The 57671-nt window shown below is 63.0% G+C and carries 42 protein-coding genes and 1 pseudogene (1 of these 43 running past the window's edge); 14 read left to right on the forward strand and 29 right to left on the reverse strand.

What is annotated here, in order from left to right; translation table 11 throughout:
* Together INHI_RS20290 and INHI_RS0103310 are read right to left on the reverse strand one after the other, a co-directional pair.
* Positions 1-141, reverse strand: a pseudogene (locus INHI_RS20290) (sugar transferase); the annotation flags it as partial.
* 12 nt (positions 142-153) lie between these two features.
* Positions 154-1101, reverse strand: a complete 948-nt coding sequence (locus INHI_RS0103310) for an NAD-dependent epimerase/dehydratase family protein (RefSeq protein WP_254656833.1) — start codon at positions 1099-1101, stop codon at positions 154-156.
* Positions 1102-1210: 109 nt separating this feature from the next.
* Here INHI_RS0103310 and INHI_RS0103315 point away from each other — a divergent pair, with 109 nt between their 5' ends.
* Both INHI_RS0103315 and INHI_RS21360 read left to right on the forward strand, forming a co-directional pair.
* Positions 1211-2350 carry a polysaccharide biosynthesis/export family protein gene (locus tag INHI_RS0103315; RefSeq protein WP_027246720.1) on the forward strand — a complete coding sequence of 380 codons (1140 nt, stop codon included), beginning with the start codon at positions 1211-1213 and terminating at the stop codon, positions 2348-2350.
* A 285-nt stretch (positions 2351-2635) separates the two neighbouring features.
* Positions 2636-3523: a CatB-related O-acetyltransferase gene (locus INHI_RS21360; protein ID WP_102804157.1), complete on the forward strand. Its 888-nt coding sequence runs from the start codon at positions 2636-2638 to the stop codon at positions 3521-3523.
* On the opposite strand, the gene rfbA is transcribed toward INHI_RS21360, so the two are convergent.
* From rfbA to rfbC, 5 genes are all read right to left on the reverse strand, one after another.
* Positions 3524-4414, reverse strand: a complete 891-nt coding sequence (gene rfbA / locus INHI_RS0103325; protein ID WP_027246721.1) for a glucose-1-phosphate thymidylyltransferase RfbA — start codon at positions 4412-4414, stop codon at positions 3524-3526. It lies immediately after the preceding gene.
* Positions 4411-5259 (reverse strand): dTDP-4-dehydrorhamnose reductase, encoded by an 849-nt coding sequence (gene rfbD / locus INHI_RS0103330; protein ID WP_014876614.1) that lies wholly within the window; start codon positions 5257-5259, stop codon positions 4411-4413. Before rfbD ends, rfbA begins: the two co-directional genes overlap by 4 nt.
* Positions 5256-5441 (reverse strand): hypothetical protein, encoded by a 186-nt coding sequence (locus INHI_RS21245; protein WP_027246722.1) that lies wholly within the window; start codon positions 5439-5441, stop codon positions 5256-5258. The genes rfbD and INHI_RS21245 overlap by 4 nt, the downstream gene beginning before the upstream one ends.
* An 84-nt stretch (positions 5442-5525) precedes the next feature.
* The gene (gene rfbB / locus INHI_RS0103340; RefSeq protein ID WP_027246723.1) at positions 5526-6578 is read right to left on the reverse strand and encodes a dTDP-glucose 4,6-dehydratase; all 1053 of its coding nucleotides are present in this window, start codon (positions 6576-6578) and stop codon (positions 5526-5528) included.
* A 3-nt stretch (positions 6579-6581) separates the two neighbouring features.
* Complete coding sequence (gene rfbC, locus INHI_RS0103345) at positions 6582-7136, reverse strand: dTDP-4-dehydrorhamnose 3,5-epimerase (RefSeq protein ID WP_027246724.1); 555 nt, start codon at positions 7134-7136, stop codon at positions 6582-6584.
* 210 nt (positions 7137-7346) lie between these two features.
* On the opposite strand from rfbC, the gene INHI_RS0103350 reads away from it, so the two are divergent.
* The gene (locus INHI_RS0103350; protein ID WP_027246725.1) at positions 7347-8798 is read left to right on the forward strand and encodes a M10 family metallopeptidase C-terminal domain-containing protein; all 1452 of its coding nucleotides are present in this window, start codon (positions 7347-7349) and stop codon (positions 8796-8798) included.
* Between the two features lie 68 nt (positions 8799-8866).
* Here the strand turns inward: INHI_RS0103350 and INHI_RS0103355 are convergent, their stop codons facing one another.
* Positions 8867-11062, reverse strand: a complete 2196-nt coding sequence (locus tag INHI_RS0103355; protein WP_254656834.1) for a calcium-binding protein — start codon at positions 11060-11062, stop codon at positions 8867-8869.
* A 291-nt stretch (positions 11063-11353) separates the two neighbouring features.
* Between INHI_RS0103355 and INHI_RS0103360 the strand changes: the two genes are divergently transcribed.
* Complete coding sequence (locus tag INHI_RS0103360; RefSeq protein WP_027246727.1) at positions 11354-12610, forward strand: DUF2793 domain-containing protein; 1257 nt, start codon at positions 11354-11356, stop codon at positions 12608-12610.
* A gap of 22 nt (positions 12611-12632) precedes the next feature.
* On the opposite strand, the gene INHI_RS0103365 is transcribed toward INHI_RS0103360, so the two are convergent.
* From INHI_RS0103365 to INHI_RS0103385, 5 genes are all read right to left on the reverse strand, one after another.
* Complete coding sequence (locus INHI_RS0103365) at positions 12633-14054, reverse strand: mannose-1-phosphate guanylyltransferase/mannose-6-phosphate isomerase (RefSeq protein WP_014876620.1); 1422 nt, start codon at positions 14052-14054, stop codon at positions 12633-12635.
* Positions 14055-14180: 126 nt separating this feature from the next.
* The gene (fcl, locus tag INHI_RS0103370; RefSeq protein WP_027246728.1) at positions 14181-15170 is read right to left on the reverse strand and encodes a GDP-L-fucose synthase; all 990 of its coding nucleotides are present in this window, start codon (positions 15168-15170) and stop codon (positions 14181-14183) included.
* A 4-nt stretch (positions 15171-15174) separates the two neighbouring features.
* Entirely contained in the window at positions 15175-16293 is a 1119-nt protein-coding gene (gene gmd, locus INHI_RS0103375; RefSeq protein WP_027246729.1) for a GDP-mannose 4,6-dehydratase, read from the reverse strand.
* A gap of 172 nt (positions 16294-16465) precedes the next feature.
* Positions 16466-17773 (reverse strand): HlyD family type I secretion periplasmic adaptor subunit, encoded by a 1308-nt coding sequence (locus INHI_RS0103380; RefSeq protein WP_027246730.1) that lies wholly within the window; start codon positions 17771-17773, stop codon positions 16466-16468.
* Complete coding sequence (locus INHI_RS0103385; protein ID WP_027246731.1) at positions 17770-19578, reverse strand: type I secretion system permease/ATPase; 1809 nt, start codon at positions 19576-19578, stop codon at positions 17770-17772. The genes INHI_RS0103380 and INHI_RS0103385 overlap by 4 nt, the downstream gene beginning before the upstream one ends.
* A gap of 499 nt (positions 19579-20077) precedes the next feature.
* Here INHI_RS0103385 and INHI_RS0103390 point away from each other — a divergent pair, with 499 nt between their 5' ends.
* From INHI_RS0103390 to INHI_RS20690, 3 genes are all read left to right on the forward strand, one after another.
* Entirely contained in the window at positions 20078-20854 is a 777-nt protein-coding gene (locus INHI_RS0103390) for a sulfotransferase family 2 domain-containing protein (RefSeq protein ID WP_027246732.1), read from the forward strand.
* A 464-nt stretch (positions 20855-21318) separates the two neighbouring features.
* Positions 21319-21735, forward strand: a complete 417-nt coding sequence (locus INHI_RS21025; RefSeq protein ID WP_155805560.1) for a hypothetical protein — start codon at positions 21319-21321, stop codon at positions 21733-21735.
* 51 nt (positions 21736-21786) lie between these two features.
* Positions 21787-23235 (forward strand): calcium-binding protein, encoded by a 1449-nt coding sequence (locus INHI_RS20690; RefSeq protein ID WP_051338940.1) that lies wholly within the window; start codon positions 21787-21789, stop codon positions 23233-23235.
* A 150-nt stretch (positions 23236-23385) separates the two neighbouring features.
* On the opposite strand, the gene INHI_RS0103400 is transcribed toward INHI_RS20690, so the two are convergent.
* From INHI_RS0103400 to INHI_RS0103430, 7 genes are all read right to left on the reverse strand, one after another.
* Positions 23386-24405 (reverse strand): hypothetical protein, encoded by a 1020-nt coding sequence (locus INHI_RS0103400; RefSeq protein WP_027246733.1) that lies wholly within the window; start codon positions 24403-24405, stop codon positions 23386-23388.
* On the reverse strand, positions 24402-26066 hold the full coding sequence (locus INHI_RS0103405; protein ID WP_027246734.1) for a glycosyltransferase family 4 protein: 1665 nt from the start codon (positions 26064-26066) through the stop codon (positions 24402-24404). Before INHI_RS0103405 ends, INHI_RS0103400 begins: the two co-directional genes overlap by 4 nt.
* A gap of 77 nt (positions 26067-26143) precedes the next feature.
* Positions 26144-27061 carry a glycosyltransferase family 2 protein gene (locus INHI_RS0103410; protein ID WP_027246735.1) on the reverse strand — a complete coding sequence of 306 codons (918 nt, stop codon included), beginning with the start codon at positions 27059-27061 and terminating at the stop codon, positions 26144-26146.
* On the reverse strand, positions 27058-28356 hold the full coding sequence (locus INHI_RS0103415) for a hypothetical protein (protein WP_254656835.1): 1299 nt from the start codon (positions 28354-28356) through the stop codon (positions 27058-27060). Before INHI_RS0103415 ends, INHI_RS0103410 begins: the two co-directional genes overlap by 4 nt.
* 112 nt (positions 28357-28468) lie before the next feature.
* Positions 28469-29632 (reverse strand): UDP-galactopyranose mutase, encoded by a 1164-nt coding sequence (gene glf / locus INHI_RS0103420; RefSeq protein ID WP_027246737.1) that lies wholly within the window; start codon positions 29630-29632, stop codon positions 28469-28471.
* A 148-nt stretch (positions 29633-29780) separates the two neighbouring features.
* Positions 29781-30437: an ABC transporter ATP-binding protein gene (locus INHI_RS0103425; protein WP_027246738.1), complete on the reverse strand. Its 657-nt coding sequence runs from the start codon at positions 30435-30437 to the stop codon at positions 29781-29783.
* 17 nt (positions 30438-30454) lie between these two features.
* Positions 30455-31885 (reverse strand): KpsE/RkpR family capsule polysaccharide export protein, encoded by a 1431-nt coding sequence (locus INHI_RS0103430; RefSeq protein ID WP_027246739.1) that lies wholly within the window; start codon positions 31883-31885, stop codon positions 30455-30457.
* Positions 31886-32001: 116 nt separating this feature from the next.
* Between INHI_RS0103430 and INHI_RS0103435 the strand changes: the two genes are divergently transcribed.
* Positions 32002-32910 (forward strand): ABC transporter permease, encoded by a 909-nt coding sequence (locus tag INHI_RS0103435; protein WP_014876633.1) that lies wholly within the window; start codon positions 32002-32004, stop codon positions 32908-32910.
* A gap of 8 nt (positions 32911-32918) precedes the next feature.
* On the opposite strand, the gene INHI_RS0103440 is transcribed toward INHI_RS0103435, so the two are convergent.
* Positions 32919-33962 carry a glycosyltransferase gene (locus INHI_RS0103440; RefSeq protein ID WP_027246740.1) on the reverse strand — a complete coding sequence of 348 codons (1044 nt, stop codon included), beginning with the start codon at positions 33960-33962 and terminating at the stop codon, positions 32919-32921.
* 154 nt (positions 33963-34116) lie between these two features.
* Here INHI_RS0103440 and INHI_RS0103445 point away from each other — a divergent pair, with 154 nt between their 5' ends.
* Together INHI_RS0103445 and INHI_RS0103450 are read left to right on the forward strand one after the other, a co-directional pair.
* Entirely contained in the window at positions 34117-35127 is a 1011-nt protein-coding gene (locus INHI_RS0103445) for an NAD-dependent epimerase/dehydratase family protein (RefSeq protein ID WP_027246741.1), read from the forward strand.
* Positions 35128-35419: 292 nt separating this feature from the next.
* Positions 35420-36724: a UDP-glucose dehydrogenase family protein gene (locus INHI_RS0103450; RefSeq protein WP_027246742.1), complete on the forward strand. Its 1305-nt coding sequence runs from the start codon at positions 35420-35422 to the stop codon at positions 36722-36724.
* Positions 36725-36806: 82 nt separating this feature from the next.
* Here the strand turns inward: INHI_RS0103450 and INHI_RS0103455 are convergent, their stop codons facing one another.
* Both INHI_RS0103455 and INHI_RS0103460 read right to left on the reverse strand, forming a co-directional pair.
* Complete coding sequence (locus INHI_RS0103455) at positions 36807-37934, reverse strand: ParB/RepB/Spo0J family partition protein (RefSeq protein ID WP_027246743.1); 1128 nt, start codon at positions 37932-37934, stop codon at positions 36807-36809.
* A gap of 101 nt (positions 37935-38035) precedes the next feature.
* Entirely contained in the window at positions 38036-39451 is a 1416-nt protein-coding gene (locus tag INHI_RS0103460) for an AAA family ATPase (protein ID WP_036766893.1), read from the reverse strand.
* 497 nt (positions 39452-39948) lie between these two features.
* Between INHI_RS0103460 and INHI_RS0103470 the strand changes: the two genes are divergently transcribed.
* A complete protein-coding gene (locus tag INHI_RS0103470; protein WP_051338941.1) occupies positions 39949-40974 on the forward strand; it encodes a replication initiator protein A in 1026 nt (341 codons plus the stop codon).
* A 279-nt stretch (positions 40975-41253) separates the two neighbouring features.
* Here the strand turns inward: INHI_RS0103470 and INHI_RS0103475 are convergent, their stop codons facing one another.
* From INHI_RS0103475 to INHI_RS0103495, 5 genes are all read right to left on the reverse strand, one after another.
* Positions 41254-42657, reverse strand: coding sequence for an HlyD family type I secretion periplasmic adaptor subunit (locus INHI_RS0103475; RefSeq protein WP_027246746.1), 1404 nt, complete (start codon positions 42655-42657; stop codon positions 41254-41256).
* Complete coding sequence (locus INHI_RS0103480) at positions 42654-44423, reverse strand: type I secretion system permease/ATPase (protein ID WP_027246747.1); 1770 nt, start codon at positions 44421-44423, stop codon at positions 42654-42656. Before INHI_RS0103480 ends, INHI_RS0103475 begins: the two co-directional genes overlap by 4 nt.
* Positions 44424-44585: 162 nt before the next feature.
* Entirely contained in the window at positions 44586-46904 is a 2319-nt protein-coding gene (locus tag INHI_RS0103485; RefSeq protein ID WP_027246748.1) for a calcium-binding protein, read from the reverse strand.
* Positions 46905-47268: 364 nt separating this feature from the next.
* On the reverse strand, positions 47269-48147 hold the full coding sequence (locus INHI_RS0103490; RefSeq protein WP_027246749.1) for a hypothetical protein: 879 nt from the start codon (positions 48145-48147) through the stop codon (positions 47269-47271).
* Positions 48144-49337, reverse strand: a complete 1194-nt coding sequence (locus INHI_RS0103495) for a helix-turn-helix transcriptional regulator (protein ID WP_027246750.1) — start codon at positions 49335-49337, stop codon at positions 48144-48146. Before INHI_RS0103495 ends, INHI_RS0103490 begins: the two co-directional genes overlap by 4 nt.
* 951 nt (positions 49338-50288) lie before the next feature.
* Between INHI_RS0103495 and INHI_RS0103500 the strand changes: the two genes are divergently transcribed.
* The gene (locus tag INHI_RS0103500; protein ID WP_014876598.1) at positions 50289-51089 is read left to right on the forward strand and encodes a helix-turn-helix transcriptional regulator; all 801 of its coding nucleotides are present in this window, start codon (positions 50289-50291) and stop codon (positions 51087-51089) included.
* 117 nt (positions 51090-51206) lie between these two features.
* Here INHI_RS0103500 and INHI_RS0103505 read toward each other — a convergent pair whose 3' ends face one another.
* Complete coding sequence (locus INHI_RS0103505; RefSeq protein ID WP_027246751.1) at positions 51207-52451, reverse strand: glycosyltransferase family 4 protein; 1245 nt, start codon at positions 52449-52451, stop codon at positions 51207-51209.
* A 261-nt stretch (positions 52452-52712) separates the two neighbouring features.
* On the opposite strand from INHI_RS0103505, the gene INHI_RS0103510 reads away from it, so the two are divergent.
* Positions 52713-54722: a polysaccharide pyruvyl transferase family protein gene (locus INHI_RS0103510; RefSeq protein WP_027246752.1), complete on the forward strand. Its 2010-nt coding sequence runs from the start codon at positions 52713-52715 to the stop codon at positions 54720-54722.
* Between the two features lie 394 nt (positions 54723-55116).
* A protein-coding gene (locus INHI_RS21365; protein WP_027246753.1) for a non-ribosomal peptide synthetase crosses the window boundary here: on the forward strand, positions 55117-57671 show its 5' portion. Its footprint extends 1822 nt past the window's final position; the window shows 2555 of its 4377 coding nt (coding positions 1-2555); it begins with the start codon at positions 55117-55119; its stop codon lies beyond the right edge, outside the window.

Here is a 57671-nt window from a genome sequence, read left to right on the forward strand (position 1 = left end):
TTTCATCCGTTCAGCCACGTAAAACAGCGGACGGCCTTCCTTCAGCAGCAACCAGGCCAGCAGCCCCAGCAGCACCGGGCCCAGCACCACCACCAGAAGACTGGCAAAAAAGAGATCAAAGAGGCGTTTGCGCCAGGTCATATGCGAGTGTCCTTATCGGGATCGGGCGTTGGGCAGCAGGTCCAGCGCGCGCACCTCCGCCACCAGATCAGCGGTTGTGGCAACAGGCAGGCGCGCTGGCAGATCTGCGGCAGGCACGGGCTGTGCCGCCAAAAGCCCGATCAGCCGGGTGACGTCAAGCTGCACCTCGGCAATGGCCTGCGCGGGCGCGGGTCTGCGGGCAAACTCCAGCCCCGCCGCCTGCAACAGATCGCCCATCGCCACCAACCCGGGCTGGGCGATGTTCAGCACCTGCGGCAGATCGGGGCAGCGGATCAGGGTCGCAAGCACATCCGCCAGCGTCCGGGGACCGATATAGCTGCGCCGGGGCGTCTGCCCATCGGCAAATTGATCCAGACAGAATCCCGGCTGCCAGCCGCCCAGGATCGCATCGATGCCGGCAATATTGCCGATCCGGAGCAGGGTGACACCCAGCCCCAGCTCTGCGGCGCGGGCGCGGGCGGCCTGTTCCATCTCGGCCTTGGCCAGGCCATAGGGCGCCACCGGGGCCAGCGGGGTGTCTTCCTGCAGCGGGCCAGAGGCCGTGCCATAGACCGCCGCCGAAGAGGCCAGCAACACCCGCGGTGCCCCTGCGCCTGCGTCGCGCACATGCGCGGCCGCCTCCAGCGCGGCCAGCGCCAGATCGCGATGTTGCACCAGCTGGCGCGCGCTCAGTTCCCGGCCCGCCGCACCGCCGGGCACCGGCCCCGCCAGACAGAGGATCGCCGCCGCGCCCCGCGCCGCCTCTGCCAGCGCCTCCGGGTCCGCCAGCGGATCAAGGACATGCCAGGCCTGTGCGCCAGCCTCTGCCCCCTCAGGCCGCGCCCGCCGCTGCCAGCGCAGATCCGCCGCGGCAGAGGCCCATTGGTGGCGCAGGATCCCGCCAATCCGCCCGGAGGCGCCCAGGATCAATGTGGGTCTCAATGTGGGTGGAAAACGCATCAGCCCCCCTGTTACCGTAGTGCTTGCGGTTGACGCAGACTGCATGCCCAGTATCTTGCGGAGAACAAAAATCAAGCCGTTTTCGGATGTTTTCGAACGAAGGATCCCCATGCGCCGTCTTTCCCTCCTGCTTGCCGCTCTTGGTCTCGCTCTGCTGCCGGCAGCCTGCGGTCGTTTGCCCGGCGGTGCCCCCGCCAGCGAAGAGATCCTGAAAACCGCCGATGATGCGGATGCGGATTTTGCGCTGTATCCCGTCACCCGCGCCTTTCTGCCGACAGTGGCCCATTGGCCCGAAACCGGCCCGGAAAGCGGCGGTGCCCATCCCGGCAAGCGCCCGCTGAAATGGATCGGGGCCACCCAGGGCGCCAAGACCCAGATCATCCAGCCCGGGGATCTTCTGACCCTGCGGATCTGGGACAGCAGCGACAATTCCCTGCTGACCACCCCGGATGAAAAAATGGTGCAGCTGCAGGATGTGACGGTGGCGGCCAATGGCAGCATCTTCATGCCTTATGTGGGCAATGTGAATGTGAACGGGCTGACCCCGGATCTGGCACGCGAAAAACTGCAGACCGCCATGGAAGAAATCGTGCCTTCGGCCCAGCTGCAGCTGGACATGACCGAAGGGCGCGGCAATTCGGTGGATCTGGTCAGCGGTGTCACCACCCCCGGCACCTATCCGATGCCGGATCGCAATTACACGGTGATGGGGCTGATCGCGGCCGGCGGCGGCATCAGCGCCGACCTCAACAATCCGCAGATCCGTCTGGTGCGCGGGCGCAGCATCTATGGCACCTCGGTGGAGACCCTGCTCAATGATCCGCGCCGCGACACGCTGTTGCGCGGCGGCGACCGGGTGTTTGTGGAAGAGGACGCGCGCTATTTCCTCTCCTTCGGGGCAACCGGCCGTGAGGATCTGCACACGTTCACCAAGGATCAGATGTCGGCGATGGACGCCATGTCGGTCGCGGGCGGCTTTCAGGACAGCCGCGCCGACCCGCAGGGGCTTCTGGTGCTGCGCGAATATCCCGACAGCGCCCTCGCGCCGGGCCAGCGTGGCCCGCGCCAGCCCCGGGTGGTGTTCACGCTGGATCTCACCTCGGCCGATGGGCTGTTCTCGGCCCGCCGCTTCAAGATCAATTCCGGGGATCTCTTGATCGCCACCGAAGCGCCAGTGAATGATGCCCTGACCATCTCCAATATCATCGGCAACTTCTTCGGCGTCTTCAGCCGCGCAGGCGCGCTCTGATCAGCCGCTGCTGAAAGCCGGCACGCACAGGCTCCTCGTTTGCAGAAGGCCTGTGCGTAATCCAGACAGCGCCCGAGCCTCAGGCCGTACGCGGGAAGAAACAACCTCAGGTGGAGAATTTACACTGGCCCTCCCGGCTCCTGGAGGCTAGTCTTCCCCTGTCCTATTTATCCCGGTTTCTGGCCTTGGGTTTGTGGTTGATTTCTGACCGTGAAGCCTACCCTGTCGGGGCTTGGGTCGTCTTATTATTTCGCAAAAACGCTTATTTAGAGTCCTTCTTTTCCGATGAAACCGACAACTCTTCGAGTGACCGACAGCATGCGCAGGCTGCTGGCCGACCACCATGTGATGCCAAAACCCTGGCGTAACGAACGGGATCTGACCGCGCTCAAACGGATCAGCTTTCCGCTAGATCTGAGCCTCTCGGTTCTCACCCGGCACGGGCTGAAAGCGGGGGGCCTACTGCCTCTCAGCAGCATCGGCTATATGAGCTACAGCCACTCACCTTCACGCAACTGGTCCGCCGGGGCCTTCTGTTCGATTGCGGCCGGGCTGCGGGTCCTGGGCGATCGCCACCCGATCCGGCGGGTGTCCTCCCATCCGTTTAGCTATGGGCCCTATTACGGAAAACTCGCCCGCGATCTGGGCGCTGAGACCTATGAACCACACGCCCGGTTCAACACCAAAACCCCACCTGTGCGCATAGGCAATGACGTCTGGATCGGGCGCGGGGTGCAGATGGCCGGCGGGATCACCATCGGCAATGGCGCAGTGGTGGCTGCAGGCGCCATCGTCACCAAGGATGTGCCACCCTATGCCGTTGTTGGCGGGGTGCCGGCCCGGGTACTGAAATACCGGTTTGCAGCCCCGCTGATTGCTCGGCTGGAGGCCACGGCCTGGTGGGACTATCCGCTGGAAACGCTGGCAGCTTTCAAGATGGGGCATCCGCGCCGGTTCTGCAAAGCCTTCGAGCCGGAGGAAGCCAACCTGGCCAAACGTGAGGAACGCTGGATCACCGCCGCAGACCTGCAGGCGCTGGCAGCTCCGGTTGATGTCGCGCGAGCCTCATTGAGCAGAGCAATCACCCTGCCTGAAGGCCGCACACGGGGACCGGTGTCCAAACAAATTCGCCGTATTTCAGATCGCCTGACGCGCATTGTGCGCTCAGCCTGATCAGTTCAGCAGCCGTTCCAGATAGGCACCATAGGCGTTTTTGGCGAACATCTCGGCGCGGGTGCGCAGCTGGGCGGCGTCAATCCAGCCTGCCTCATGGGCGATTTCCTCGGGGCAGCCGGTCTGCAGCCCCTGGCGCTCTTGCAGGGTGCGCACGAAATTGCCCGCATCCAGCAGCGATCCATGGGTGCCGGTGTCCAGCCAGGCATAACCGCGGCCCATGGTCTCCACCCGGAGGGCGCCTTGGTCCAGATACATCTGCAACAGATCGGTGATCTCCAGCTCACCACGTGGGCTGGGCGTGACCTGCCGCGCCCGTTCCGGCGCACTGCCATCCAGGAAATACAGCCCCGTCACCGCATAGTTCGACGGCGGCACGGCGGGTTTTTCGATGATCTCGCGGGCGCGGCCCTCGGCGTCGAAATCCACCACGCCATAGCGTTCCGGATCCGCCACGTGATAGCCAAAAACGGTGCCGCCGCTGGTCTGCGCATCCGCCGCCGCCAGCAGTTTTGGCAGACCATGGCCAAAGAACACATTGTCCCCCAGCACCAGCGCCGAGGGCGCGCCATCCAGAAAGTCTTCGGCCAGCACAAAGGCCTGCGCCAGACCGTCGGGGCTGGGCTGCTCCACATAGGTAAGAGAGATGCCCCACTGGCTGCCATCGCCCAGAAGCCGGGTGAACTGATCCTGATCCTGCGGCGTGGTGATGACGCAGATCTCGCGGATACCTGCCAGCATCAGCACCGACAGGGGGTAATAAATCATCGGCTTGTCATAGAGCGGCAAGAGCTGTTTGCTGACCGCCATGGTGATCGGATAGAGCCGGGTGCCCGAACCACCTGCCAGAATGATGCCTTTGCGGCCCGCGCCGGATGTGCCTGTGGTCATGCCCGCTCTCCCAGATCCTTCAGAATATCCTTCAGCCCGGCCTGCCAGTCCGGGCGTGTGATGCCAAAAACCCGCTCCAGAGTGCTGCAATCCAGCCGTGAGTTCAACGGCCGCGGCGCCGCGGTCGGATAGGCCGAACTGGGGATTTCCGCCACCGCACAGGGGATTTCTGCCTCGGTGAAAATCTCGGTGGCGACCCCGGCCCAGCTGGTCTCGGGCTGGCCTGCAAAATGATAGGTGCCGGATTTTTCAGGATCTGCGATCAGCTGACGGGCAATCTCGATACAGGCGGCGGCGATGGCGCGGGCCGGGGTGGGCGCGCCGATCTGATCGGCCACCACACGCATCCGCTCGCGCTCTTTGCCCAGACGCAGCATGGTCTTGACGAAATTACTGCCATGAGCCGACACCACCCAGGAGGTGCGCAGGATCACATGCGTCCCCCCCGTCAGGCGCACGGCCGCCTCGCCAAGCTGTTTGGAGCGCCCATAGGCATTGAGCGGCGCCACCGGTTCATCCGGATGCCAGGGGCTGCTGCCCTTGCCGTCGAAAACATAATCGGTGGAGAGGGTCACAAAGGGAATGCCCAGCGTGGCGCAGGTTTCGGCCATGACACCGGGGGTGGTGCCATTGATCAGTGTCGCCAGATCCTCCTCCGCCTCGGCCCGGTCCACAACCGTATAGGCGGCGGCATTGATCACCGCCGCAGGCGCATGGGCGCGGATCACCTCGGCGCAGGCCGCAGGATCCGTGAGATCCGCCTGATCGCGGCTCAGGCAGGTGACGGTTTCATCGGCCGCCAGCTCCCGCGCCACCTGACCGGTTTTGCCAAAAACAAGGATCATATGCGGCTCCTTTTACGCCATAGGTACAAGGCCAGAGCCCAGATACCCAGTTCCAGAACAAAGGTCCAATGCAGCAGGAAAGACAAAACCCAATGGGACTGTGCTGCGGGCACATAGCCCGATGGCAGATGCGCTGTCAGCATCAGGACAGCGACCCCATAGAGGAAACTGTCCGGCAGCATGCCGGGCAGCGCCCGACCCTCCCCACGGGAGGGCGCTTCGCACCCGCCCAGGCTCGGGCGCTGCCCTTTGTGGCCTATCTGCCGTCACTTTCCCGTCCCCAGCCGCTGGCCAACGCCGTCGCGGCTTTGCAGCGCGCGCCACCAGCTCTCATTGTCCAGATACCACTGCACGGTCTTCTCCAGACCTTCCTCCACGGTGACGCTGGGCCGCCAGCCCAGTTCGTCGCGGATACGGGAGGGGTCGATGGCATAGCGGGCATCATGGCCCGGCCGGTCCGTCACAAATGTGATCTGGTCCTTGTAAGATCCTCCGTCCTCCCGAGGCTGTTTCTCGTCAAGGATCGCACAGAGCGTCTCGACCAGCTCCAGATTGCTGCGCTCATTCTCGCCGCCGATATTGTAGCTGCGCCCCACGCGCCCCTTGGAGACCACCAAGAGCAGCGCATCGGCATGATCCTCCACATAAAGCCAGTCGCGCACATTGGAGCCATCGCCGTAGATCGGCAGCGGTTTGCCCGCCAGCGCATTGAGGATCACCACCGGGATCAGCTTTTCGGGGAAATGATAGGGACCGTAGTTGTTGGAGCAATTGGTCAGCACCACCGGCAGGCCATAGGTCTCGCCCCAGGCGCGCACCAGATGATCGCTGGCGGCCTTGCTGGCGGAATAGGGCGAGCGCGGGTCATAGCCGGTCTCTTCGGTGAACATCACACTCGGGTCGGCAGGCAGGCTGCCATAGACCTCATCGGTGGAGATATGATGGAACCGGAAGGCCTCCGGGCGGCCCGCCTCGGCCCAGTATTTGCGCGCCGCTTCCAGCATCTGATAGGTGCCGGTGATATTGGTCTCAATGAAATCACCGGGCCCGTCGATGGAGCGGTCGACATGGGATTCTGCGGCCAGATGCATCACCACATCCGGGCGGTGCCGGGCAAAAACAGTGTCTAATGCGGCGCGATCGCGGATATCGACCTGCTCAAAGGCGTAATTGGGGTTGCCCGCCACATCCGCCACATTGTCCAGACAGGCCGCATAGGTCAGCGCATCGAGGTTCACCACCTGATGGCCGCGCGCCACCGCCAGTCGGACAACGGCCGAGCCGATGAACCCAGCGCCACCTGTCACCAAAATCTTCATCTCTTATCCTTCCCACACGAAGGGGCTGTCGAAGTCTTCAAACAGGGGCGCCGCAGCATCCTTTTCAGAAAGAACCGGTGTAGCGTCAAAGCCCCAGTCAATACCGCAGCTGTCCCAGGCCACCCCGCCGTCACAGTCCGGCGCGTAATACGCATCGCATTTATACAGGACTTCGGTGCCGGGGCTGCGGGTGATGAATCCATGCAGAAACCCCGCCGGGATCAGCAGCTGACGGCCATTTGCCGCCGACAGCTCCACCCCGGTCCAGCGCCCGTATGTGGGCGAGCCTTTGCGGATATCCACCGCCACATCAAACAGCGCCCCCTGGCCGCAGCGCACCAGCTTGGCCTGGGCATGGGGTGGCGCCTGAAAATGCAGCCCACGCAGGGTGCCAACCTCCATCGACAGCGAATGATTGTCCTGCACGAAATCGAAGTTGAGCCCCGCCTCGGCCATCCGCGCCTTGTTCCAGCTCTCGCAGAAAAACCCCCGCGCATCGCCAAACCGCGCCGGTGTCAGGATCTTCACCCCCGGCAGGTCCGTGTCTTCAATCTGCATGCCCTCTCCCCCGATCTGCTGCCGTGGTCCTGTCTTCTGTCCTAACGCCCAGACGCGCGTGACGCCACGGGAAAGGCACATTTTGCCTGCCGCTCTGCCCTGCGTGGGTCAAACAATGCGCCGACATATGATTTCATGGGAAATTAAACCTATCTCCGCAACGCCCTGATAGGTTAAACGGAGCCACAGATAAAACAGAGGGATACAAAGATGCCAACCTATCAGGATTACCGGGCGCTTCTGGTAGACGGGGCCGACGGCTGGCATGAGGGCAGCGAGGTCATTCGCTATCACTTTCTAACCTCGGTGCCGGACTATTACGACTATGATCCGGATTTTGGCGATTATGACGTCGGCGGAGAATACCTGCCCGAGGGGGCGACGGTGAATATGGATCCCGCCGAGCGGCAGATGATGCTGCAGGCGGTGGCGGCCTGGAATGAGGTGGCCAATCTGAACCTGATCCCGGCCCGGGGCGGGACGGCGGATCTGACCTTTGCCAGCGCGCATTTTGCGGATGCCGGGCTGTTTGGTTTTATCGCCGATTTTCCAGACCCCTCCGATCTGGGCACGCGCCCCTCTCCCGCCGGGGATCTCTGGCTCAACAACAGCAATCCCGATCAATATGTGCCGGGCATCGGGCCGATACTGGGGCATACCAGCTGGAACACCTATCTGCATGAGCTGGGCCATGCCCTTGGGCTGCATCACCCCAATGAGATGCCCGAGAATCCCACAACCCCTGGCCAGTTCACGGTGATGTCTTACCTGCCGCATCCCGGTGAAGCGGATCTGGACCAGGATCTTCAGGGCTGGGCGCTGACGCCGATGTTGTGGGATATGCAGGCGCTGCAGGCGCTTTATGGTGCCAATACAGAGACCCGCACCGATGCCACCAGCTATTTCGGGGACGGTGACGGGCGCGGCGGTCAAGCCTATCAATATGGCGCGGATGGCATGACCGTGCAGGGTGGTGACGGGGTGGCGCGCAATGTCAGCCTGACCATTTGGGATGCCGGCGGGCAGGATCTGATTGATGCCTCCGATGTGGCGGGCGACAGCCGGATCGACCTGCGGCCCGGGCAGTATTCCACCATCGGGGCGCTGGAGAACAATGTCGCCATGGCCGCCGCCGTGCGGGTGGATGGCCGCACCCTGAACCTGATCGAAGACGCCTGGGGCGGGGCAGGCAACGACCATCTGATCGGCAATGGCGCCGCCAATGAGCTGGCGGGCAATGCCGGGCGCGACACGCTGGCCGGGGCGCGCAACAGCGATGTGCTGATCGGCGGGCAGGGCAGTGACCGGCTGCAGGGCGGCAAGGGCCATGACGCGCTGGAGGGCGGACGCGGACGCGACACGCTGAAAGGCGGCGCCGGACAGGACACGCTGGACGGTGGCGACGGCAATGACCGTATGGCCGGGGGTCGGGGCGCGGATGTCTTTGTGTTCTCGCAAGGGGCGGATGTGGTGATTGATTTTCAGAGCAACGACCGCATCGATATGCGCGCCACCACCGGGGTCTCGGATTTTGCCGATCTGCGCGATGATCACCTTGAGGTCCGTGGCGCGGATCTGGTGATCCGGGATGACAACGGCTGGTCGCTCACCCTGCAGGACACGGCGTTTGACGTTCTCAGGGCGGATGACTTTCTGTTTTGAGGGCGCCGCCAGTTCCTGCCTTATTGGTCTGATCTGAACCCGGCACATCTTCCAGGCCGGCCCCGGAATCAGAAGATAAAATCATCCGCGCTCAGCTCTGCCGCAGTCTGATTGAGCAGCAGGATATCCCCAGCCCCGGTCAGGATCAGCGTGTGATCCCCCTGCTGCTGCAGGGTCAGATCGCCCATATCTTCGGCGATACCTGCCCGCGCCAGACGCCCAAGGTGAAGGACATCCTCACCCTGCGTGAAATCGCGGATCCGGTCACTGCCATGACCTGCCCCGAACACGAAAACATCCGCCCCCGCGCCGCCGGTCAGCGTGTCATGACCACCGCCGCCATCCAGCAGATCGTTGCCTTTCTGACCAAACAGCTTATCCCGGCCGCTTTGTCCCAGCAGGCGATCGCCCTGGGCCCCGCCGCGCAACAGGTCGTTCTCTCCACCGCCACGCAGCAGATCCGCATCCGCCCCGCCCAACAGGCGATCCCCGCCGCGACCGCCATCCAGCGTGTCGCGCCCGTCCCCACCCACCAGAAGATCGCGTGCATCCTGCCCCAGCAGCACATCATTGCCCGCCTGCCCCCGCAGCCGGTCCACCCCCTTGCCGCCGATCAGCCGGTCATGCCCGTCATCCCCCCAGAGGCTGTCGCGCCCGTCGCCGCCCAGCAGCGTGTCATTGCCCTCCAGACCGTTGATCTGGTCGCCAGCGCTGCGCGCGGTGATCCGGTCGGCACCGCCGCTGCCATAGCGCATCGGATCCGGCGCCTCGGCGGGGGGCAGCATCCGGTCGGCAAAGACAAACCCATCCGCAAAAAGATCCGCCGTCTCCAGACTGCCGCCATCCCGGCTTTGCACCACAACTTCGGTGCGGCTGCCATCCGCCGCCTGATGGGTGATCACGGCGCCATCGCTGCGGCTGCGGATCTGCAGCCCCTCCAGGCTGCGCAGACCGTCAAATCCCGACAGATCCAGACTGTCCTGACCCGCCTCAAAATCCGTAATGCGCAGGCTGCCACTGCGCCCCTCCTCGGCCGGGCGCAGCACAAAGACATCCGCCCCCGCGCCACCGCTCAGCACCGCGCCGATGCCGCCGGCCAGCACATCCGCCGCGCCGGTGCCGCTGATCCGGCCGCCGTCGGTGGTGATGACATCGCCCAGCTCTGCCAGTGACAGGGTGAACTGCGACACCCCTTCGGCGCGACCCGAGCTGGCAAAGATCTGCAGATCCCCCCCCACCACTGCCGCCGCCAGCGCGGTGACATTCTCCAGCCCCAGCCCGGCATCCTCAGTGCCACTGGCCTGGGCGAGGCTCATGACATGCACCAGCTGGCCCTCGGGCAGGATCCGAAACAGCGCCAGCCCGTCGTCGCTGCCCGCCGCCAGCACCAGCATTTCGCCTGCGACCTCCACCACCTCCAGCGCGGTGACCCCGCCAAAACGGGTGGCGGCGGTGTCCAGCACATGATCGCTCAGGCTCATCTGACCATCGCGCCCCAGCGCAATCAGGCTGAGCGAGCCGCTGCCCGCCGCCGCAACCACCGCCCAGCTGCTGCCAAAGGCGGTGAAGCTCTCCACCGCGGTGGGTTCGGCCAGACCCAGCCCATCCGCCGCCCCCAGACTGTCCGCCACGCTCAGCGCGCCATTGTCGGGATCCACCCGGTAGCTCTGTATCCCCTGCTCCATGCGATCCGCCAACAGCAGCACCTGCGCGCCGCCCCCCAGATCCGCCAGCTCCAGCGCCACCGCACCGGGGCGTGCGTAGGCCGCTGCCGCGCCACGGGTGGCGACCTCTGTGCCGGGGGTGCCGCCCGCGCTCAGCTGCCAGCCGCTCAACTGGCCATTGGCCAGCCCGTAGACCACCGATCCGCCGCCGCTCAGATCCCCCGCCACCGTCGCCGCCAGCCCGGCAGCGCCCGCGCCGGGCAGGCTGGCCTGCTGCTGCGCCGACAGCTGACCATTGCCGCCGATCTGATGAAACGCCAGGGCGCTGCGGGTGCTGCCCTCCACCAGCAACCGCGTCTCACCGCCGATCTCGGCCAGGGTCGCCTCGCCCCCCGCCAGCCCCAACGCGCGGTGATACAGGCTGTCGCGCAGCACCGGCGCACCGCGGCCCAGCCCATAGCTGGCAATGCCGCCGTTCAGCCCGCTGACCGCAAACAATTGCAGCGCGCCATTGGCCCCCTGATGGATTTCCAGATCACGCAGATCGCTGTCCAGCAGTTGATCATTGGCCCCGAACCGTCCTGCAAACTGTAGATCCATCCTGCTGCTCCCGCGCTGTGTTATCACCCGACCCGTCGGGGCGACTGCCCGGGGTCGGGATCAACCCTCGCGGGCGGGCGCGGCGGCAGAGCGGACGGGAATGGGGCAGAAACGCGGAGATTGTTTACATATTGAAGACAATCCCAGCGGTCAGGCGCCCCAGAAACAATCCCCGCACGTGTCCTGCCCGGATACGACGCAGGTGTTGCGCAGGCGGCGCGCGCGCTCTTAGGGGCCGGGTGATCTGGCTGAGGCAGGATGACCCCATCCCCGCGATCAGGAGCCGCCAGAATGTCAGACCCCCTCTCTGAAACCACGCCCCGTCTTGCCCTGCCCTATCTGATGCCAGCGCAGGCGCAAAAACATGTGACCCATAATGAGGCGCTGCGCATGCTGGATGCGCTGGTGCAGCTGCGGCTTGAGGGGTTTGACGCCACCACCCCGCCCGCAATCCCGACCGAAGGGGCCGCCTATGGGCTGGCCGACAGCCCGACCGATGCCTGGGCCGGTCAGGGCGGGCGGCTGGCGATCTGGCAGGATGCCGCCTGGCAGTTCCTGACGCCACAGCCGGGCTGGCGCGCCTGGGTGCCGGCGGATCAGGCCCTGCGGGTCTGGGATGGCACCCAATGGCAACTGCCGCCGCTGAGCGGCGACCGGCTGGACCGCTTGGGCATTGCCACAGACGCCGATGCCAGCAACCGCCTGTCCCTGCGCAGCCCCGCCAGTCTGCTCAGCCATGATGGCGGCGGCCACCAGCTGAAGATCAACAAGGCCTCGGGCAGCGACACCGCCAGCCTGCTGTTTCAGTCGAACTGGGCTGGCCATGCCGAGATGGGGCTGGCGGGCAATACCGATTTCACCGTGAAACTCTCACCTGATGGCAGCAGCTGGGATGCCGCCATGGTGCTGAAATCCGCCAATGGACGTGCCGGCTTTGGCACCTATGATCCCGGCGCCCGTCTGGAGGTCAGCGGTGATGACAGCACGCTTCTGGCGCTGACCGCGACGGGCAGTTCGCAGGATTACCTGACCGCCGGCGATGGCAGCGGCGCGATGTTCCGCCTGAGCCAGACCGGTAATGGCTATTGCGATGGCGCCTGGACCGGCGGCGGTGCGGATTATGCGGAATTCTTCGAATGGGAGGATGGCAATCCGGACGGAGAAGACCGGCGCGGGGTCTCCGTGGTGATGGCCGGCGACCGGATCCGCGCCGCCCAGCCCGGTGAAACGCCGATCGGGGTGATTTCCACAACCCCGTCGATCCTCGGCAATGACGACGGCGGGCGCTGGCAGGGTCGCAGCCTGCGCGATGGCTTTGGCGCCATGCTGCGCGGGGCTGGCGGCGCGCCCTGTCTCAATCCGGCCTATGACCCCACCCGCCCCTATCGCAGCCGCGCCGAGCGGGTGGAATGGGATATGGTCGGCCTCCTGGGCCGGCTGCGCCTGCGCACAGGCCAGCCCACCGATCCCCGCTGGATCCGCCTGCGCGCGCTGCGGCCCGGCAAAAACACCCCACCCGAGGGGCTGGAAGACTGGCTGATCCGCTAGGGTCAGGACCCAGACCCAACCATCACTTGCGGGCGTAGATATCCTCGTAGCGGATGATGTCATCCTCGCCGAGATAGCTGCCGGTCTGCACCTCAATGAGAACCATCGGCACCTTGCCGGGGTTCTCCATCCGGTGCACCGCGCCCAGGGGGATATAGACCGACTGGTTTTCGCTCACCAGCTGCACGCTGTCATCCACCGTCACCTTGGCGGTGCCTTCCACCACGATCCAATGTTCCGATCGGTGGTGATGGCTCTGCAGGCTGAGCGCCGCGCCGGGGTGGACATGGATGCGTTTCACCTGAAACCGTTCGCCCACCACCAGGCTCTCAAACCAGCCCCAGGGGCGGTGATCCTTGGGGAAAGCCTCGGCCTGACGGGCGGATTTCGCCTTCAGCGCAGCGACGGCTTTCTTGACCTCCTGCGCGCGGGAGGCATCGGCCACCAGCACCGCATCGGGCATTGCCACGGCGATCACGTCTTTCAGCCCGATGCCGACAACCTCCAGCCCGTCATCCTCCGAGCGCAGCAGGCTGTTACTACACTCAATGGCGGTGGCGCGGCCCTGGGTGACAATACCATCGCCATCCGGCCCACTTTCGCGCCAGACCGCATCCCAGCCCCCCAGATCGGACCAACCGCCCGCATAGGGCACCACCGCGAGGTTCTCTGCCCGCTCCATCACCGCATAGTCGATGGAGATATCCGCGGCCCCGTCCCAGGCCGCCGGGTCCAGCCGCAGAAAGCCCAGATCCGGCTCCCCCTGATCCACGGCGCCCTGCACCGGCACCATCAGATCCGGCGCATGGGTCTCAAAGGCGGCGATGATCGCCTTGACTGAGAACAAAAAGATGCCCGCGTTCCACAGGAACTGACCGGAGGCCAGCATATCCTCGGCGGTGGCCAGATCCGGTTTTTCGACAAAACGTTTCAGGCCGATCACCTTGGGGCTGAAATCACCGGGATCGCCATCCAGTTCGAGATAGCCATAACCGGTCTCGGCCCGGTCCGGTTTGATCCCGAAGGTGACCAGCTCGCCTGCCCGCGCCGCCGGTTCCGCCGCCGCAACCGCCGCACGAAAGGCCGCCGCATCAGGCACCACATGATCCGAGGGCGCCACCAGCATCAGCCCCTCCGGGTCGCGCGCCCGCAGCCAAAGGGCCGCCGCCAGCACCGCAGGGGCGGTGTTGCGTCCCGCCGGTTCGATCAGGATGGCGCCCGGATCAATGCCCGCCTCCGCCAGCTGTTCGGTGACAATGAAGCGGAAATCCGAATTGGTCAGCACCATCGGAGCCGCAAACCCCTCTCCCGACAGGCGCAGGGCGGAGGCCTGAAACAGCGTGGTTTCCCCCACCAGGGGGACAAATTGCTTCGGGTAGCTTTTACGCGACAGCGGCCACAGCCGTGTGCCCGAGCCGCCGCACAGAAGAATGGGGGTGATCATGGGCTGTCCCTTTCCGACCGGTCTGCGGGTCTTAGTCTGACCCGTTTGAGGCAAATGTCTGCCCGGTTTCCGGGCCATCTCCCTGTCTTTTCTGGGCCTTTTTTGCGGCGATGGCCAGCGGGCAGGTTATTTGCTGCGCAGGCTGGCCTGATCCTGCTGCAGATACCATTCATAGGTCTGGGCAATCCCGTCACGCAGCGCAATTTCGGCCTGCCAGCCCAGACGCGCCAGCCGCGAGACATCCATCAGCTTGCGCGGGGTGCCATCGGGCTGCTCCGGGTTGGTCCGGATTTCACCATCAAAGCCCACTACCCCGGCCACCATCTGCGCCAGCTCCAGAATCGAGATATCCTGCCCGCAGCCCACGTTGATATGGCTCAGCATCGGGCTGGTTTCGCGCTGATAGGTCGCCGGGTCCAGATCCAGCACAAACAGCGAGGCCGCCGCCATGTCATCCACATGCAGGAATTCGCGCCGGGGCGTACCGGTGCCCCAGATTGTCACATGATCCTCGCCCGCCCGCGCCGCCGCATCAAAGCGGCGAATGAGCGCCGGCAGAACATGGCTGTTTTCGGGGTGAAAATTATCGCCCGGCCCATAAAGATTGGTCGGCATCACCGAGCGGTAATCGCGACCATATTGGCGGTTGTAACTCTCGCAGAGCTTGATGCCCGCGATCTTGGCAATGGCATAGGGCTCATTGGTGGCCTCCAGCACATCACTCAGCAGCGCCGCTTCGGCCATCGGCTGCGGGGCGTGTTTGGGGTAGATGCAGCTGGATCCCAGCTGCAACAGCCGCTCAACACCCTGCTGATGGGCGGCATGGATCACATTGCATTCCATCATCAGGTTTTCATAGATGAACTGCGCCGGATAGGCGTTGTTGGCATGAATGCCGCCCACTTTGGCCGCCGCCAGCACCACCTGATCGGGGCGTTCTGCGGCAAAAAATGCCTGCACCATGGCCTGATCGGTCAGATCCAGCTCGGCACTGGTCCGGGTGATCAGCTGGATGTCTTCCCCCGCTGCGCGGCGCGCCTGCAAACGGCGCAGGATAGCACCACCCACCATGCCACGATGACCGGCCACATAGATTTTCACAGCGCTGGTGCCCATGCTCTCAGCCCTCGGTGCTGACCGGCAGATCCATGCCGTGTTCTTTCAGCAGGGCATGGCGGCGGGCGGTTTTGAGGTCTTCGCGCACCATCTCGGCGCACATCTCTTCGGTGGTGATCTCCGGCACCCAGCCCAGTTTCTGCTTCGCCTTGGTGGGATCCCCCAGCAGCGTCTCCACCTCGGCGGGGCGGAAATAACGCGGATCAATCCGCAGCACCACATCGCCCACCTTCAGCGCCGGGGCCATATCGCCCTCGATCGCGGTCACGGTGGCAATTTCCTCCACACCTTCGCCCGAAAACGCCAGCGTCAGCCCCAGCTCCTGCGCCGACCAGGTGATGAACTGGCGCACCGAATATTGCTTGCCGGTGGCAATGACAAAATCCTCCGGGGCCTCCTGCTGCAACATCATCCACTGCATCCGCACGTAATCCTTCGCATGGCCCCAGTCGCGCAGCGCGTCGATATTGCCCATATAAAGGCACTCTTCGAGGCCTTGCGCGATATTGGCAAGGCCGCGGGTGATCTTGCGGGTCACGAAGGTTTCACCCCGGCGCGGGCTCTCGTGGTTGAACAGGATGCCGTTGCAGGCATACATACCATAGGCCTCGCGGTAGTTCACCGTGATCCAGTAGGAATAAAGCTTGGCCACAGCATAAGGCGAACGCGGATAAAACGGCGTCGTCTCGCGCTGCGGGGTTTCCTGCACCAACCCGTATAATTCCGAAGTCGAGGCCTGATAAAACCGGGTCTTTTTCTCCAGCCCCAGAAAGCGGATCGCCTCCAGCAGGCGCAGCGTGCCGATGCCATCGACATCGGCGGTATATTCAGGTGCCTCGAAACTTACGGCGACATGGGACTGCGCGCCGAGGTTATAGACCTCATCCGGTTCAATCTCGCTCAACAGCCGGGTCAGGTTGGAGGTGTCAGTCAGATCGCCGTAATGCAGTTTGAACCGGGCATGATCGGTGTGCGGGTCCTGATAGATGTGATCCACCCGCTGGGTGTTGAACGACGACGCCCGCCGCTTCAGCCCATGCACCTCATAGCCCTTCTCAAGAAGAAACTCCGCAAGGTACGAACCATCCTGACCCGTTACACCGGTGATGAGGGCTTTTTTCATCTGCTATCCTTAAATCTCATGCGATCGGCCGCGTCCTGATATCTTGGCGCGGGGTCGCGTCAGTCTAAAACATGTTGCGGCGGAGTGGCAGCCGATTTTCCACCCGCATCTCCCCCCGGCATCCCCCTCTGTCCGGATCGGCAGAAGGGGCGCGAGAGCCGGGCAGACTGGCTCAGCTCTCGCGGAAGGCGCGGTTCAGGTAATCGGTGAACGGCTGCAACAGATAGGCAAAGGGCGTGCGGCTGTTGGTCTGGATGAAGGTCTCCACCGGCATCCCCGGCACCAGCACATTGCCCTCGGGCAGACGGTCGATCTCGCCTTTGTTCAACCGGGCCTCGACCACGTAATAGCTGCGTCCGGTCTGCGGATCGACAAAGGAATCGGCCGAGACCGTGCTCACCGTGCCAAACAGCGTCGGCGTGGTGCGCTGGTTGAAGCTGGAGAAATTCAGGCTGACAGGCTGGTTGAGATAGACCTGATCAATATCCGACGGCGCCACCTGCGCCGAAATCACCAAAGGCTGGCTTTGCGGGATCAGATACATCAGCGGATCCGCCGCCCGGATCACCGATTTGCGGGCAAAGACATTGAGGTCATAAACCACCCCCGCCATCGGCGCGCGCACATCCAGCCGGGACAGCCGCTGCAGGATCACATTGCGCCGTTCGATCAGCTCCAGCTCCCGCACCTGCAGGTCGCGCAGGGTGGTGATCGCCTCTTCGCGTCGCGCACTTGTCTGGTTGAGGATCTCCAGCCCCAATTCGGTGACCTGCCCTTCGGCCTGGGCCTTTTGGGCGGTCAGCGCCCCGGCCTGACCACGCAGCCGTGACTGTTCACGCTGCAGCGACAGCACCCGGCTGGACTGCGCCAGCCCCTGCGACAGCAGGCTCTGCTGGTTTTCCAGCTCCTTGCCGATCAGCGCCAATTGCTCCTGCAGGGCCGATTGCTGCGCCTCGATGCCGTCGATCTGGCTCTGGATCTGGCCCACCCGCTCCTGCAAGCGGCTGATGCGGGCCCGCAGATTGACCAGACGCGCCTCAAACAGGCGTTTCTGCCCGTTGATCAGCTCTTCGGTCTGCACATGGGTGCCGCTCAGCTCGAACAGCAGCTCGGCAAAAGTGACCTCCTCGGCCTCATCCCGTTCCGCGCTGTAGCGGCTGCGCCGGGCCAGGGTTTCGGCCAGCTGGCCTTCGACAATCTGCCGTTCGGCCAGCAGCTCTGACGGCTCCAGCCGCAGCAGCAGCGCGTCTTCCTCAACCAGATCGCCCTCGCTCACCAGCACCTCATCGACAACACCGCCATAGGGGTGCTGCACCACCTGGCGGTTCTGTTCCACCTTGATCGAACCAGAGGCAATCACCGCGCCGGAGATTTCTGCCGTGGCGGCCCATTGGCCAAGGCCGCCCACCAGCAGACCCATCGCCAGCAGCCCGGCAATGGTCAGCCCACGGATCGGGTAGGATTTGGATGTATCGCTCATGATTTTGCCTCTGCCTGTTTCGGAGCGGCCTGTTTCGGAGCGGCCTGCTGCTGGGCCGGTTTCTTCTGCGCCACCTGCGGGTTCTGCAGATGCTCTCCCAGCACCGCGTCCTTGGCACCAAAGGCGCGCTGGGTGCCATTGTCCAGAATCAGGATCAGGTCACAGAGCTGAATCGCCGCCGGACGATGCGCCATGATGATCACCGCGCGCCCGTCCTTCTTGGCGTGAGAAACCGCCAGGTTCAGCGCCTGACTGCCCTCGTTATCGAGATTTGAATTTGGCTCATCCAGCACCAGCAGCACCGGGTCGCCATAAAGCGCGCGCGCCAGACCGATGCGCTGCACCTGCCCGCCCGACAGCCGGTTGCTGGCCACCCGCACCGGCGTGTCATAGCCCTGCGGCAGGGTCAGGATCATATCATGCACCGCCGCCTTGCGCGCCGCCGCCACCACCTGATCGGGATCCGGCATCATCGACAGGCGGGCAATATTTTCGGCAATGGTGCCGTCAAACAGCGTCACCTGTTGCGGCAGATAGCCGATATAGCTGCCCAGATCATCCATGTCATATTGATTGAGCGCCGCCCCATCGAGCCGGATCTTGCCCGAGACCGGATGCCAGACACCGATCAGCGCCCGCGCCAGCGAGGATTTCCCCGCCCCAGAGGCACCGATCACCCCCAGCGCCTGACCGGGCTGGATATTGAAATTCAGCCCCTGCAAGGCCGGCTTGGCCACCTGCCCCGGCGCCACCGGCGGCACCAGAGCCACGCCCTGCACCTCCAGTTTGGCCGCCGGGCGCGCCAGTTTCATCGGCGCCGGGCGTTCCGGGGTTTCGGTCAGCATCTGGCCCAGACGTTCTTGCGCCTGCATGGCCCGCTGCACCAGCGCCCATTGACCAATCAGCGTCTCGATCGGGGCCAGCGCCCGCCCCATGATGATCGACGAGGCAATCATCACCCCCGGCGTCAGCCCTTCGGTCAGCACCAGATAGGCGCCAGTGCCCAGCATCGCCGATTGCAGCGCCAACCGAAACGTGCGGGTGGCGGTGCTGAAGCCGCCGGTCATGTCCGCCGCACTCAGCTCCGAGACAACCGCCTGACTGCGCAGCATCCGCCATTTGGCAAAGGCCGCACGCCGCATCCCCAACCCCTGGATCAGCTCGGCATTGTTGCGCATCCCATCCGACACCTGATGCGCCGAGGCCGCCATCATGCTGGCATTTTCAACCGGCGCCTTGGACACCATCTGATTGGCCAGCGCAAAAACCACCAGCACCGCGCCCCCGATCAGCGCCAACAGACCCATCAGCGGATGGAACAGCGCAATCAGCCCCAGAAACAACGGCGTCCAGGGCAGGTCGAAAAACGCCGAAACGATGGGCGAGGACAGCGCCTTTTGCATCGCTTCCAGATCGCGCAGCCCCACCTTGGCGGCATCATCATTAAAACCCGCCGCCGATTTGTCCTGCACCGCATTGAACACGCGGGTCTCCAGCTGGTCATGGAACCGCGCCCCGACCCGCGCCAGAATCCGCCCCCGCACATAGTCCAGCACCCCCATGATCAGGAACAGGAACCCCGCCAGCACCGTCAACGCCACCAGCGTCTCCAGCGAGCGGCTGCCCAGCACCCGGTCATAGACCTGCATCATATAGAGCGGGCTGGTCAGCATCAGCAGATTGGCAAAGAAGCTGAACACGCCAATCAGCCAGAAGGCGCCGCGATTGCCCTTGCGGGCCTTGCGGATCTCACCCAGCCCGGGCTTATGCGCCGATCCTGAATGCTGTGCAGAGGTGCGTGCCATGACATGTTGCCTTTGTCGGGGTCACCCGGACGGGCAACCGAAAGTAAGAGAACCGAGAGACCGGCCACCCGCAACAGAGATCTGGGCAGGGTGGACCGGGGTCAGGGGCGGATATGCCCGGACAGGCCCGGATGCACAATGGCTCCCTGCGGCACCGACGTCCGGACATCTTTGACAGGGTCAAAAGCACAGCCATCCGAGGCTTGTCAAACAGCTCCCTCCGCCCCCGGAACAATAGCCGGCAGGCGCGGCGGCACCGCATCACCCGCCAGCCTCAGAACCAGACCCAAATCCAGGCTCAAAATCCGGGCTCAGACCTGGACCCCGCATCTGCCGCCGTCATCGGCAGGCCCTCGCCTCTCCATCGGCGGGCACCCCCGCCACAGACCCCCGTAAACCCCGCGGTTCCGCCCCGCTCAGATTGACATCCAGCCCCCCCTTCGCTAAGGCCCGACAGCGCATTCGGCACCTGCCGACCAAACTGGAGCAAGCCCTTATCATGTCACAGGTTTCCTCTCAGACCTCCGGCAGCAGAACCGTTGCCGAGACCGCGTTCGAGGCCCGGTTTTCCCCCCGGCTGGTGGCGGCAGAGACCTATCACGATCCCAATGACGTGATCCTGTTTATGCATATTCCCAAGACCGCAGGCATGTCGGTGGGCAAGGCGCTGCAGGCGGCTTTTGACATCTTTCACCCGGTTTCCTGGGAAAACACCAACCAGTCCTTCCGCAACAAGACGCGCAAGGCGCTTTACCGGCGCAGCGATGAGGCCACCCCCTGCCGTCAGGTGCTGATGGGGCATTTCGCCTGGTCTGACGTGATGTATTGGCGCCACCAGGAACTGCCGCTCAAATGCGCCACCATCATCCGCGACCCGCTGGACCGCTTTGTTTCCAACTACCGTTACAACACCTCCGACAAACACCCCCAGCATGAGGCCTTTGCCGCGCGCTATCCGACACTGGAATCCTATGCCCGCGTGCTGCCCTATGATTACCAGCTGTCGCTGATGGCCGGGGCCTTCTACTCCTTTGATCACGCGCTGGAGAAGCTGAACCGCTACTACAGCTTTATTGGCGTGACCGAACATCTGGGCGCCTCCCTGCAGCATTTCCGCCGCAGCCATGGGCTGGCGGAGCTGACGGAGCACCGCGAGAACACCGGCAGCAAGGCCAAAGCCGCCGAGGACATCCCCGATGCGGTGCGCAATCTTGTGGGCGAGAAAAGCCGCAACGACGCCCGCCTGCATCAGCTGGTGAGCCGCTGCTACGGCTGATCGGCCGCCCCTATCCCCCTGCCCGACCTTGATGACACGCACCTGAATTCACCGGCTGGATCACAGGCTGGATCACCGACTTGATCACAGGCTCCGGACCGCGCCGCGCCGGAGCCCCCCTGCCAGAGAATCCCTGCCGGAAATTCCAGCCCCCCGATTCCATGCCGATTCCACCCGCCTGCTGCGGGCGGGCACAGCCCAGCGCTCCGGGGCGAAGATTCTCCTGCCACCCCCCTGCCCTTACGTCAGATTTGGCCGGTTTCAGCGGGATTTTCCCCGCCCCGGGGCGCTACCACCTTCATACATCGAAGGAGGTAGTGTGGAGAAAGTGAAATTTTTCACAGCCAAACGCGCAGCACAGCTCAAAAAAAGCCGATTAATTTAAATCAAACCCTTATTCACGCGAATAGAATGTGAAAGAATTCGCACCGCTCTTTTAAAACGCCGGGGCGGAATGTTGAAAAATGAAAACCCGCTTTGGCCAGGGTGGCAAAAACCACACACCTTCAGGGAGAGGGAATGGCATGGGTCAGGTATTCCCCACCCTTATAAGATGTATTAAGAAAGAGTTAACAAAATGCGCAACAGCTTCGCAAAACGTCAAGTTTGCCGGCGAAATTGCAGCTGAATCCGCCATAGCTGACGCAGGCCCGCCGCAACGCACCCCCAGTCGGGCAAGAAATTTGCAAAAAGACTCCGCCTTTTCAACCCCTAAAATGGTTAAATTAGCTGCAAGCCGCCAGTTTCCCACAATGGGGCAGCGTGGCACGCAGGGCACGATTTCGACATCCCCGCAATTCCTGAAGCCTCCGGCGCAAGTTTCCTTGACAATAGACACCCATCCAGAGAGACAGAGAGCGGTAAAACCTTTGCGGGCATAAGGCAGGCGCGTTTGTTCGCAGAAATCGACGAGCATTACTACGGAGTAGAAAATGGCTAATATTAATGCAGCAACCGGCACAGTAGTTGTCGCGGGCACCACCGGCGATGACGCAGTTACACTGCTGGTCGACGCAATCGGCGCAAACAGCATCGATGGCAATGGCGGCGCAGACACGCTGGTCCTGAACAACGCGGCGGACACATTTGTCGCACAGGTGGGTGCAACCCTCGCGTATGACGAAGCAACCGACACCTGGACTGTTTCCGGCGCGTCCCTGACCGAAGGCTTCACAACCGTGACCCTGGCCGATGGCGTGACCATCGAAGCAGGCGTTGCCTCCGAAGGCATCATCCAGCCCGCGGCAGTCAACAGCGGCGCAGCAGCGACCCTGACCACCATCAACAGCTACGACTGGGACGGCGCAGCCTCCGCCGTCAACGCCTTCACCGCAGCATCCATCGTCAGCGTAGACGGCCAGGACGTTGCCACCGTTGGCAGCAACTTCGTAAACGCTGACGGCGCTTTCTCCGTGAACAGCGGCGCCCAGACCGTGACCTTCACTGCAAACACCGCAGCGATCGCCGCACAGGGCAACGTCGGTGACGACGCGTCCTTCTCCTATGAAGTTGTTGTGGCAAACGCTGCTGGTACAGAAACCCGCACCGTGACCGTGACCTACGAAGCAACCATCCCCTTCACCACCGGTGATGACACGTGGAACGCTTCCGAAGGTACCGCAAACATCGACGAAACCGCCACCACCGATGAGGGTAACGACACCTTCAACGGCGACGATCAGGCCAACACCATCACCGCAGGTCTCGGCGACGACACCATCATTGGCGGCAACGGCAACGATGTTCTGGCAGGCGGCGACGGCGTCAACGTGATCCGCGGTGGCAACGGCAACGACACCATCACCAACGGTAACGACGATGGCAGCATCTTGGGCGGTGGCGCAGGTGCAGACGACATCACCGGTGGTACCGGCGCTGACGTGATCTTCGGCGGCAACGGCGACGACGGCAACCTCGACGGTGGCGCAGGCAACGACGTCATCAACGGTGGTGCCGGCGACGACACCCTGGTTGGCGGCGCAGGCGACGACACCCTGAAGGGTGGCGACGGCGACGACGTTATTGGTGCGGCTTCCGGTTCCAACGAACTGCGTGGCGGTGCGGGCGAAGACACCGTGACCGGTGGTACTGGTGCAGACATGATCTACACCAGCCTCGGCGGCGACAACCTGACCGGCGGTGCGGGCGATGACACCTTCATCCTGAAAGCAGGCACAGGCGCGACCACCATCACCGACTTCGGCACAGGCGCCAACAAAATGAACGTGGAAGAACTGGGTTACAATGACCTGAACGACGTTCTGGCAGTTGCTTACGAAACCAACGCTGGTGTGGTTATCGCAATCGATGCAGACACCACCGTGACCCTGACCGGCGAGACCCTGACAGGTCTGTCCGCAGCGGACTTCGACTTCGCCTAATTGGCGCTGTCACATGTCTTAGGAAAGGCCCCGCTTTGCGGGGCCTTTTCTTTTGCGCGGATCTGATGACCCGCGCCGCGCCCGCATAAAAAATCCCCCCGCAATCTCTTGCGGGGGGGGATGCCAGATCAATAAGCGGCCTGCGGCAGCCTAAAGCCGATCCTCCGGGTTCAGCGCATCCAGCGGCAGCTCCCGCGCCGCCATTTCCGCCCGCGCCCGCACCTCCAACCCCGCCAGCACCTCAGGCGTCACCACCGCGTCGCCTTCCAGCCCCTCGCCATTGCCCGCCTCCGGGTAACGGCTGAGGTCACAGTCAAAGAACATCTCCGGCCCCTGCGGGTCATAGCGCGCCGCCAGCGCCCGGTTGATCGCGTCAAACCGCGCCAGAAACGCCGCCGCATCATCCCGCGCAGGCATCAGACGGCCATCATCCGGCAGCTCCTGCACCGCCTCGGCAAAGCTTTGGCGCGGATAGCCACGCTGGCGCAGCCACAGCCCCGCCAACAGCTGGCTGCGCGACCAGGCCGCGTTTTCCTGCGGCAGCTCCGGCGGCGGCGTCAGCCCCACCAGATGGTAGAAATCCAGCACCGTATCGCCGCCCACCAGATCGCCACGCTGGAACCGGCGCACGGTGACATTCCCGGCCCCGAACACCTGCTCCCAGCGCGCCAGTTTGGTGGCATAATCGAAATAGCGCATCATATGCGGCTGAAACTCCGGCAGGCCCCGGATCTGCGCGCCGTAAAACTGATAGGCCGCCCGCCCCATCACCACCTGTTTGCGGTGCGACAGCGCCAGCGCATCCTGACGGCGCAGATAGGCCACCACGTTGATCTCGTCAAAATGGGTCAGCAGCTGCTGGCGCAGCGCCTCCAGATCCGCGACATCCATCAGCCAGAACAGCATCTCGCTGGACAGGATACAGTCGCCATGGCCACGATGATCGGCATCCGCCATGCGCCGCTCCAGAAACGGCCAGCGCAATTCGGTGTGCATCCCCGCGCCCATGCCATGGCAGCGCACCAATGGGTTGAAATCCACCCGTGGCCTTGCGTGCAGGTAGCTCCAGCGGCCCAGGGTCTTGTCGCTCTGCCCCTGCCGCAGCGCGGTCTGCAACGAGGTCGACCCGGTCTTATGTGAGCCGATATGCAGCCACAGCCTGCGGGTCATGCCGGGGCCTTGCTCTTGGTCTTACGGCGCTTGGCAGTTTCTTTCGGGAGCTGTTGTTCCGCCTCGACCGCCGCCAGCGCATCACGATACAGCCGGTCCAGCACCTCGCGCGCCGAGGGGTCAGCCTGCAAGGCCTGCATCCGGGCGCGCTGGCCGGCTTCTACCGTCTCGGCAAAACCCTCCTCGCGCAACAGCCGCTGCACCACCGCGACGCTGTCGCGCACCGCCTGCAGCGGCGACCAGGCCACCAGCGTTTCCGGCGGGCAGATCTCAGCCTGCGCGCCCACCTCGGAGCAGATCGGCACGCAGCCGGCCTCGATCGCCTCATAGCAGACCAGCGCCAGCCCTTCGTTCGACGATGGCACCAGGAGGATATCGCTGTCGCCCAGGAGCGCCGGTACATCGGTGCCTGCGGGATGCAAATGCACCACATCCGCAAGCCGGTAGCGGGTCAAAAGATGTTCCACCGCGCCGCGATAGGGGCCCTCGCCCACCATATCAAAGCGGAAATCCACCCCGTTGCGTTTGCCCCAGGCCCGCAGCCGCCGGATGATCGACAGCGCCACCACCGGGCGTTTCTGATGCACCATCCGCCCGACAAAGGCGACGCGGCAGCGGGTCTGCCCGGCCTTGATCCGCACCGGTGCCACTTCTGCGCCGCGGCGGCTGTCATCCAGCAGACGCCCCAGCACCAGCTTGCTGCCATAGACCCGAAACCGCTCCTTGTAGAACCGCTCCAGATCGCCGCTGATCACATGGTGATGATCGATGTAATTGCTCCAGACACCCGAGATCCGCGGATAGCCGCCATCGGCGTATTCCACGATATGAGTGCTGTCGAGGTTGACCACATGCGGGTGGCGCAGCTTGATCGTGGGCAGCGCATCATAGAGCGGCACACAGTGATGGTTGTGGGTGAGGATAATGTTTTCCTGCGCAATCAGCTGACTGACAAAGGCGCTGGTCTGGCTGCGCGGCAGGTAACGGTCGGTGCGGATCAACTGCAGGCGCGGATCATCGGGCAGTTTCGCCAGCAGCCGTTCGGGGCCTTCCTGCCCAACCATGACAAACACCCGCAACCCGGCGTCCAGCGCCCATTGGATGCTGTCGATACCAAGGCTCTCGGCGCCGCCCACATCCAGCCAGTGCAACCCGATCAGGATTGCCGGATCCTTGCCGCCATGACGCCCCTCTGGGGTCATTTTCTGGGTTTCAAAGATGCCGCGCGAACAGGCCAGCCGGGAGAATTTATGCCGGGCGGGAAGTTTGCGCCAGCGCCGCGCCTCGATCTGATATTTCATCTGCTCTGCCAATATCGGCGAGAGCGCATGAATGGCCCGGTATTTGCGTGGCCGCTTGTGCCAGGGCACGCCGCCAGCACTTTCCCGCACCGCCACCTGGCGCGGCGAGGGAATGGTAACAAACACCCGTTTGCCCGGCAGCGCCGGGGTCTCCTGCGGTCCGGTGCGCAGGTTGCCGATATAGGTCAGCGCCATCATCTCGGCGCCATAGGACATATCCTGCGGCTGCACCGCCGGGGTCGGCAGCTTGGCCTTTTCCCACCACATATGGGTCTCGACCGGGGTCTCGGGATAGAGCGTTTCATAGATGAAACGGATCTGGGTGATCTCCTGATCGATGTAGTCTCTGTCCTGGGACATGGGGGCTCCTGCCTCGTGGTCTGGCTGCCTGCCGGATTGTGTGACCTGTTGGAAACGGTCTTATATAGACGCCGGTGTCAGACGCCGGTGTCGGGATCGGGACGGATGATCTGCGGGTTAAAGGAACAGCCCCGCCAGATCGCCTTATAGACCTCGCGGCGCAGTGATTTTTCCACATTGCCCTGGCGCATCTGTCGGCGCACCCCGCGGGCAAAGACAGCCACCCCGGCCCAGCCCTGTTCACGGCGGCGGAACGACGCCTCATTGCGCGCACCATAGCGGAATTTCCAGATATTGGCCTGGTTCACCAGCGAATAGTTCACGCCCTTGTTTTCCGGCACATCATGGACCACCACGCTGTTGGGACAGTAGATGCCAGGATAGGATTTGGCGATCCGCTGGGTATATTCGGCATCATCGTACCAGATGAAATATTCCTTGATCGGAAAGCCGTGTTTCTGGATCGCCCAACGCGGCACCAGCACCGAGACAAAGGAACAGGAGCCGACCAGGAAATAAGGCGTCTCGGGGCTGTAGAAGCGTGGCCAGTCCCAGACCGTTGAGGGCGTGTTCATCTCGCAGAGATCGCCATTGGTCCATTTCACCGCCGAACAGGCAAACGACGGCCGCCAGGTGAACTGCGCCTCGAAATCCTTGATGCCGGTCAGCAGCAGTTCAATGGCATTGGAGTCGGGGTAGGCGTCATCATCGCTGAACCAGATGTAATCATAGCCTTCCTCATAGGCCACCCGCGCGCCCTCGTAAAAGCCGCCGGCGCCGCCGATGTTTTCCGGCAGGCGCACATGCTGAAACCGCGGGTCGTCCTGTTGCAGTTGGGTCAACCAGCTGCCGGTCTCATCGGTGGAGGCATTGTCGATCACAAAAACCCGCTCCGGCAGGCAGGTCTGCGCCTGCAGGGCGGCGATCACGCGCTTCAGCTTGTCCAGCCGGTTATAGGTCACAATGACCGCAGCAAGGGAGGAACGGATATTCATGGCTGATCCTTCTGTGGCGCAGCGCCTGCGGCGGCATCTGCGAGGACGCGCGCGGGCGGTGGTGTCTGGGCCGGCGTGTCAGATGTGGTTACGGCGCTCTGTGGGGCAGGTGTCGCTGCGGTCTCGGATCCGGCGGGCATCTCCGCCTCGGGCTCCAGCGGATCGCCGTTTTCATCCAGCCCCAGACGCGCATTCTTGTGCCGCTCAATATCCTTGATCCGGTGACTGTGGAAATAGGAGGGCCATTTGCCCTGCCGCTCCAGCATGCCTTCGATGATCTTGGCCATAACGGTCAGGTTGCGCAGATGTTCGGGGCTGAAAAACTGGCTGGGGTCCAGCGACGGGGCGCAGGGGGCCGATTGTTTTTCCATATCCCGCAGCGCGGTCTGCATCAGCGGCCGACCCTCAAAGAATGTGGCATCCATGACCTCGGCATCGCAGCGATAGGCGGCGGTGGCGGCCTCCGCCAGATCGCGCGCCATCACCAGTTTGCGCACCTTGGCCTCGCTGTCGCCGCGCGACCGGTCCAGCTGACGCGACAGCTCCCAGCCCAGCGTGTGACGCAGCCAGGGGTCCTGCTCCTGAAACTGGCCTTGCAGGAAATACATCAGCGCCAGCTCGCGCACGGTCATGGCCTGGTTTTCCGGCTCGAATTCCTCCACCGTGCAGGGCCGCCCGTCAAAGGCCACCTCGGCAAAATCATCCAGCACCGAGCCATTTTTCAGCTCTTTGCGGATCATCGGGCGCAGGGTGAAATCCTCGCCGAACAACTCCCGCCACTGGGCAAAACGTGGCGCGTAATGAAACCGGCCGTTTTGCAGGTTGTGGTCAAAGAACTCCTGCATGCTGCCCCGGTACCAGCCGATCTTGATCTGCTCGGCATAGCTCGACAGGATCCGCTGCGCATGAGGGCGCACATAGGCCACGATATGGATGCGATCAGCGCAGCCGCGAAAGAAGGTCTCGACCAGGTCGTAAAATTCCGGTGCCGGGATATTCTCAAACGCCTCGGCAGACAGCACCGCATAATCCGCATCCGAGGCCGCGATCTGGGCGGCCACCTCTGTCAGACCGTCGCGATCCTCCAGATGTTTGGGCAGGGGCGTGCCCTTGCGATGGCTGGTGATAAACCCGGTCAGATAATTGTGGTTCATCTTGGCCGGGTAGAGCAGCTTGGCGTCATGCAGCTGAATGCTCCCCACAGCCAGCGCATTCTGGATGGTGGTGGTCCCGGTCTTGTGGTCGCCGATGTGAATCACAAGCGTCTTGGGTCTGGCTCCGGTTTTGTCGCTCATCGGCTCCATCTCGTTACTTCATCAGCCTTATTTTCCGGCGCCCAAGCCCTACTCTAACATCCGGTACGGGTCCAGACCAAGCCGCCTGCAACAGCGCAGCGGTCAGGCTCGATCAGAGCGGCGCCACAAAGAAGGCCGGAACCGGCGCGCGGTTTTCCTGCGCTGCCAGAAACCCGCGTGCGGTGTCCAGCGCCTCGCGGATGGTCACATCCATATCGAGATAGCGATAGGTGCCCAGACGGCCGACAAAGGTGACGCCCTCGGCCTGTTCGGCCAGCGCCACATAGTCCCCCAAGAGCGCTTTTTCCTCGACCTGGCGGATCGGGTAATAGGGGATATCCTCCGGCTCTGCGGCGCGGGAAAACTCGCGGTAGCAGACCGACCCGTCGTGGCTTTCCCAGGGGGCGAAATGCTTGTGTTCGGTGATGCGGGTGTAAGGCACGGCTTCCTCGCCGTAGTTCATCACCGCGCAGCCCTGATAATCGCCCTGATGGGTGAAACGTTCGAAATCCAGCGTCCGGTAGCCAAGCCGCCCCAGCTGGTAGTTGAAATACCCGTCCAAAGGTCCGGAGTAGAACACATGGTCGTAATCCGCGGCCTGTGATTGGTCAAAAACAGTCTCTAACTTGACCGTTATGCCCGGATGATCGAGGATTTTTTCAATCATCGCAGTATAGCCGTTCTCCGGCATGCCCTGATATTTGTGGAAGAAGTAATTGTCGTCGTAGTTGAACCGCACCGGCAGCCGCTTCAGGATCGAGGCCGGCAGCGCACTGGGCGCCACGCCCCATTGCTTGATCGTGTAGCCTTTGAAAAACGCCTCATAAAGATCGCGGCCCACAAAGCGCAGCGCCTGTTCCTCAAAGGTCTGCGGATCGGTGATGGAGGTATCGGCCTGCTCTTCGGTGATGAAATCATGCGCCTCTTCGGGGCGCAGCGTCTTGCCGAAGAACTGATTGATGGTGTGCAGGTTCACCGGCAGCGAGAACACGCCACGCCGCCCTTCGGGATCCAGGCTGGTGGTCTTCACCCGGTTTTTATAGGGCAGGAAGGTCTCAAACCCGTTCACATAGTCCCAGACCTCAGCGTCATCGGTGTGGAAAATATGCGGCCCGTAGACATGCACCATGACGCCGGTCTCGGCGTCGCGCTCGGTATGGCAATTGCCGCCGATATGGTCGCGGCTGTCCAGCACCGTGATCTTGTGACCCGCTTCGGCCAGATGCCGCCCGATCACAGCGCCCGAAAGCCCTGCGCCCACCATCAGTATATTCACCCCGGCACCCCGTCCTGTTTGCGTCCCCTGCCCTTTTTGTCAAACAATCCAGAGGCATACAAGGATCGGTTTCAGCGCCGGCAAAGACCTGCATTTTCCTTTTATATCAGCTTGTTACGGAAACACTTGCTGGACACATCAGCCCCTGTCAGACCGCCATCAGGCGGTGATGCTCGGCAATGGCCTCATCCAGGTCGCTGAAATAGCGCAGCCGGCCATTGTCCAGAACCAGACCGGCATTGCAGAACTGGCGCAGCTGGCGCATCGAATGATTGACCAGAATGGCGCTGGAATGGCGCATCCGGTCGGTAAAAATATCGCGGCTCTTGCGCTTAAAGGCGGCATCGCCCACCGCCGTCACCTCATCCACCAGATAGGTGTCGAACTTGATCCCCATTGAGGCGCCAAAGGTCAGCCGCGCCCGCATCCCAGAGGAATAGCTGCGCATCGGCATATGGTAGAATTTGCCCAATTCGGCAAAATCTTCGACAAACCCTACCAGATCATCGGTATCCACGCCGTAAATCCGCGCAATGAAACGGACGTTTTCCGCGCCGCTCAGATCGCCGTGAAACGACGCTGCCAGCCCCACTGGCCAGGAAATCGACCCGTCGGAGATGATCTCACCATGATCGGGGCGCATGGTGCCCGCCACCAGCTGCAGCAGGGTGGATTTGCCCGCGCCATTGCGCCCCAGAAGCGCCAGCGACCGTCCCGTCGGCAGCGTCAGGTTCAGATTGTCGATGACAACCCGCCGCTCCCCCTTGAGCCAGAAGCTCTTCGTCAGATTTTCAAACCGGATCACCGCCCTGCCCCCTCGCCCTAGCTGCGATCGCGGATCGAATAGTAGATCAGCGCCAGAATCGACCAGGTCAGCAGCAGGAACAGCCCGGCCAGGGCTGCCAGCACCGCGCGGCGGGGATATTCCGGCTCGGTGGCGCGGGTGGGGTTGATATAGGTCGCCAGATAGCGGCTCTGACGGGCGGCATCATCGCGCGCCACCTCCAGCGCCGTCAGCGCGGCACGATAGCTTTCCTCGGCATATTCGCGGTCCACCGTCAGCCGTTCGAATTCGGCAATCAGCGACGGGTAATCCTCTCCGACGCCACCAGTGTCGGTGTTGTTGGAGGTAAAGGTCTGCCGTTCGATATTGATGCGGTCGCGAATGACGTCGATATGCTGCTGCGCCTTGGTCAGCCGCGGATCCGCCGCGGTCACCGTGCCCCGCAGAAGGTCATATTGGATCAGCGCCTCGGCCAGTTGCTGCTGGAGATTGTTCATCACCCCCATGCGGCCCTGAATATCGGCCTCGGGATCCACGATCCGGGTGCGGGTGCGAAAACTGGTCAGCGACTGGCGGGCGTCCTTCAGCCGCTCCAGCGCCTCATCCAGATCGGCGCGGGCATAGCGCATCGCATCGGCGCGCGCCTGTTCATTCAGCGCATTGATGCGGGTCTGACTCTCGGCGACGATGGCCTTTGTGATGGCCTGCGCGGTCGCCGCATCAAAGGCCAGCGCCTGCACCTCAATCAGCCCCGAGCCGCTGTCAAAAGAGATCCCGACAATGCGCTGCCAGTACCAGGTCAGATCCTCCAGCGAGGCCTCCGGCCAGAGCGCAAAGACCCAGTCGCGCGGCCAGAGCGCACTGTAATGCCCCTGCAGGTCCACCGCCGCATCGACCGCAGCCACCATTTCCTGGCTCTGGATGAATTCATAGAGGATATCACTGTCCGAGGCGCTGCTGGTGCCTGCGAACTGCGCCAGCCCGCCAAGCAGATCATTGGCGCCGCTGCTTTCCTGGCTGCGCACGGTAAAGCCTGCGGTTGAGGCATATTGATCCTCGGCAAAGGTCCAGAGATAGATCATCACCGCCAGGAGCGGCGCCAGCACCAGCGCCACAAAGCTGATCACCAGCCCCCAGTGGCGTTTTTTCATGCTGGCAGGCCGTGCCAGCGGATAGGCCGGACGTTGCTCGGCCTCGGCGATGCGCGCCTCCAGCTCGGCCACGGCGGCTTCGGCCTTGCGCGCCTTGCGGCGCACCCGTTTCAGCTGTTTGACAGGATCCGGCACCCGCTGGGCGGGGGCGGCAGCCTCTCCCGCATCCGGGGCGCTGTCCGATGCTGTGGCAGCAGGGGAGGCCGCGGGTGTACCGGTTGCTGTGCTTGCTGCGGTATCTGCCGCAGCCGCCTCCTCTGATGTCGCCTCTTCTGAAGCGGGGCGTCCGGTCAGGGACGACGGGGGCGTCTGTGTCATGATCAACCTGTCCTGGCCCAAAAGCACCCTGCCCCAAGCCGTTTGTCATTGTCTTTTGTTTCTCTCATAATACCGCTCGCGATCCGCGTTTCACAATGGGTATTCATGGGGTGTTCATGGCCAGCCTGTCTTCTTCTGCGCCCCCGGCTCAGCCCCGCCCATTAAGCCCGCCAAAGACACAGGTCACGGCACAGGCGCCCGCCCAGACGCCAGCCCAGATCCCCGCCAGCCCCGCCGCGAATCCGCACCATCGCCATCGCCGCAGCATGGCAACACTGCGCACCGTCGCGGCGCTGGTGCTGCGCGAGATGTCGACGCGCTACGGGCGCACGCCCGGCGGCTACCTCTGGGGCATTCTGGAACCACTCGCCGCGATCCTGTTCCTGTCGCTGGGCTTCTCGCTGGTGATCCGCACGCCGTCGCTTGGCACCAGTTTCCTCTTGTTCTACGCCACCGGATTTCTGCCATTTAACCTGTATCAGACTCTGTCCGGCACCGTTGCGCGGGCGCTTGCCTATTCCCGTCCCCTGCTGCGCTACCCCGCTGTCACCTGGCTGGATGCGATCCTGGCGCGGTTTGTGCTGAACAGCCTGACCGGGATTGTCATCACCACGCTTCTGATCACCGGCATCCTTGCGGTGATCGACAGCCGCACCGCCATTGACCTGCCACCGCTGGTCGAAGCCATCACCCTCGCCATGGTGCTGGGGCTGGGGGTGGGCTGTATCAATGCGGTGCTGATGGGGCTGTTTCCCTTGTGGGATGTGGCCTGGTCAATCATCACCCGACCGCTGTTTCTGGCCTCCGGCGTGATCTATATCTACGAGGATCTGCCGCCGGTGGCGCAGGACGTGCTGTGGTATAATCCACTGCTGCATATCACCGGGCTGATGCGCACCGGATTCTACCCCACCTATAATGCTGATTACGTCAGCCATGCCTATGTGCTGCTGATCGGTATGACGCTGACCGCCCTGGGTCTGATCCTGATGCGCCGCTATCACCGGGTCATCCTCAACCGCTGATCTGCGCTTTATTCGCGGGCCTCTGCCAGCACCTCACCGTGGCTGCGCCCCAACCGCCGCAACAGCCCATCGCGCACCGCCAGCCAGGTGAGCCGCAGATAGGCCCGGCGCACGCCGGGATGATGACGCACTTTCAGGATCCATTTGGGCAGGATCAGCAGCAGCACCGGCCAGAACAGCCAGCCCGCCGCCTGCCGATAAAGCAGCAGCAGATTGCGGTGATGGTAATAGACCTTCCACAGCGGCCGAAACCGCTGACCGCTGTCACCATTGCTGAAGGTGGAGAAATCATGCTCAAACCGCACATCGGCGGCAAAGCAGATGCGCCCCCCCGCAGCACTCAGTCCAAGGGTATAGAGCGCATCATCGCCGTAGATGAACAGCTTTGGATCCGGATAGCCCACCCGCCGCACCGCCGCTGCTGAGATGAAGAACCCCACAAAAGACGTCACATCAATCGCGCTCAGCCCGCCGTCATAGGCGCGGCGCGGAATATGGAACCCATCCCGCCCCTTGCGGGCGGTGGACAGGAAATGCGACAGGCTCCAGAACGGGTTGCGCGAGGGGCGGTTCATCTCGCAAATCTCGCCGCTTGGGAAATAGACCGCCGCCGCCACCGCGTCCCAATGGGCCAGCGCGCCGCTCTGTCCCATGGCGTGAAACGCCGCCAGCCCACCGGGTTCCGGGCGGCCATCATCATCCATCACCACCAGCCAGTCTGGTGTATGGGCCTCCATCGCGCGCTGCATTCCCAAGGCAAAACCGCCGGCCCCGCCCTGATTGGTGACACTGGTCACCACATCGACACGCGGATGATCCGCCGCCCAGCCGGCCAGCCAGTCACCGGTCCCATCGTTGGAGGCATTGTCCACCACCACCAGCGACGCCAGCTCCTGCGCGGGACTGTCCAACAGACGCGCCAATGTCACCTTGAGTTTCGCAAGCCGGTTATAAGTGACCACCACCGCCACCAGACGTCCGGCGCCGGCCTGCTGCATATTGGCCTGCATATCAGCCTGAAGCGCAGGCTCGGGGATCAGGGTTTCATTCACAGCGACAGCGGCTCCTGCGGGCGGCGGGGTATTTTGGTTCAGAGCGCAAAGCTCATAAATAGGCCGTGCTGTCAATTCACCTGCCGGTTACAGGTCGCTTTCCCGCGCCGCAGGACGCATTGACACCCCGCGCCCAAGCCGCCACCTAAGGGGCATGAAAACCGCTCTTATCACCGGATCGGCCGGCTTTATCGGCTATCACCTTGCAGACCGGCTGCTGGCCGCAGGCTGGCGTGTCATTGGGCTGGATTGCCTCTCGCCCTATTATGATGTCCGCCTGAAGGAGTGCCGCCACGCGCGGTTGGCGGAATACGCGGGTTTCACGCCAATCATTGGCAAGCTGGAAGATCCCGACCGCCTGATGGGGCTGTTTGCCACCCATAAACCGGATGCGGTGATCCATCTCGCCGCCCAGGCCGGGGTGCGCCATTCCATCGATGCGCCGCGCGATTATCTTGAGGCCAATCTGATCGGCACCTTTGAGCTCCTGGAGGCCGCCCGCGCCCATCCGCCCGCCCATATGCTGATCGCCTCCACCTCCTCGGCCTATGGCGCCAACACCCAGATGCCCTTTGATGAGCGCCAGCAGGCGGATCATCAGATGTCCTTTTATGCCGCCACCAAAAAGGCGGGCGAGACGATGGCCCATTCCTATGCCCATCTCTACGGGCTGCCGACCACGATGTTTAGGTTTTTCACCGTCTATGGCCCCTGGGGCCGGCCCGATATGGCACTGTTCAAATTCACCAAGGCGATGCAGGCAGGTCAGCCGATCGACGTCTACAATCACGGCAGGATGAGCCGGGATTTCACCTATATCGACGATCTGGTCGCGGGCATCACCGGGCTGATCGACGCGGTGCCGGGGGGTCAACCGGTCTCGGAACAGGACAATCTCAGCCCTGTCGCCCCCTTCCGGGTGGTCAATATCGGCGCCTCCAGACCCACGCCGCTGATGGAGTATATCGCAGCGCTGGAAACCGCGCTGGGGATCACCGCGCAAAAAAACCTGATGGAGATGCAGCCTGGCGATGTGCCTGCCACCTGGGCCGACACCAGCTTGCTGAACCAGCTCACTGGCTATGAACCGCAGGTCCCCGTCGAAGAGGGCGTCGCGCGGTTTGTCACCTGGTACCGGGCGTATTACGGTGACGCCCAAGGCTGATCCGGGGCAGAGTTGATCTGGTGCGACATGCGCTTCTGACCTGTCACCTTTCCCCAAATACTCGCGCCGCAGGCCTCCCGATTTCTGTGAAATCGGGATCAAGACACCCTCCTCTATTAGGTCAGCATGATTGACTAAATGTTTCGCACGCGAAACATTTAGTCCGAACCGGACCTATTTCTCGTATGCCCAAAATTCCGGTTCCCGCCCCCATCGCGCCCGTATATGTCTGATCCCCAACACCCCGCCCCTTCAAGCGGGGGACATGAGGCAACAGCAAAGGACCGCCCCCATGCGCATTGCAATGATTGGCACCGGATATGTCGGATTGGTCTCCGGCGTCTGCTTTTCCGACTTTGGCCATGACGTGGTCTGCGTCGACAAGGACGCCGCCAAGATCGCCCGGCTACAAGCCGGCGAGGTGCCGATCTATGAGCCGGGGCTGGAGGATCTGATGGCGCGCAATGTGGCTGCGGGCCGGCTGTCCTTTACCGATGATCTGGCCGCCGCCGTGGCCGAGGCCGAAGCGGTGTTCATCGCCGTTGGCACGCCAACACGGCGCGGCGATGGTCATGCCGATCTCACCTATGTGATGGCCGCCAGCGAGGAGATCGCCGCCGCCCTGCAGGGCTATACCGTGGTGGTCACCAAATCGACCGTTCCCCTGGGCACCAACCGGCAGGTGAAACAGGTGATTGCCAAATCCAACCCGGCGGCAGATTTCGATGTGGCCTCCAACCCGGAGTTCCTGCGCGAAGGGGCGGCGATTGATGATTTCATGCGCCCCGACCGGGTGGTCGTCGGCGTGCAGAACGACCGCGCCGCCGAGGTCATGGCCGAAATCTACCGGCCATTGTATTTGCGCGATTTCCCGATCCTCACCACCGATCTCGAAAGCGCCGAGATGATCAAATATGCCGCCAATGCGTTTCTGGCGACCAAGATCACCTTCATGAATGAAATCGCAGGCCTCTGTGAGCGGGTGGGATCAGACGTCAAGGAAGTCGCCCGTGGCATCGGGCTGGACGGGCGCATCGGCAATAAGTTCCTGCATGCCGGTCCCGGTTATGGCGGGTCGTGTTTTCCCAAGGATACCGCCGCGCTGGCGCGCATCGGTCAGGACCACGCCTATCCGATGCAGATCACCGAAACGGTGATGCGGGTCAATCAGGAGGTAAAAGCCCGGATGCTGGAGAAGCTGCGCGACGCCTGTGACGGCAGTTTCAACGGCAAGACCATCGCGGTGCTGGGCGTCACCTTCAAACCCAATACCGATGACATGCGCGAGGCGCCCAGCCTCACCATCGTGCCGGCCCTCATTGGGGGCGGCGCCAGGGTGCGGGTGGTGGACCCGCAGGGCGAGGCCGAGGGGCGCGATCTGCTGCCCGGTGTGAAATGGGAAGAAGATCCCTATAAGGCCGCGCGCAATGCGGATCTGGTGGTGCTGTTGACGGAATGGAATGAATTCCGCGCCCTCGATCTGAAGGCGCTGGCGCGCAAGATGGCGCAGCCCCGGATGGTGGATCTGCGCAATATCTACACCGCCAAAGCCGCCAAACGCGCCGGGTTTGAGACCTATATCGGAGTGGGCCGCTAAACCCACCCGGTCATCACCCCAAACACAAAAAGACCCTGATACAGCTGTATCAGGGTCTTTTCACATCATCCTCAGACTCTGTTCAGCGGCGGCGCAGCCAGGCCTTCAGGTCTTCCATCAGGGTGCTGTCGACCGCTGTCCCCGTCAGTTCGATCCGCTGCTGGCCGGGGGTGAATCCCAGCCGCACGCCAGCGGCGGCCTGCACGCTCACCCGCTCATCCGCGCCAATACGATCCGCCGGATCAAGGCTGCGCACCCGTGGCATCGGGGCAGGCTGTTCTGCAGGATCCGATGCCCGTTCAGACATCGGGACGGCAGAGGCCGCTTGATCACCAGCGGGGACGGGCATCTCACTCCCCTCATAGGCGGCCAGGAGCTGGCTCAGCACCGCCTGTTCCGCCTCTGCCGTGGGGCGGGCGGTGGCGCGCAGGGCCGCGACCACCTCATCAGCAAAGCCTGGTGTATTCGCAAAGGCCCGCGCCAGCCCCAGCCCCAGTTTCTCGCGGATGGCAGTGGGAAACAGCAGATCCTCATCCAGCGCCTCAACCAGGGTGACAAAGCTGCCGATCTTGGAGCGTTTGGCGCGGGTGGCATTGGCAAACAGCGATTGCAGCGCGTATTTCTGGCTGCTGTAGACCCCTTCGCGCAGCGCCCGCACCGCAATGCGTGCGCGTTCGTAATGGGAGAGGTTCACCCGGATTTCGTTTTCCTCAACCATCGCCACATAGGCGCCCTCGGCCCCGTCGGGCTGAATCACCAGCGCCTTGATGGTGGCAAAGGCGGGATCATTGCTCTCGGCATATAGCATGCGCATCGCGGTCAGACGACGCCAGCCGGAGATCAAACCATGGGTCTTGCCATCTGCGGTCTGGCCCAGGGCCACCACCTCGATCGGGGTCTGCTGGCCGCGGGCGCGCAGGGATCCCACCAGCGCCCCCATCTCTTCCTCGTCCTGCTCCAGCCGGTCGCGCACCAGATGGGTCTCGTCGATGGCGCCAAGCGCGATCTCCTCGATCATCAGCCCCTTGGCGCGGGCAGTCTCCAGCACCGCTGTCAGCTCCTGCAGCGCGCCCTCTGTGGCGGCCTCGGAGGCGACCTGCGCAATCGGCGGCGCTGACAGCGAACCGGGGCCGCCGAGGGCGGATTTGCTCTCAGGCGCGGTGCTGAGATAGGTCGGCTGTGCCGGGGAAAGCCGTTTGCGTTTTGCCATCTGCCTGTCCTTTTTTGTCGCGCCTGGTCTGATTTTGCGGCCCTGTCTGCCCTTGGGGGCTGCCGGGTGCACAGTATGGGGCGCGGTGTGTTTTTAGCCCGTTACTGCGCCGCGCGCTGCATCTGCAACTCATCCCGGCGCCAGACCGCCAGCAGGAGCCGCTTGAAGGCCGCATAGGTGGCATCAAAGGTCTCGCGCCCCCTCGCGTAGGTTTCGCGGTTGAAATCGCGGTAATCGGCCTCGTAGATGCCATTGACCTGCTCGCCGGCCTGACCGATCAGCGCGGTGTAATCCTGCCGGTGCGGCGACAGGGTGGGTCCCAGATAGGCCTGCATCAGGGCTGCCAGCTCACCCTGTTGGGCGCTGTCATAGCGGGTGATCACCGTGCGCACCGCATCCCATTCAAAGGCAATCTCCGGCCGCCCCAGCGCGCGCGCCGCCAGATTTTCGCCCTCCTCGATGGAGGCGAAGGTCGAATGCAGCATATCGAAAAACCGCCCCGTACTGTCGAATTCCAAGAAAGACGCGCCCATCGGCACCAGAAGGATATCCGCCGCCGACAGCCCGTTGATGGTCAGGTAGCCAAGGGCCGGCGGCGTGTCGATGAAGATCACGTCGTATTGCTCCAGCACGCCATCAGCCTCCAGCCGCTCGGTGAGCGCATCCCAGAGCTTCCAGCTGCGCGCGGCCATCCGCCAGACCGGGATCTGGAATTCGGCCCAGTACAGATTGAGCTGCGCGCCGATCAGATCGATATTGGGCCAATGGGTGGGCTGGATCACATCCGCTGCCGTCATCTCCATCGCCGCCGACAGGCTGTCGTCCAGCGGCTGGGGCGCATCGCCGCGATCCAGACGGCGCTGGTTTTCCAGCCGCAGGTGATCGCCGTAGTGGCGCGCCAAGAGCGGGAAGGCGGTCTGCCATTCGTCTTCGACCTTGCCACCAAAGATCGAGGTCATCGAGCCCTGGCTATCCAGATCAATCACCAGCACCTTGTAGCCATCCAGCGCCGCTGACATCGCCAGATGGGCCGCGGTAGACGTCTTGCCGACGCCGCCTTTGAAGTTGGCGACAGCGACCATTTTGGCGGGCAGCCCTTCGGGGCGGTAGGGGGTGTAATCCTTGGCCTTGGATCCCTGGGCGGCAAAATGCGCGCGCAGGCGCAGCACCTCGTCGAGGGTGAACCACTTGGCGCCGCCTTCGGTTTCGGAGCGGCCCTGCGGCAGCTCGGGGTTGGCCTTCAGCACCCGGCGGAAATGGGCCTGGGCGACCGGGATCAGATAGCGGGTGATTTCCCAGGTGGAGAACAGGCGCAGCGATTTGCGTCCTTCCTCATTCATGCCCCGACTGGAGAGATCCGCACGGCCGCGGGCGCAGGCCTCGGCGATTTCGGCAAAGCCACCGGTGCTGGTGGGCGTATCCAAATCGCCAAGGGCGGCATCGGGATCGATGTTGAAATAGGGGGGCAGCCCGGCCGCACTGCGGCTTGGGTCTTTCTTCTGGGTCTCTCGTGCCATTGCTCTCATGCCTCTGCCTGCGCCCCTTCCATCAGGAAGATCTCCGAAGAGCCTCTTTGATGTGCGGCCTTTTGCGGATGATAGCAGAAAACAGCGCACATGAAAGATATATGCGCATCTCTTTTGAATTTTCTAAGCAAATCCGGGGGTTGCGGCATTAAAATCGGCAGGCTCCGGGGCGATGCCCGTGGTGATTTTGCCCGTGGAGATTTTTTCTACCTGTTATTATTGAGTTATATATAAGTTAAGGCGCAACACGCATAGGCGCAAAGCCCTTTTTTCATTGGCGATGAGGCGCTTTTTTTCGGAGCATGCGATTCTGAAACCCCGATAGACTGACTCTGATCCCCCGAAGCAGTGACTCTGAACCCCCGTTGAGAAGTGGTGTGGATAACTTTAGGGTGGGCGTAATCAAAACCACGAAGACGCGAGTCACCCCGAAAGAGGCCAAAAGGCCCGGACAGACGGGGGGCGGGCAGAGCAGACAGGACAGTGACATGGCAGGCCAGATTTCAGGCCCGGTTTTTGGCCAGATGACCGCAGGCGGCGGGGCGCAGCGCGGGGATTTTTTCCTCTGCGATGTGTTTGATGCGATCCCCAAAAACGATCTTGCCTCGATGGAGCATCCGCTGTTCTCGCTGGGGACCCGGCCAGACCGGCGCATTCTGAACTATGAACACAATGGTGCCGAGATCACTGTGGTGCCCTCGGTCAAAGGGCTGGCGACGATCCACGACAAGGATATTCTGATCTTCTGCATCAGCCAGCTGATGGCGGCGGTGAATGCCGGCCGGCAGGTCAGCCGCACGCTGCATCTCACCGCCCATGATCTGCTGGTGGCGACCAACCGCGAGACCTCGGGCGATGCCTACCGGCGTCTGCGCGAAGCGTTTGAGCGGCTGGCCGGCACCCGCATCACCACCAATATCGTCACCGGCGGGCAGGAGGTCACCAGCGGCTTTGGTCTGATCGAGAGCTGGGAGATCGTGCGCAAGGCGCGCGGCGGGCGCATGGTCAATGTGGTGGTGACGCTCAGCGAATGGATCTACCGTGCGGTGCTGTCGAAATCGGTGCTGACCCTCAGCCGCGATTACTTCCGGCTCCGCAAGCCGCTGGAGCGGCGCATCTATGAGCTGGCTCGCAAACATTGCGGTCGCCAGGACAGCTGGCAGATCTCGGTAGAGGTGCTGTTGAAGAAATCCGGCTCCGCCAGCCCGCGTCGGGTGTTTCGCAAGATGCTGCGCGACATGATTGCGGCCCAGCCCTTGCCGGATTACGCGATGGAGGAGCTGCCGGGGGATCTGATCCGGTTTTCCCAGAAACACGCAGTGCTCGACAACAGCCAGCGCCCGCCGGTGCTGAGCGCGCGGACGCTGGAACAGGCCCGCAGCCTGATCCCCGGTGTGGATGTCTATGCGCTGGAGGCCGACTGGCGCACGATGTGGGTGCGCTCCGGCGCGCCGCGGTTGCGGCGACCCGATGCGGCATTTTTGGGCTGGGTCAAGAAACGCGCCACGGAATAGGGCAGGGGGGGCTACCCCTTTGTCAGAGCCGCATATGAGGGCGTTCTCAAATCAGGCAGATCTGGCAGACAGACCCTGAAATAGGTCAGCATTATTGTCTAAATGTTTCGCGTGCGAAACATTTGGTCCGAACCGGACCTAATTTATATGGCGGCGGCAGAGGGCGGTTTGCCCAAATAAAGACCCGCCCGGCCAGGGGCCAGGCGGGACGAAAGGATGGATGATCAGGTCCCCCCCAGGTATGAAACGCCAGACGTCTTACCGGCCGCGCATCCCTGATCAGCCATTCCCCTCTCTCAAGGCGTTCGACATGCTGCGCAGCACCGGGCTGAGCAGGTAATCCGCCAATGTCTGCCGGCCTGTCTCGATCATCGCCTGCGCGGGCATGCCGGGCAGGGTTTTGACATTGGGCAGCGCCGCCAGCTCTTCGGGCGGAATGCGGATGTGAACGCGGTAATAGGGAATGCCGCTGTTGAGATCGGCGATACTGTCAGCGGCCACCATCACCACCTCGCCCCGGACCGGCGGGGTGGAGCGGAAACTATAGGCGGTGAGCTGCACCCGGGCCTGCCCGCCGGTCACCACCTCGTCAATATCGGTGGGCGAGACGCGTGTTTCGACAATCAGATCGCTGCCCGAGGGCACCAGCTCCAGCACATTCTGACCCGGGTTCAGCACCTGACCCAGGGTGTTGATGGACAGTTCCACCACCCGGCCGGCCTGCGGCGCGCGGATGATCTGGCGCTCCAGCACATCCTCTGCCGCATCCAGCCGCTGGCGCAGATCCAGAATGCGTTCCTGCACCAGCTGGGTTTCGCTGGAAATCCGGTTCACCGTGTCGCGGTGAACCTGCAGGATGCGCTCCTCGGTTTCGGCAATGCGCTCCTGAATGTTTTCGCTGTCGCTTTCCAGCGCGCCAAAGGTGCCCATCAGCCCGGTGTGTTGCAGCTGCCGGTCACTGAGCCGGGTTTTGGGCACCAGACCTTTTTCATAGAGCTTGTGCAGATCGGCGACCTCGCCCTTGATCAGGGTCAGCTGATCCTCAATTGCGGTGATCCGCGCCTGCCGCCCGTTGAGCTGCTTGCCCAGCTGGGAAATCCGGTCACGCAGGATCTGCACCTGCCCTTCATAAAGGGCGCGGTTGCTGGTGAAGACATCGCGCTGCACCTCAAACAGGGAGACCAGCTGCGGATCTTCGGCAATCAGCTGGTCCAGCTCTGCCGGGACTTCAATCTGATCGGCCTCAGCCAATTCGGCCTGCAGCCGGGCCTGCTGGGCCAGCAGGCTGGCCATCTGGCTGGTCAGAATGGCGCGGCTGGCGCGCATCCGGCGCCCGTCCAGCACCGCAATCACATCCCCTTCGGCGACCATATCGCCCTCGGCCACATTGATCTCGCGGACGATGCCGCCCTCCAGATGCTGCACGCTGAGCCGGTCGCCCGCCACGGTAAATTGCCCCGAGGCCACCACGGCGCTGGTCATCTCGGCCTGTGTGGCCCAGAACACCAGCCCGCCAAACAGGCCAAAGCCGCAGACCAGCATCCACATCACCAATTGGCGCACGCGGGTGGGCGGGGTGCGGGGCAGGGCAAAGCCATCCGGCATCAGGTCCTGAAAGCCACGGCTCATTTCAATCTCGCTGCCCTTGCGGGGCACCAGATCTCTGCTGTCGCTGCTGCTCATGACTGTGTTCCTTCTGTGGCACTGGCTGCGGCGCTGGCGTCAGTCCCGGCCCGGGCCTCACGGCGGGGCGTGAAATTTGTGACCTTGGGATCGCCCTCTGGCCGGCTGATCGGCTGGGCGGCGGCCTCGATGATCTGACGGGCCTCGCCAAAGCGGGCGATGCGCCCCTCCTGCACCAGGGCGGCATGGCTGACCCGGCGCAACAGGTTGAGCCGATGGGTCACCACCACCACGATGGCGCCGCGGGCGCAGGCCTCCTCGATGGCGGCGGCCAGGGCCTCTTCGCCTTCGGGGTCGAGATTGGCATTGGGTTCATCCAGCACGATCAGCTTGCGCTCGCCAAAGAAGGCGCGCGCCAGACCGATGCGCTGGCGCTGACCTGCGGAGAGGAAACTGCCGCGCGGGCCGACCTCGGCATTATACCCGCCGGGCAGGGCCAGGATCAGCTCATGCACCCGCGCCAGTTTGGCAGCGGCCACCACATCCGAGGGTTTGGCGCTGGGGTCCATCATGGCGATGTTTTCGGCCACGGTGCCGCGGAACAGCTCCACCTGCTGCGGCAGAAAGCCGATGTGGCGGCCAATCTGTTCAGGGTCCCAGTCGGTGAGGGCGGCATCATCGATGCGCACATGCCCCCGCACCAGCGGTTGCAGCCCCACCAGCGCGCGGGCCAGCGTGGTCTTGCCGGCCCCCGACGGGCCGATCAGCCCCAGCGCATGGCCCGGTTGCAGCGACAGGGTGACATCCAGCAGCAGCGGATCCTGCCGCCCCGGCAGCACCACGGTGGCATTTTCCACCGACAGCCGCCCTGTGGGATCGGGCAGTTCCATCCGGTCACTGGTGTCCTCGGCATGGGCCAGAAGCAGGTTCAGCCGCTCCTTGGCGCTGCGCGCCTTCAGCAGGGCGCGCCAGCCGGCGATGGATTGCTCCACCGGCGCCGCCGCCCGGCCCAGAAGGATCGAGGAGGCAATCATCAGCCCCGGTGTCAGCTGGTTGTTGATCACCAGCACCACGCCCACGCCCAGCACCGCGATTTGCAGCCCCATGCGCACGGCCTTGGCCAGCGAGGTCATCAGTGCCACCCGGTCGGTGACCAATGTGCCAAAGAGGATCGCGGTAAAGGCGCGTCCGCGCCAGCGGCCGATCTGGGCAGAGGTCTTGCCCATGGCGTGGATGATCTCGGCATTGACCATCATTTCGTCAACCGCGGCATTGGTTTCGCGGGCGGCCTCTTCAGAGGTTTTGCCCGGTCCGCGCCCCATCAGTTCGCTCAGCACACCAAGGCCCAGCAACAGCAGCAGCCCGGCCACCGCCACCAGCCCCAGGATCGGGCTGAATACAAAGATCAACGCGATGAACAACAATGACCAGGGCGCATCCAGAAGCGCGATGAACACCGGGCTGGTGACAAAGCCGCGCAAGTCCTGAATATCGCGGATCGGTTCCGCGGTGCGCAGTTGCGCAGGCAGGTTGCCGCTGATCATCCCTTGCAGGACAACCGGGCTGAGCCGCGCTTCCAGCCGCGAGCCGAGGCGGGCGACCAGGCGTTGGCGAATGACATCAAAAAGAAAAAAGAACACCAGCGCGATACACGCGCCGGTGGTCAAAGCAATCAAGGTTGGCATGCTGCCCGAAGCCATGACCCGGGCAAACAATTGCAACATGTACAGCGGCGCTGTCAGGACAAGCAGGTTAACAAAGATACTCGCTACAAAAATTGAGGTGATAACACCCCGTTGTCCGTCAAAGACCCGTTTCGTCTTCATACCCGTGACCCCCCGGTTGCACGATGTGAAGTTACTGAAGCTGGCAGATCAGCGCCCTGGTCCAAGGTGGCAATCCTTGGCCGGGGACCAAATCGCTGTCCTGAACCAGGGCTAGACCCCCCCGGATGGCGGCCGCCACCCGGGAGGGTCATTCCTTATGGCTCAGATGGTGTGACCCCAGATGTTGTCGTAGCTGTCATCGAAGCCGTCATCGCTGGTCACGACACGGATCGCCTCGTAGCTGCCGGCATCACCGGTGGTGACCGCATTGATCCCGACGCCACCCGAAGGCAGAGCGTCCTGGCCAAGCGAGCTGTAGCCGTTGACATTGGTCAGACCTTTGATGATCACGGTGGCCCCACCAGCAGAGATGGTGGTGTCGGTGCCATCGTCATTGACCGAAGCGGCCCCGTCATTCAGTGCCGCAAAGGCATCCTGTGCCGAAGTTCCGATCCCATCGCCGACATTGGTCACGCGGAAGGCCAGCACGTCGTGGTCTTCGTCGATATCAAAGTCATTGATGCAGTCGATCCCATCACCGGAGACAAACGAGGTGCCATCCCATTCCAGGTCGATGATGAAGACATCCTTGCCATTGCCACCGGTCAGATCGTCATCTCCCGCGCCACCTTTCAGGTAGTCGTTGAAGTTGCCGGCCCCGCCATGCAGCGTGTCATTGCCTTCACCGCCATCCAGGAAGTCATGGCCACGGCCACCATCCAGATTGTCATCGCCAACTTCGCCATAGAGGCAGTCGTCGCCGTTGTCGCCATTCAGGTCGTCAGCGCCGTTGCCGCCCAGAAGAACGTCATCGCCATTGCCGCCGTTCAGCTCATCGGCGCGATTGTCACCCATCAGCAGGTCGTCGCCATCATCGCCGTTGACGGTGTCTTTGCCGTCGCCGCCGCTCATGACGTCATTGCCAGTGCCGCCGTGCATCAGGTCATTGCCATGACCACCATACATGGTGTCGTCGCCTGCATCGCCATACAGCGTATCGGCCTGGTTGTTACCATAGATCAGGTCATCGCCATCGCCGCCTTTGACGGTGTCGTTGCCAGAGTTGCCGTATAGCAGGTCGTCGCCGACATTGCCGTGGACGCAGTCGTCGCCTTCGTTGCCATAGAGCGTATCATTGCCCTGGTTGCCATAAAGACGGTCCCGTCCGGTGCCACCATAGCCTTCGTCGAAGCCACGACCGCCGATGATGACGTCATTGCCGGCTTCGCCGTACATGGTGTCATGGCCGGAACCGCCGCGAATGCGGTCATTGCCGGATTCACCATAGTCGTAAGGCGTGTAGCAGTCGGGGCAGTCGACATCGCGCAGATTGGTTTCATCGCTGCCAGCATGCGATTGCGCGACGACTTTGTCGTCGTCATCGCAGCAGCTCCAGTCGATGTCATACCCGGCCTTGACCCGGCCATGGTCCCCAAAGATGAGGTCGCCCTGGGCACCGCCTTCGAGAACGTCATTGTCGCTGCCGCCGCGGATGGTGTCCTTGCCAGCATCGCCATTGACGTCATCACGTCCGGCACCACCGTCCATCAGATCGCGACCACGGCCGCCCTGCATCAGGTCGTCGCCGTTTTCGCCGAACATGGTGTCACGGCCGCCCTGACCATCCATGGTGTCATGGCCTTCGCCACCCAACATGCAGTCATGGCCATCTTCATTGGGACCTTTGCCAACCGGACCGCTGTCCGCGCCAAAGTCGAGATCGTCGTTCTGCGACTGGCGTTCGTCACCGAACATCTCGTCGTTGCCGGATCCACCGATCACCAGGTCGTCGCCAAGACCACCTGCCATCCGGTCGTTGCCGCCCTGACCGTTCATCCGGTCATTGCCGCCACGGCCATACATGGTGTCATCGCCGTCGTAGCTGGTTTCGCCGGACTGACCTTGATCACCCCACATGCAGTCGTCACCACCTTCGCCGTCCATGCAGTCGTCGCCGAGATCGCCGTAGAGGTAGTCACCGGCATCGCCGTTGTCCTCGTTGCCGTCGCCGTCATCACCAAAGATCTGGTCGTTGCCACTGCCGCCAAACACAGTGTCCTGCTCCTTGCCGCCCAGCAGCGAGTCATTGCCGTTTTCACCGTCGATGTAATCGCAGCCATCGCCGCCATCGATCCAGTCATCCCCGTCACGGGTCTGATGGGTGCCATTGCCACCGAACAGGGTGTCATTGCCGCCATCGCCATTGATGGCGTCATCGCCGCCGCGGCCTTCGATATAGTCCTGGCCGGACTGACCATCGAGCCGGTTGTTGCGCCCGTTGCCATAGACGGCGTCATTGCCGCCGCCGGCCGCGGCGTTGTCGCCAGCGTCGTGGTCGTTCAGGTTGATGATATTGCCGTCGGTGCCACCACGTTCGGTGGTGCCATCGTTGTAATTTGGTGAGAACTTGTCATCGCTGAATTCGATTTCGCACTCAGGATTGCAAACTTCCCAGTCTGGGTTGTCGTCTGGTCTACCCATCTTAAACATCCTCCTAATTAATATACCGGGAGTGTGTTGCGCCCCCCGACGCGACCCGCCCCCTTTAGAAACCTGACCAGGGAAAAATGGGTGTGGGACCTGGCCAGTGACACAAGACCGCTTGGGTCTCTGATGATGAGTGCACCGCAAATCGGGCGGGGCGGATGCCCCCAAATGGGGACAAATTCATATTAAATTGTTGGTTTCCGGAAGCGCTGTGCCAAGACTGGGTGGATGACCGTGCAAAGACATGTGGAACAGGCACGAAAGCCCAGACCCGGGCAGATATTTGGGACAGGCTTGCTGCCAGGATCTGGCGCAGCGCCTCCGGAAGAGAGAAGACTCTTTTTTCCTTTATTAGAGCCTAATCAGATATGATTTCATCCCGTTGTGGATCAGGATCAGCTGTTGTGGTTTCAACGAAATCAGCAAAGCTCGCCCAGTGGATCTGGGCCTCGGCCCAGGCGGTGCTGGCCGCAGATGCAATCCGACTGTGATACAGCGTGCCAGCGGCCAGTCCGAGGGCCAGGATCAGGGCCAGAAACCCGCCACGGCTGACAGCGCCGGCCAGCCTCTGGCGTAGCCCACGACCGGTATTGGACTGTTCGGCAATCACCTTGGCAAAACTTTTGCGCAACACCGGCTCCAGTTCGATGCGCAGCGCCCCCTCCATCCGGTTCACCGCCTCTTCCAGCGTGTCGATCCGGGCGTTCAACGCCTTGCGATCGGCTGCGGCCTTTTGGGTGTACATCTCGCCCAAACCGTCGTTGAGGGTGGCAAACATGGCGGTGATCCGCTTGTGCAATTCGATCAGATCGCCGCGTCCCGCAAGCGGCTGGCTGCCGCCGCGCAGATGCGCGGCCAACTGATCCAGATCGGCGGGCGCGAGGCCTGCGGCGGAGGTTGGCTGAGCCTGGGGTCCGCCAGATGATCCTTCTGCCAATTCGCCCACCTGTGATGGGTCGGATTGACCTGCGGGGCCGGCAGCGGGTGCCGCTGTCTTGGCTGGGCTAGTCCCCGTGCTGTCTGTCTCTATGGTGTCCGTGGGACTCTCCAATCCGGTTTCGGCTGGCGTTTGCGATGCAGGGACAGGCTCCCCGTCATCGGAATTCTGAGCGCTGGCCGTGGTGTAAGAGCTGCGGCGCTCTTGTGTGGCGAGGGCCGCAGCCCCAATCGAGGCCTGGGTTGGCGCGACCGGTGCGGGTGGCCCCTGGGTGAGGCTTTCGTGGGTCACTTTGTTCATGACGCTCTCCCCAATGAGGATTGCCAGGTCAGCCGCTGCGCCATTTCGGTGCGCCCGGCGACCTCAAGCTTGGACAGCACCCTTTTGGCATAGGTGTTGAAGGTCTGTTCCTTGATGCCCGCGATATGTGCGGCTTCGCGGTTGGACAGCCCCAGCTGGATCAGGGCGGCCACCCGTGCTTCGCAGGGGGAGAGCCCCATTTTCTGGGCCAGCATTTCGATCCGCTGCTGATCCGGCTGGCGCGGCAGGATCGCCACCACCAGCGCCCGATGGGTGTCGGCGCAGAGATAGCAGGTCAGCGAGACCGGCAGCCGCATCCCCGATGTGGTGTCCTGAAGGAACAGGATCAGCTCTTGATTGGCACTGCCGGTACAGGTCTCTGAGGCGTGCTCGGCGGAGGTGCGGGCGCAGCTTTGCACTGCCGCATAAAAGGCGCGGGTCTCACTGCTGTTGGCACAGCGCAACACGCCGTCGTTGTTGTGCAAAAGATTGCCAGCCGCAAGCATGTCGCAACCGGCATCATTGCAATCCAGCAACCGGCCCGAGGCATCCAGCACCAGAACCGCGCTGTCACTTTTGGTGGAAATGGTCCAGAGCATCGCCTCGGAGGTGTCGCGCGCGGTTTTGGGCTCCGGCGTGCTGGTCAGCATCTCGCGCAATGCATCCTCGCGGGCCAGCGGCCAGATCGCAGGCAGGATCTCGATGCAATGGGCATCATGCTGGCTGCCTTCCAGATGCAGCGCGATCCGGTCCTCGCTGCCATCGGCAAAGCGGCAGGCAAACACCACCCAGCGGCCAGACCTGTGGCCAGAGGCATCCGCGCGCAGGGCCGCAGGATCAAGCCAGTCCGGCCAGCTGTTGGGGTGGCCCTGCGGATCATGCAGCTGCGTGCAATGGCAGAGCGATCCGCTGCGCAGCAGAGCCTGCAGCGTGCCTTTGCTGCGGCTGCCCTGTGCCCGCGCGGTCTGAGTGTCACTGCCCCGAACTGCACTGCCCCGAGCTGCATTGCTCTGGGAGTCACTGGCCGTCTCGCAGGTGGTCACCAGCAAACGGCGTGGTCCGGCAGACGCAGGTCCGGTGCAGTCGATCTCAGCTATGGCAGTGGTTGTGATGGATGAAACTTGTCTTTGAAACGATCGCGCAAAAGCGATCTCGCCCGTGTGGATCACGGCGCCCCCGAACACATTCATGTTGCCCCCCGGCATATCAAAACGAATATGAACCAGCCTAGCATATCGCCGGTGCCGTCAAATTGCGCAGAGGGCGTACCCCTTCGGACGAGGCGATTCGGAGCTGTTAGGGGGCTGTCTGATGATCAACCAGTGGGAGAACCCGCAGGACATTGAGTTTTCATCAATATCTAGCGGGATTACCCTGGGTAACCCACAAGTCACAGTCTGAACCGTCTTCTGAAATTTCAGTAATATTTATATATTTCAGACTGTTACGTTTTGGCGAAGATCCGCCTGTTGTGAGGGCCTATCTGAGAGACCTACCTCAGAAGAGGTATGGGCGTTGCGTCTGCGGGAGCAAAGGGAGAGTGATTCCATCTTTGGCGTGAGGATTCGACACAATGATACGCGCTCAGGTTGTCGAGTCTTGCGAAATATGGCCTGAAATTGAGAAATTACCACATCTTTGGATTCAGGCCAGATGAGGATATTCCTGTTGATAAAACAAAAGCCTATATCAAAAACAATACTTTAGGAGGGATGCCTGATGGCGCCAACATCTATCCAGGAGGTAAGTTTTTTAACAAAAACGGATGGATTCGGGCTATTTTGGAGTGCCGCAAAGCGGTGCAGCGCCGATATGGGCTGCGATTTGGAGGCAGGGGCCAGAGGTATTGGGGCCCGTCATTTTGGAAGACCCGATCAAACCACCGGTCGGGCCGTCGGCTGAGGGATCACCCTGGCAGGCGAGGTCTTAAAACGACCGTCATCTGATCGAAAGGACAGGACAGACACATAAGACAAGACCGGGGTGCCATCTGTGACGGGGGTCGCAGCTGCACCGCGTGGGCCAGGGCGGGATGTTCCAACCCCGCACCAAAGCCCAGTGACCTCCCTGTTCCGGAGATCATTCATTGAGACCATCTGATCGTGTTCTGATCAGATTTTTTAAGAGTATGGGGGTATATCATGCCTGTGCATATTGTAGGCGAGAGTCGCTTGTTGCGCGACATGTTTCTGGCCATTTGCCAGAGCAACGACTACCAGATCGGGACCTGCTGCGATGAGCTGTCGACGCTCGCGGGGCTGGGGGTCGACGATCTGGTTTTATACTACAGCCATGAAACGGGACCGGAGCTGGTGGAGGAATTGCGCCAGTTCAAAGAGGGCAATGACGCCTCTCTGCTGATCCTGATCATGGGGCGCGAATGTTCCACCAGCATGCAGACTGCGCTCAGCGCCTACGCTGAGGCGGTGATCCCGCAACGCAAATCCGCAGAGGCGCTGATTGCGGCCCTGCGGGTGGTGCAAAGCGGCTATCGGATTGTGCCATCGGATATCTCAGCGGCGCTGCGGGCGGCGGATGTGACCACATCGGGGGGCGACCGCGCGGCAGAGACCCTGTCGACGGCCTCACCACCGGAACTGGAGCTTGCAGAGACTGTGCCTGCGGATCGGATCAATGGCAGTCTGCCGCAATCCGGTTCTGGCACAGGCGCTTTGACAGGGGACACAACCAGCCGTTCTGGCGCCACCGTTTCAACGGATCTGCGCCGCATGCCGGCTTCGGCTGCGGCCTGCGGATTGTCCGGGCGCGAATGGCTGATCCTGACCAAGCTGATCGACGGCGCCACCAATAAATCCATCGCCAATGAGCTGAGCATCTGCGAGGCCACGGTGAAGGTGCATCTGCGCACCTGTTTTCGCAAGATCGGCGCCAAGAACCGCACTCAGGCCGCGATCTGGGCGTCGGAGCAATTCCTGTCCTGACCCCACCGATTGGGGGCAGGGCAGGTCGGGACTGCGTCGGCCATGGGCTCATGCTGGGGGGCTGGGCCTCTGGTCGACGCAGATCATCCCGTGATCGGTATTCTCTGTTGTGAAGGGTCAGATCTTCAGCTGCTTGCTGGCGGGCAGGAGCGCGTTGATCTGACGGGCGTGCTCAGGCATGCAGCGGGTCAGGAAATCATAGGTTTCCACCACATGGGCGCGGGCATTGGGGCCCAGATGGGCATAGGCGCCGGGATTGGCCAGCACATCCACCACCTGATTGGCCAGCGCGTCGGGATCAAAGAAATCCACCAGCATGCCGGTCTCATTATGGGTCACCGCCTCGCGCACCGGCTCCACATCAGCGGCCACCACAGTGGCCTGCATCGACATGGATTCCAGCAACGACCAGCTGAGCACAAAGGGCATGGTCAGATAGATATGGCAGCGGCTGATGCGGATGATCTTGCACAGATCGCCGTAAGGCACCCGGCCGAGGAAATGCACCCGGCTCCAGTCGACGCTGTCGCCCAGCTCATCCTCCATCTCGCCGCGCAGACCTGCGGGGTGGGTGCTTTCGCGCCCGTAGGAGGTCTCATTGCCGCCGATCATCAGGATCCGCGCATTGGGGCGGTCCGACAGGATCTTGGGCAGGGCGCGCATCATCACGTGAAAACCACGGGCGCGTTCCATATTGCGGGCGATATAGGTGATCACCTCATCGTCGCGGCTGAGCGGCTTGGGCAGGCGGCCGAGACCGATGCTGGCCTTGGCATCCGGCTGCAGCCGGTCGGTGCGGATGCCGTCATGGCTGACATAGATCTTGTCGTGAAAGCTTCTGGGGAAGCGGTCGCGCTGCCAGTAGGTCGGGCTGTGGCCCAGATCGACCACATCGATATTGGCAAAGGGCACGGTGTTGCGGGCATGGGCAAAGAACCCTGCGTGTTCGCCGGGAGGGTTTTCCGGATCAAAGCCAACCAGCCCGCCAGTGGTGCGGTAGAAATATTCAAAGAAGCCGATGATCGGCACATCCGGCCAGACCTCTTTCATGAAGGTCAGCTCCCCCCAGCCGGTATGACCGATGATGATATCGGGTTTGAAGCCGTCTCTGGCCTCCAGCTGGCGCGCGGCGAGGGCGGCGCCAATGCCATTGCCGGCCGCGGCCTCCCAATCCTTGGACAGCCCATAGGCATCGGCAGCGGGCTGGTGATGGCTTTTGTAGGTCGCGGTGGAGACGCCGGGCAGCTTCACATCGTTTCGCTGGGTCAAAAACACGATCTCATGCTCGCCCTGATCGGCCAGCCACTGGATCATCTCCCGGTACTGGCCGGGCATGTTCTGGTGCACAAAGAGAAATTTCATATCCTATCCATGCCGCGAGAGCGCCGCAGGCGCAACCCTTTGAAAAGCGGCAGGCGCAGGCTTGGGCAGGGTTTCACCTGCAAGGGCGGGCCGGATCTTTCCGGGCTTGTTCCCAGAGGTCACGGCGCTAACATGCGCGCAACGCAGCAATCCCGGGGGCTGCGGCTGCCGGAGGCGCAAAAGCGCGGTTGCCGACCCCCTATTTTCAATAGGCCATACCATCCGTTTGCGGAGGCTATGGCGAGTAACATCTGGTGATATATGAGAATCCTTTTCCATGCTCCTGTGCTTTCGGTCCACCGTCCGGATCCGGCGCTGTCCAGTATCCTGGGGGTGCCGCCGACGGTGACGGACACGTTGTTCGGTCTGAAACCGGCGCATAAGCTGACCGGGAATCGCGGAAATATCATCCACGCCGAAGCCCCGGCCCGCAGCCTGCGCAAGGACCCGGATGGGTCGGCGGTGGGCAATATCGCCAATCTGCAGAAGAACCTCGGTGAGGGCTATGCCGAGACCATCGCCGAGCATTTCGACATGATCGTGGTGTCGCTGGCCAATTTCATTCGCCCCAACCACGATGGCATTCGGCTGTTTTCTGCGCTTGAGGCGCTGGATGGGCGGGTGCCTTTTGTGGTGCTGGGCGCCGGGATGCAGGGCAGCCATGCCTTCACGGACCTGATGCCGGGCAACCGCGATCTTCTGGCGCTGCTCAATGAACGGGCCAACCTGTTTGGGGTGCGCGGCACCCAGACGGCAGAGTGGCTGGCGCAGAACGGGCTGGAAAACACCACCGTGCTGGGCTGTCCCAGTCTCTATGTCTATCCGCAGTCGATCCTGGCCATCGACGGCACCGCGGCCCAGGCCAAGGGACGGCAGGCCAATGTGATGACCGCTGGCCATTTCTCCATGCGGGAGGGGGCGATTGTCGAACGCGGCACCGAACTGGCCAAGGCGTTCGACAAGATCGACGCCTCTTATGTGTTCCAGGATGAGATCTTTGGCTATGGCAAATTCATCAAGGACCGCTTTGGCTATAATGAGGGCAATAACATTGCCCAGCCGGAAGAGCTGAACCGCTGGCTGAGCCGCAAATGCGGCCATAAGGTCGATTTCAACCGCTATTATTACTTCTCCGAAGCTGGCGCCTGGCGGCAGGCGGCGATGCTGCATGATGTCTATATCGGCGACCGCTTCCACGGCGGGGTTGCGGCCCTGCAGGCGGGCCAGCCGGCGATTTTCCTCAAGCATGACAACCGGGTGGCCGAGCTGACCGAACATTTCGGCCTGCCGGCGCTGAACACGCAGAAATTCATGCGCAAGGGGCTGAAGGCGACGCTGGATGAATATCTGTCGCCCGAGATGCTGGACAAGATGAAGGCGACCTATCGCCAGCGCCACGCAGAATATGTGGCAGCCCTGGCCGAACACGGCCTGGAGGTCGACACCATCGTGCCGGAGGAGCCCCAGCCGGTGCCCGCAGTGGACAGCCGCAGCCATCTGGGCGCGATCCGCAGCCCGCAGGACCCGGACGAGGTGCTGCCGGAGGGGCTGTGGCCCACCACCACGCTGACCCCGTCTTATGCCATGCGGCGGCTGCACCCGGAGGGCGCGCGCGAGCTGGTGGTCACCTTTGAAGGGGCAGGTCAGGCGCTGGACCGCAAGGATCCCTTGCGTCCGGGCTTTGGCGAGCGTTTCCTGATCAAAGCCGGCTATGCGGTGCTGTCGGTCTTGCCGCATCAGCAGAACTGGTACCGTCCGCTGGATCTGGAACAGTATTTCGGGGCACCGGACACCCGCGCCTGGATGGCTGGGTTTGACAAGGTGCATGTGCTGGGCTCCGGCATGGGGGCCTTTGGCGCCATGGCCTTTGCCGACCTGATCGGCGCGGAAAACGTGGTGGCATTGCAGCCGATCACCACCCTGGCCGAGGATCTGATCCCCGGCGAGATCCGTTTTCCGGCCGCGCGCAAGCTGGACTGGAGCGGTGCCTATCGCGACGCCTGTGCGGGCTGTGACAAGGCGGCCCGGATCTATGCAATCCATGGCGACCATCCGCTGGACCTGGCCCATGTGGCGCGGTTGCGCGATGCTCTGGGGGCGCGGCTGATCAGCGCGGAATTGTCCCATGACAGCAAGCGCCCGGTGACCCCGTTGCTGCGTGCCAAACGCTGCCTGCCACGAACCGCGCTGACCTGCCTGCGCGGCGGCGATACGGCGGCGCTGGAGCAGGTGCTGGGCGCATTGGTGCAGCACAAAACCCCGGCAGAGTGATCCGCACCACGCCCGACCGGAACCGTGAACAACAAAGGGCCGTTCTCTCGAGCGGCCCTTTGTTATGTGTCTGCGGGTCGCAGGGCCTTATGTGGAAATTATTTAACATAAGATGTATTAGGAGGCTGTTTATTGCTCACAGGCACACTGCGCAGGTTTGGCGGCTGCAGCAGGCGGAGATGTGATTGCAATCCGGTGGTGTTTTGTTGCTTGCCCATCCCCCGGTCTGATATCCTTGGGTCTGCGGCGGGGATCATGGGGGTGATCCTGGCCTGAGGGGACCGCTAAAAAGTGGATATTAAGAGTGACGTGATACCCGGATGATCCGGGGACGGCACAGCATGAAGAGGTATGGCCCGGGTTGGCCCAAACCCGGTGTCAGGTAGGGGGCATTATGAGTGATCTTTCGCAGGCCCAGCCACAGGCGCAATCACAATCAGAGATCCGGGCCGCGATGAAGGCTCCCTTTGGGGCTGGCACCGGCCATCCCGCCGAGGGATCCGGAGAGCGCAACCAAGGTCACAGCAGCGGTCAGGAGATTGCGCTGACCCCGATGCAGCAGGGGCTGCTGTATGAAAGCGCCGCCGCGGGCAGGCCTTGGGTCAATCTGGAACAGATCGTGGTGCATCTGGACGCCGAAGCGCCAGATCCGAGGGCCCTGCGGGTGGCCTGGCAGCAAGTCTGCGCGCGTCATCCGGTGCTGCGCAGTGCGGTGCTGTGGCAGGGACGCCCGCTGCCGGTCTTGCAGGTCGCGGGTGTGGATGCGGCCACCGATCAGGTCAGGGTGGAGACACAGGATTGGCAGGGGCTGGACGCAGAGAGTCAGGCCGCGCGGCTGGAGCAGTTTCTCAGCGAGGACCGCAACCGGGGCTGCGCGCTGGAGCAGGCGGTGTCCTGGCGGGTGATGCTGGCGCGGCTGGGGCCGAACCGGTCGGTGATGGTCTGGACCATTCACCATGTGCTGGTCGATGGCCGCAGTATGGCGGTGGTGCTGGAAGATGTCTTTGCGGCGCTGATCGGGGGCGATCTGCCTGCCGCGACTGCGCCTGTCACCGGGTTTGATGCCTTTAGCCCGGCGGTGGCACAAGTGTCAGAACAGCCGGCCAGCCAGGCGTTTTTCCGGGCGCATCTGGAGGGGTTTGACACCCCGAACCAGATCGCCCGGCTGACCGGGCCGGATGATCGGCCCGTTGTGGCAGCACCGGATGATGCGGACCATGGCCGCAAGCAGATCCTGCGGCGGCAGCTGCCGGCCGAGTTGCGCCGCGCGCTGGTGCAGCGCGCCGCGCAAGTCACCGTGGCGGATGAGACCCTGCCGGAGACATCCGGGGCACAGGGCGCAGGAGCAGCCACCCTGGCCAATATGATCCATGCCGCCTGGGGGCTGCTGGTGGCGCGCTGGAGCGGGCGGGAAATGGCGGTCTTTGGGGTCACCCGGTCGGGGCGCTATCTCCTGGAGGGCTGCGGGCGCACGGTGGGCTGTCTGATCAATACGGTGCCCCTGCATCTGCATCTGTCCGGGTCAACAACCGTGGACGGGCTGCTGGCGGCGCTGCGGCGCGATGCGGTGGCGCTGCGCCCGCATGAACAGGCCTCGCTGGCGGATATGCGCCGCTGGTGCGGGCTGCCGGGCAGCGTGCCGCTGTTTGACACTATGGTGATGTTTGAACGCGACAGCCTGAATATGCGGATGCGCAGCCTGGGGGTGGAGGAAGACAGCCCCTGGCAGCATCGCCGGGTGGAGCTGCGCGAAGAGGGCGCGATGCCGCTGACCCTGGCGGTTTACGGTGATGCCCAACCGCTTGTGATGCTGGAATATGACCCCGAGGTGCTGCCGGCCAGCCAGGTGGAGCGGATGCTGGATCATCTGTGTCAGCTGCTGCAGAGCCTGGCCACAGCACCTGCGGATATGGCGCTGCGTGATCTGGGTATGCTGCCGGAGGCCGAGGCGACCCAGCTGTTGCAACAGGGGCGTCCGGAGCCGGCGCTGGCGCAGATGCTGGCGCGGGAGATGGCGGCAGCCCCGCCGTGTATGGCAACCCGGCTGGAGGCGACGGCGGCGCGGATGCCGGATGCCCCGGCGCTGCAGATGGCGCCTGAGGGCGCGGTGTTGAGCCATGCCGATTTACAGGCCCGCGCCGACCTTCTGGCGGTGGTCCTGCAGGCGCAAGGGGCTGCGGCCGGGGATATCATCGCCATCTGCCTGCCGCGCAGCCCGGAGTTCATCATTGCCATGCTGGCGGTGCTGAAGGTCGGGGCGGCCTTCCTGCCGGTGGACCCGACCTACCCGGCGGCGGTGATTGCCCATATGCTGCAGGACAGCGGCACGAGGCTGGGCATTGGCGGGCCGGACTACGGCACGGTATCAGAGCCTGATACAGGCTCTAACAAAGGGAAACCTGTACATAGGCACGATGCCGCCCTGACCCCGGAGGGGCTGGTCTGGGTTGACCCTGCCCCTTCTGCCACGGGCCAGGATTCGCAGATAGCGCCCCGCCTGGCCCCGATCGGACCAGACCCTGCGCGGCTGGCTTATGTGATCTATACGTCCGGCTCCACCGGCAAACCCAAGGGGGTGCGGGTGCCGATGCGGGCGCTGTTGGCCCATGCCAGCGCCATCACGGCCGCCTTTGACCTGCAGAGCCATGACCGGATGCTGCAATTTGCCAGCCTGTCCTTTGATGTTGCCATTGAGGAAGTTCTGCCCAGCCTGTTGGCCGGGGCCTGCGTGGTGCTGCGCGCGCCGGATATGATCGGGGCACCGGGGTTGTTTCTGGACCGGGTGGCGGCGCTGGAGCTGACGGTGCTGAACCTGCCGACCGCCTTCTGGCATGTGCTGTGCGATGTGATGGCCGACAGTGGCCGCAGCCTGCCATCTTCAGTGCGGCTGGTGATCGTCGGCGGGGAGCAGGTCAGCCCGCAGGCGCTGGCGCGCTGGCAGCAGCTGGT

Source organism: Phaeobacter inhibens DSM 16374 (genome assembly GCF_000473105.1).
GTDB lineage: Bacteria > Pseudomonadota > Alphaproteobacteria > Rhodobacterales > Rhodobacteraceae > Phaeobacter > Phaeobacter inhibens.

Excerpts from the sequence above, each read along its gene's own strand:
- fcl (WP_027246728.1), bottom strand. The coding sequence starts at position 15,170 with ATGGGCACCAGCGCTGTGAAAATCTATGTGGCCGGTCATCGTGGCATG.
- INHI_RS0103500 (WP_014876598.1), top strand. The coding sequence starts at position 50,289 with ATGCCTGTGCATATTGTAGGCGAGAGTCGCTTGTTGCGCGACATGTTT.
- INHI_RS20690 (WP_051338940.1), top strand. The coding sequence starts at position 21,787 with ATGGCTAATATTAATGCAGCAACCGGCACAGTAGTTGTCGCGGGCACC.
- INHI_RS0103490 (WP_027246749.1), bottom strand. The coding sequence starts at position 48,147 with ATGAACAAAGTGACCCACGAAAGCCTCACCCAGGGGCCACCCGCACCG.
- INHI_RS0103365 (WP_014876620.1), bottom strand. The coding sequence starts at position 14,054 with ATGATCACCCCCATTCTTCTGTGCGGCGGCTCGGGCACACGGCTGTGG.
- INHI_RS0103470 (WP_051338941.1), top strand. The coding sequence starts at position 39,949 with ATGGCAGGCCAGATTTCAGGCCCGGTTTTTGGCCAGATGACCGCAGGC.
- INHI_RS0103310 (WP_254656833.1), bottom strand. The coding sequence starts at position 1,101 with ATGCGTTTTCCACCCACATTGAGACCCACATTGATCCTGGGCGCCTCC.
- INHI_RS0103450 (WP_027246742.1), top strand. The coding sequence starts at position 35,420 with ATGCGCATTGCAATGATTGGCACCGGATATGTCGGATTGGTCTCCGGC.
- INHI_RS0103455 (WP_027246743.1), bottom strand. The coding sequence starts at position 37,934 with ATGGCAAAACGCAAACGGCTTTCCCCGGCACAGCCGACCTATCTCAGC.
- INHI_RS0103435 (WP_014876633.1), top strand. The coding sequence starts at position 32,002 with ATGGCCAGCCTGTCTTCTTCTGCGCCCCCGGCTCAGCCCCGCCCATTA.
- rfbA (WP_027246721.1), bottom strand. The coding sequence starts at position 4,414 with ATGACCACAGGCACATCCGGCGCGGGCCGCAAAGGCATCATTCTGGCA.
- INHI_RS0103510 (WP_027246752.1), top strand. The coding sequence starts at position 52,713 with ATGAGAATCCTTTTCCATGCTCCTGTGCTTTCGGTCCACCGTCCGGAT.
- INHI_RS0103400 (WP_027246733.1), bottom strand. The coding sequence starts at position 24,405 with ATGACCCGCAGGCTGTGGCTGCATATCGGCTCACATAAGACCGGGTCG.
- INHI_RS0103380 (WP_027246730.1), bottom strand. The coding sequence starts at position 17,773 with ATGAGCGATACATCCAAATCCTACCCGATCCGTGGGCTGACCATTGCC.
- INHI_RS21245 (WP_027246722.1), bottom strand. The coding sequence starts at position 5,441 with ATGCTGCCGGACAGTTTCCTCTATGGGGTCGCTGTCCTGATGCTGACA.
- INHI_RS0103460 (WP_036766893.1), bottom strand. The coding sequence starts at position 39,451 with ATGGCACGAGAGACCCAGAAGAAAGACCCAAGCCGCAGTGCGGCCGGG.
- INHI_RS21360 (WP_102804157.1), top strand. The coding sequence starts at position 2,636 with ATGAAACCGACAACTCTTCGAGTGACCGACAGCATGCGCAGGCTGCTG.
- INHI_RS0103495 (WP_027246750.1), bottom strand. The coding sequence starts at position 49,337 with ATGAATGTGTTCGGGGGCGCCGTGATCCACACGGGCGAGATCGCTTTT.
- INHI_RS0103485 (WP_027246748.1), bottom strand. The coding sequence starts at position 46,904 with ATGGGTAGACCAGACGACAACCCAGACTGGGAAGTTTGCAATCCTGAG.
- INHI_RS0103360 (WP_027246727.1), top strand. The coding sequence starts at position 11,354 with ATGTCAGACCCCCTCTCTGAAACCACGCCCCGTCTTGCCCTGCCCTAT.
- INHI_RS0103415 (WP_254656835.1), bottom strand. The coding sequence starts at position 28,356 with ATGAGCGACAAAACCGGAGCCAGACCCAAGACGCTTGTGATTCACATC.
- rfbD (WP_014876614.1), bottom strand. The coding sequence starts at position 5,259 with ATGATCCTTGTTTTTGGCAAAACCGGTCAGGTGGCGCGGGAGCTGGCG.
- rfbC (WP_027246724.1), bottom strand. The coding sequence starts at position 7,136 with ATGCAGATTGAAGACACGGACCTGCCGGGGGTGAAGATCCTGACACCG.
- INHI_RS0103430 (WP_027246739.1), bottom strand. The coding sequence starts at position 31,885 with ATGACACAGACGCCCCCGTCGTCCCTGACCGGACGCCCCGCTTCAGAA.
- INHI_RS0103410 (WP_027246735.1), bottom strand. The coding sequence starts at position 27,061 with ATGAATATCCGTTCCTCCCTTGCTGCGGTCATTGTGACCTATAACCGG.
- INHI_RS0103405 (WP_027246734.1), bottom strand. The coding sequence starts at position 26,066 with ATGTCCCAGGACAGAGACTACATCGATCAGGAGATCACCCAGATCCGT.
- INHI_RS0103350 (WP_027246725.1), top strand. The coding sequence starts at position 7,347 with ATGCCAACCTATCAGGATTACCGGGCGCTTCTGGTAGACGGGGCCGAC.
- INHI_RS21025 (WP_155805560.1), top strand. The coding sequence starts at position 21,319 with ATGAAAACCCGCTTTGGCCAGGGTGGCAAAAACCACACACCTTCAGGG.
- INHI_RS0103385 (WP_027246731.1), bottom strand. The coding sequence starts at position 19,578 with ATGGCACGCACCTCTGCACAGCATTCAGGATCGGCGCATAAGCCCGGG.
- INHI_RS0103445 (WP_027246741.1), top strand. The coding sequence starts at position 34,117 with ATGAAAACCGCTCTTATCACCGGATCGGCCGGCTTTATCGGCTATCAC.
- rfbB (WP_027246723.1), bottom strand. The coding sequence starts at position 6,578 with ATGAAGATTTTGGTGACAGGTGGCGCTGGGTTCATCGGCTCGGCCGTT.
- INHI_RS0103315 (WP_027246720.1), top strand. The coding sequence starts at position 1,211 with ATGCGCCGTCTTTCCCTCCTGCTTGCCGCTCTTGGTCTCGCTCTGCTG.
- gmd (WP_027246729.1), bottom strand. The coding sequence starts at position 16,293 with ATGAAAAAAGCCCTCATCACCGGTGTAACGGGTCAGGATGGTTCGTAC.
- INHI_RS0103355 (WP_254656834.1), bottom strand. The coding sequence starts at position 11,062 with ATGGATCTACAGTTTGCAGGACGGTTCGGGGCCAATGATCAACTGCTG.
- INHI_RS0103475 (WP_027246746.1), bottom strand. The coding sequence starts at position 42,657 with ATGAGCAGCAGCGACAGCAGAGATCTGGTGCCCCGCAAGGGCAGCGAG.
- INHI_RS0103390 (WP_027246732.1), top strand. The coding sequence starts at position 20,078 with ATGTCACAGGTTTCCTCTCAGACCTCCGGCAGCAGAACCGTTGCCGAG.
- INHI_RS0103480 (WP_027246747.1), bottom strand. The coding sequence starts at position 44,423 with ATGAAGACGAAACGGGTCTTTGACGGACAACGGGGTGTTATCACCTCA.
- INHI_RS0103505 (WP_027246751.1), bottom strand. The coding sequence starts at position 52,451 with ATGAAATTTCTCTTTGTGCACCAGAACATGCCCGGCCAGTACCGGGAG.